Origin of the sequence: Variovorax raffinosi, from assembly GCF_051216615.1 — a bacterium.
GTDB lineage: Bacteria > Pseudomonadota > Gammaproteobacteria > Burkholderiales > Burkholderiaceae_C > Variovorax.
Window position 1 is genome coordinate 1 of sequence record NZ_JBPJZR010000020.1, and the last position, 54,859, is coordinate 54,859.

Here is a 54,859-nt window from a genome sequence, read left to right on the forward strand (position 1 = left end):
AGCGCTCGGGCGTGACCAAGCTGGGCATCATGGGTTCGGAGCAGTTCATCCCATGAGCCGCGCCAACGACTTCGACCCCAAGTCCCGCTTCGGCCCCGTGGGCATCGGCGTGATGATCCTGTTCCATGTGCTGGTCGGCTACGCGCTCGTGTCGGGCCTGGCCCGCAAGGCGGTCGAGATGATCAAGAAGCCGATGGACGCGACGATCATCGCGGAGATCAAGGTGCCTCCACCGCCCCCACCTCCACCGCCGCCACCGCCCAAGAAGATCGTCAAGCTGGAGACGCCGAAGGCCCCGCCACCGCCGCGCCCGGCCTACGTGCCGCCGCCGGCCGTGACGCCGACCGCAAGCACCGCGCCGGCGATCACGGCGGTGCAGAGCGTCGAGCCGGTGGCTCCGCCGCCCGCCGCGCCGCCTGCGCCGCCCGCGCCACCGGCACCGCCGAAGGCCGTCTCTTCAGACATCGCCGTGGCGTGTCCGAAGCAGGTCAAGCCCGAGATGCCGCGCAAGGCGCTGGACGAAGGCACCAGCGGTGTGGTCAAGGCGGAAGTGCGCATCAAGGGCAGCCATGTGACTGACGTGCGCTTCCTGTCGGGGCCGCGCGTGTACTACGGTGCGGTGCGCTCGGCCATGATGCGCTACGAGTGCCAGACGACGGGCGATGCGGAGATCCTGGCCACGCAGGAGTTCGTCTTCAAGATCGAGTAGGCCGACTTCTGGCCGGTTGTGGGACGATGCGCATCATCGTTCGCTCTGGAAAGCGAAAGGCCTGCCAGGAACAAAACATGGACAGCGAAGCAATCACTTCAAAACCGGTGCGCCCACTGCCTGCTCTGTTGCTCACGGCAGCGGCCCTTTGCCTGGGGGCGACGCTGCTGTTGCGCTGGTTTCTTTTCGGCGGCCATGCCGGCTTGGCCGCAGTCGCCTTCCTGGGGCTGGGCATGATCGTCTACCCCACCGGCGTGGTCTTGCTGATTGTCTATGCCGTGCTGGACAAACCATGGACGCGCCCGTTCGGGCGCGCCTGGTTCTTCTGGTTGCAAGTGCTGGTGACCGTGGCAATCGGCATGAGCGTCGCCGGCTGGCGATAGGGGCAATCGCAAGGCTGCGCCGCGTCCGGAATATCGCGGCACACGAGATCACGACGCGCCGCGTGTGCGGCTGTCGTCACTTACTTGCCGAACAACTTCATCAGGTGCTGCCACAGGCGCAGCATAAAGCCCGCGCGCTCCACATCGGCTTGCGCGACCAGCGGGGTTTCTCCCACCTGCTTGCCATTGGCGCTGGCGACCACCTTGCCGATCACCGTGCCCTTGGCCACCGGTGCTTCAAGGTCAGGCTTGATCTGCACCGAGGTCTGCACTTGCTGGCCGCGCGGCACGGTCACGTTCCATGGCGCGCCCAGAACCGCGGGAACCGTGTCGGCCTTGCCGAAGCTGACCTTGGCCGCCGTCACCACCGCATTCGGTTGAATGGGCGTGGCCTGCTCGAAATTGCTGAAACCCCATCCGAGCAGCGTGCGCGTCTGGTCGGCCCGCGCCTGCGCGCTGTTGGTGTTCAGAATCACCGTGATCAGGCGCATCCCGTTGCGCTTGGCCGAGGTGACAAGGCAGAAGCCCGCCTCCTGGGTGTGGCCGGTTTTCAGTCCGTCGACCGTGGGGTCGGTGTACAGCAGGGCGTTGCGGTTGCCCTGCTTGATGTTGTTGTATTTGAATTCGCGCTCGGCGTAGATCGGGTAGTAGTCGGCACTGTCGCGGATGATGGTGCGCGCCAGGATCGCGAGGTCGCGCGCAGACGACTTGTGCTGCGGGTCAGGCAGCCCCGTCGCATTGACGAAATGCGTGTGCGTCATGCCGATGCGCTGGGCTTCGGCGTTCATGAGCTTGGCGAAGTTCTCTTCGGAGCCGGCCATGTGCTCGGCGATCGCCTTGGCCGCGTCGTTGCCGGACTGGATGACGATGCCGCGCAGGATGTCGATCACCGTGGCCTGGCTGTTCAGCGGCAGGTACATGCACGACTCGGTGCTAGAGCCTCGGCACCAGGCGTTCTGGCTGACCGAAACAAGGTCCTCCTTCTTGAGCTTGCCCGAGCGAAGTGCCTGCTCGACCATGAAGCTGGTCATCATCTTGGTCAGCGACGCGGGCGGCAGCGGCTCGTCGGGGTTGTCCGAGGCGAGCACCTCGCCGGAGTCGAAGTCCATCAGCAGCCACGCCTTGGCGGCCAGCGCCGGCGGGCCGCCGGCGACAGGGGTTTGTGCCGCTGCAGGCGCCGGGGCAGGCGCGGCAGCAGGCTTCTTGCTGTGGGCCGCGGGCTTGGCGGCATGGTTCTGGGTTGCATACGACGCCGAGTACGGCGCCAGGGTCCCTGCGGCGATTGCGAAGACGACGGAGAGGGTGGAAAGACGCTTGGATTGAGTGATGGTCAGGGGCATGGCAAACATTGTGGCGAATCGTGTGTTGATCGCGCAATGGGATCGAAACAGGGCGAGAAGGTTCAGGCGGCAGGAGCCGGCCTCCCCCGCGATTATCCCGGGGTGCCCGGCAGGGCCGGCCACTGGCCGGGCAAAGGCGTGGTTTTTGGCCGTCCGGAGCGCGAGAATGCGGGCAACACCACAGGAGAGATTTTCTTGACGACCGTCGCCATCACCCCCGCAATCAACGTCAGCAACAGCAATGGCTTTGTCCTGTTTGGCGGCGTGAACGTCCTCGAGTCGAAGGACATGGCCCTGCGTTCAGCAGAAGAGTACGTCCGGGTCACCCGAAAGCTGGGCATCCCCTACGTCTTCAAGGCCAGTTTCGACAAGGCGAATCGCTCGTCCATCCATTCCTACCGGGGCCCGGGCCTGGAAGAGGGCCTGAAGATCTTCGAGGCCGTCAAGGCGGAGTTCGGCGTTCCCGTCCTCACCGACGTGCACGAGCCGTGGCAGGCGAGCCCCGTCGCCGAAGTGGTGGATGTTCTGCAGCTACCGGCCTTTCTCGCCCGCCAGACCGATCTGGTCGTCGCTCTTGCCCAGACGGGCAGGGTCATCAACATCAAGAAGCCCCAGTTTCTGAGCCCGCCGCAGGTGCTCAACATCGTCGAGAAGATCAGGGAGGTGGGCAACTCCCCCATCATCCTGTGCGACCGGGGAACCTGCTTCGGCTACGACAACCTTGTGGTGGACATGCTTGGCTTCAGTACGATGAAGAAGGTCACCGGCAACCTGCCCGTCATCTTCGACGTGACCCATGCCCTGCAGCAACGCGAGGCGAACGCCGCTGTTTCCGGAGGGCGGCGCGAGCAAGTGGCTGAACTGGCGCGTGCCGGTTTAGCTGTGGGCCTGGCGGGCCTGTTTCTTGAAGCTCACCCTGACCCGGCGCAGGCCAAATGCGACGGTCCCAGCGCCCTGCCGCTGGACCAACTGGAGCCGTTTCTCACGCAGTTGAAGGCCTTGGACGATCTGGTGAAGTCGTTCGCGCCTTTGCATATCCGGGCCTGAAGCCGTCATCTGTCTCGACGGTCCGAAGGGCAGTTCGTGGCCGAACACCCTCAGCGATGAACCCACCCACGTGTCGTGAGGTGCGACAGCAGCCACCGATTCCCGAAGCGGCCGAACACGAGCATGACCGACGGATAAATTGCCAGCCCGACAACGCTGAGCAGTGAAACACCATCCGTGCTTGCCATCTGAAAGGCCGTGCGTGTCGCAACCGCGGCAAGCATGGAAAGCGCGCATTGCCGCCAGAGTCCTTCGGACAAAGCCCATAGCGTGGGAACAAGAAAAGCCGGCCAGCAGAACCCTGTCCGCATGCTGCGGCTCTTTCCTTCCCGGTCGAACATGACAATTTTTTCGGACATTCTGGTGGGTTCTATCGGTCATCGGCAGGCGCGGGGTCGGCCCTTGCCGGGCTGAGAAAGTTCGTCAGCGCTGCAATGCGCTCATCACTCACGAACCAACCGGGTGTATCGCCAGAAGCCCCAGATGCCCCCGACGGCGATGCCGATTCCCACGCTCCAGCCCGGCGAAAGACCGAATCCGAAGGCCAGGAGCAGCATCAGGCCGGCGCTGGCCAGTCCGATGAAAACCAGCGTGACGAAATCGAAGCGCGCGACCTCGAAGGTGTCCTCGGCAACGCCACGGGTGCGGCGGCCTTGCTTGCGGCGCTGGCCCCTGAACAGGAGGACATCGAGAACGAAATCGAAGAGGCCGACGAAAAGATCGGCCAGGGTGCTCCACATGAGGATGCTCCATTTGCGGTGACACCCTGGGTTGTTGTTGTCATTGCTGTTGTTCTCATGATGGTCCGGCCAGGGTGGAGCGGCGGATCATGTCTAAATGTTACCGTGCTTGCGGCCTCCACAATGGCGCAGGCCGCGCATCCAAAACACATCCCGTTGCGTACAGGTGCCTACGGCACGCGCTTCGACGTGCCTTTGGCCGAGGAACAGTCATGCCGCAGGACATCGCATTCGCCATCCGCTGGGTCGAAAAGGGCCTGGTCCCCGACACCGTGGTCCGCCAGGGCATCCGCCGGCTGCTCAAGGAGCGGCTGACCGAGCTGCACGCCGGCAACGCGCTGGCGGTGGCCGAGCTGACGCAGGACTTCGTCGCCAGCATGGGCGCGGCCCACCTGGCGCCGCTGCCGGAGAAGGCCAACGAGCAGCACTACGAGGTTCCGGCCGCCTTCTTCGGCGAAGTGCTGGGGAATCACCGCAAATACAGCAGTTGCTACTGGCCCGAAGGCACGCGGACGCTGGAAGAGGCCGAGTCCGCCGCGCTGACCGCCACCTGCGAGCGCGCCGGCCTGGTCAACGGGCAGGACGTGCTGGAGCTGGGCTGCGGCTGGGGCTCGCTCACGCTCTGGATGGCGGCCAGGTACCCGGGCAGCCGCATCACGGCACTGTCCAACTCGAATTCGCAGCGTGAATACATCGAGGCGCAGGCGGCGCAGCGCGGCCTGGGCAATGTGTGCGTGCTGACCCGCGACATCAACGTGTTCGACACCGACGAGCGCTTCGACCGCGTGGTCTCGGTCGAGATGTTCGAGCACCTGCGCAACTGGCCGCAGGCCTTTGCGAACGTCGCGCGCTGGCTCAAGCCCGGCGGGCGTTTCTTCATGCATGTGTTCGCCCACAAGGAAGCGCCGTACCCCTTCGAGGTGCGCGACCCCAGCGACTGGATGAGCAAGTACTTTTTCTCCGGCGGCATGATGCCCAGCGACGACCTTGCGCTGTACTGCCAGGACGACCTGCGCCTGCTGCGCCGCTGGCGCTGGGAAGGCGGCCACTACCAGCGCACCGCCGAGGCCTGGCTGCGCAACATGGACGATCGCCGTGCCGCGCTGCGCCCGCTGTTCCAGGCCACCTACGGCGCCGACGCCAATGTGTGGTGGACCCGCTGGCGGCTGTTCTTCATGTCGGTGGCTGAACTGTTCGGCTTCGACGGTGGCCAGCGCTGGTGGGTCAGCCACTATTTGTTCGAGCGCCGCGCATGAGCGGTTTGACGGACGTGGCGCTGGCCGGTCTGGCACTGACCGCATCCCTGGCCTTCCTCACCTGGGTGGCAAGCCTGGTTCGCCACGACGCCAGCCTGATCGACCGCATGTGGCCCGTCTGTATCGTGGGTGCCGGCCTTGTCTACTTCGCGCTGCTGCCGGTGCAGACGGTGCGCGGCCTGTGGATGGCCGTGCTCGGCACCGCCTGGGCGGTGCGGCTGTGCCTGTACATCACCTGGCGCAACTGGGGCCACGGCGAAGACCGCCGCTACCAGGCGATTCGCGCGCGCAACCAGCCGAACTTCGGCTTCAGGAGCCTGTACCTCGTGTTCGCGCTGCAGGCGGTGCTGGCGTGGATCGTCTCCGCGCCTTTTCTGCCCGGCATGATCGCGGCGCGGCCATTGGGCATGCTCGATGCGCTCGGCATGGTGCTGGCGCTGTCCGGCATCTTCTTCGAGGCCATCGGCGACGCGCAGATGGCCCGCTTCAAGGCCGACCCCGCCAACAAGGGGCAGGTGATGGACCGCGGCCTGTGGCGCTACACGCGCCACCCCAACTATTTCGGCGAGGCCTGCGTCTGGTGGGGCCTGTGGCTCATCGCCATCGGCGGCGCGGGCTGGAGCGGCGCCTGGAGCGTGGTGTCGCCACTGCTCATGACCTGGCTGCTGCTGAAGGTCTCGGGCGTTGCCATGCTCGAAGGCGACATCGGCGAGCGCCGGCCCGCCTACCGCGACTACATCGCACGCACCAACGCCTTTTTGCCCGGGCCGGTGCGCAACCACAAGGCGTCATGACAAACAAAGCACACTGGATCTTCATGCTGGCCGCGCTGATGGGCAGCGCGACATCGGCCGCAGCGGGGCCGGCCGGCGGCGAATGGAACTTCCGCGTGCTGCTCGACGACTCGCCCATCGGCGAGCACCGCTTCGCGCTCAGCACCGCGGGCGACGAGCGCAAGCTGACCAGCCAGGCCGAGTTCGCGGTCAAGCTGCTGGGCGTGACCGTCTACCGCTACCAGCACAGCGCGACCGAGCACTGGCGCGGCGACTGCCTGCGGCAACTGGTCTCCAAGACCGACGACGACGGCACGCGCGAAAAAGTCGATGCCGAAGCCACGGCCGACAACGCGCTGGCCGTGGTCACGCCCAAGGGCACGCAGTCGGTGGACGGCTGCGTGATGAGCTTCGCCTACTGGAACCCCACCATCCGCAAGCAGGAGCGGCTGCTGAACGCGCAGAGCGGCAAGATCGAAGCGGTGCAGATCAGCCGCGCCGGCAACGGAACGGTGGAGGTGCGCGGCCAGCCCGTGGCGGCCACCCGCTGGCGCATTGCGACGACGGCCCAGCCCATCGACGTCTGGTATTCGCAGCAGGGCGACTGGATCGGGCTCGACTCGACCGTGAGCGGCAATCGCAAGCTCAGCTACCGGTTGAAGTAGTTCCTGGCGTGCTTCGAAGGAAGAGGGCGCATCGGGGCCGTGCGCCAATAATGTTGCGGTCATGAATGACCATGAAGAAGTTCGAAGCTTCCGAGGACCCCGCATGCACGTTGAACTGGTTTCCGAAACCCGGCACGAGTCGCTGACCGACCTCATGTGCGAGCTGCATGCCTTCTACAACGAAGGCGCCGTGGCTTCCCGCGAGGCTGTACGGGAACACCTTCTGCAGAATCTCCTGGCGCCCGGCTCACCCCAGCGCCTTGTCGTGGCGGTGGGCGATGACGGGGCGGTGCTCGGCCTGGCGGCCATCGGGCTGGTCTATTCGCTGGTCGAGTTCGATCCTGAAAACCGCAAGCACTGCCAGTTGAAGGAGCTGTACGTGAGGTCGTCGGAAAGAAGCCACAGCGTCGGCAAGGCGCTCATGTCCTGGGTGGCCCGCTACGCCTTCGAGAACGGCTGCCGCCGCATCGACTGGCCCGTCAAGGCATCGAACGCGCGGGGCATCGCGTTCTACGAAAGCCTGGGCGCGGCCAGAGTCGCCGACAGGCTCAGCTACCGGCTTTGCGAACCCAAGCTGAGCGAACTCGCAAGCGCACCGCTGCCGTGACGACCGCCACCATCGAACATCAATCCGCCGTCGCATCACCACAGAATCATTCGCGCCAGTTTCCATGCCAAGCATTCATCTGATCGAAGGCCCCGTCGGTGCGGGCAAATCAACCTACGCGGCCGCCCTGGCGTTGCAGGCCGGGGGCGTGCACATCGCGCTGGACGAATGGTTCGCCACGCTGTTCAGCCCCGACCGGCCCGCCGGCGACTTCGTACCCTGGTACATCGAAAGGAAAGCGCGGCTGCTCGACCTCATCTGGCGCCATGCCCACCGTGTGCTGGCGTCGGGCGCGGACGCCATCCTCGAACTTGGCCTGATCCAGCGGCAGGGCCGGGCCGAGTTCTGTGATCGGATACGGGCCGAGGGCCATCCGTTCACGGTCCATGTCCTGGACGCACCGCTCGAAGTCCGTCGCGAGCGTGTGCAGCGACGCAATGCCGAGAAGGGCCCGACGTTCTCGATGGTCGTTCCGGACCACGTCTTCGACATGGCAAGCGCCCTGTGGGAAGCGCCTGACGAGTTCGAATGCAGCGAGTACGACGTGACTTTCGTGCCCACCGCCGCGAACCGGTAAGCGACCGGCCGCCTCAGCGCGAGGGCACTGCCACCGGTTCATCGGCCGGCGACGCGCTGCGCCCGATCATCCACGCGCACACCGCTGACACCACGCCCGCGAACAGCACGTACAGGCAGATCTGCCACGGCTCGCCGCCGCCCGACTTGAGCAGCGCGGTCGCGATGATCGGCGTGATGCCCGAGGCGAAGATGCCCGAGAACTGGTAGACGAAGCTGATGCCCGTATAGCGCACCTTGGCATCGAACAGGTCGCAGAACAGCGCCGCTTCGGGCCCGTACACCGACGCATAAAGAATGCCGAAGGGCACGATGATCGCGAGCCACACCAGCAGCACGTTGCCGCCGCTGTGCGTCATCAGCCAGAAGCCGGGGAAGGCCGACACCGCCGTGATCAGCGATCCCCACATGTAGACGCGGGGCCGCCCCAGCCGGTCGGACATGCGGCCGAAGAAGGGAATGAAGAAGATCATCACCACCGCCGCCGCCATCACGCCCAGCAGCGCCTCGGTGCGGCTGATCTTGAGCGTGCTCGTGAGGTAGTTGATGGAGAACACGCCGAAGATGTTGAAGAACACACCGTCGATGTAGCGCGCGCCCATGCCCTTGAGCACGTTGCCGGGGTAGCGGCGGATCATGTCCATGAAGGGAATGCGCAGCTCGGCGTTGCGCGCCTTCACGGCCGCGAACTCGGGCGTTTCCTGCACGTGCAGCCGGATGTACATGCCCACCATCACCATCGCGCCCGAGATCAGGAAGGCGATGCGCCAGCCCCAGGCCAGGAACTGCTCGTCGGTGAGCAGCGACGACAGCAGCGCCACCACGCCCGAGGCCAGGCACAGGCCGATCGCCAGGCCGATCTGCGGCAGCGAGGCGTAGAAGCCGCGCTTTTCCTTCGGCGCGTACTCGTAGGCCATCAGCACCGCGCCGCCCCATTCGCCACCCAGGCCAATGCCCTGCGCAATGCGCAGCAGCAACAGCAGCAAGGGCGCCGCAATGCCGATCTGCGCGTAGGTGGGCACCAGGCCGATCAGGAAGGTGGCCACGCCCATGATCATCAGCGTGATGATGAGCATGCTCTTGCGCCCGATCTTGTCGCCGAAGTGGCCGAAGATCACGCCGCCCAGCGGCCGCGTGACGAAGCCCACCGCGAAGGTCGTGTAGGCCAGCAAGGTCGACACCACCGGATCGCTGCCCGGGAAGTAGAGCTTGTTGAACACGATGCCGGCCACCACGCCGTACAGGAAGAAGTCGTACCACTCGATGGTGGCGCCCACCAGGGCCGAAACCACCACCCTGCGAATCGCTTTCTCGTCGCTTGCACTCATGTTTGTCTCCGATGAGGTTTGTCGTGGTGGCCTCTGCGGGCCTTGTCGGGTTTGCAGAAAAACTCAGTGCGCGGCGGCTGCCGCTCTCAGGTCCTCTCTGATCAGGTCGACGGCCTTCTCGGCCATCATCACGGCGGGCGCATTGGTGTTGCCCGACACCAGCGTGGGCATGGCCGAACAGTCGATCACGCGCAGCCCTGCGATGCCGTGCACGCGCAGGCGCGCATCGACCACGGCCAGCGCGTCGCTGCCCATGCGGCAGGTGCCGGTGGGGTGGAAGATGGTGGCGCCGTTGTTGCGGCAGAACTCCAGCAGCTCGGCGTCGCTCGCGGCATCGGGGCCGGGCTTCACCTCGCGCTTGACGTAGGGCCGCATCGCGGGCGCATCGGCAATGGCGCGCGCCGCTCGCACGCCGGCCACCGTGGTCGCGCGGTCCAGTTCGGTGGCGAGGTAGTTGGGCTGCATCTCGGGCGGCTCGGCCACGTCGCGCGAGCGGATGCGGATGTGGCCGCGGGATTCGGGCCGCAACTGGCACACCGACATCGTGAAGCCCGAATACGGATGCACCTTGCCGCCCGCCATGTCGGCCGACAGCGTGGCAACGTGGAACTGGATGTCGGGCGTGGCCGCCACCGGCCGGCCGCTCGCATCCTTCAGCGCGCGCATGAAGCAGCCGCCCTGGTTGATGCCCACCGCCAGCGGGCCGGTGCGGTGCAGCAGCCATTCGAGGCCCATGCCGATCTGGCCGGTCCATGAATTGAGCTGGTCGTTGGTGGTGATGGGCTTCGTGCACTCGTAGCCCAGGCGAATCTGCAGATGGTCCTGCAGGTTCTCGCCTACGCCCGGCAACTCGTGCACCACCGGAACGCCCAGGCGCTCCAGCAGCGCGCGCGGCCCGATGCCCGAGAGCTGCAGCAACTGCGGCGACTGGATCGAACCCGCCGACAGCAGCACCTCGGCGCGGCAGCGCGCGGTCTTCAGCTCGCCGCCTTGCCGGTAGCTGATGCCGACGGCGCGGCGCCCCTCGAACAGCAACTGGCTGGCCAGTGCATCGGTCTCGATGCGCAGGTTGGGCCGGTGCTTCGCGGGTGTCAGGTAGGCCTTGGCCGTGCTGCAGCGCCAGCCCTTGTGCGTCGTCAGCTGGTAGTAGCCCGCGCCTTCCTGCATGGCGCCGTTGAAGTCTTCGGTGCGCGGCACGCCGGTCTGCTGCGCGCCGCCGATGAAGGCTTCGATCAGCTCGTGCTTTGCCGCGATGTCGGATACCTTCAGCGGGCCGTCACCGCCATGAAAGGCATCGGAGCCGCGCTGGTTGCCTTCGGACTTGATGAAGTAGGGCAGCACATCGTCGTAGCCCCAGCCCGCATTGCCCAGCGCGGCCCAATGGTCGTAGTCCTCGCGCTGGCCACGGATGTAGATCAGCCCGTTGATCGCGCTGGAGCCGCCCAGCGTCTTGCCGCGCGGCCAGTAGATGCGCCGGCCGTTCATGTTCGGGTCGGGGTCGGTCTCGAAGCGCCAGTTGTAGGTGGGGCTCCACATCGTCTTGCCGTAGCCGATGGGCAGGTGAATCCAGAGCGACTTGTCGGGTGGCCCGGCTTCGAGCAGCAGCACGCGCGTGGCCGGGTCTTCGCTCAGGCGGCCGGCCAGCACGCAGCCGGCCGAACCGGCGCCTACGACGATGTAGTCAAACTCTTCATCAGGCATGCAAGGGGTCCGGGAGTGGAACAATCGCTGGGCTCGGCCGCATCGTAGGCCATTGATTTTCGGAACGCAATGTTCCACTTTTAAGGTTTACCCGCATGCCCCGTTCCGCGCGCACGCCTGCCGCCGTTGTTGCAACCCCTTCGCTGGCACCGGCCGTGGCCGACGAACCCGGCTCAGGCTCCTCGGCCGAACGCAGCCTGCGCCTGCTGGCGCTGCTGGCCAACGAGGGCCGCGCGCTCACGCTCGCCGAACTGGCCGCGCAACTGGGCCTGCCCAAGGGCACCGCGCACCGCATCTGCACGCAACTGCTGGCGACGGGATTCTTGGCGCGCGACGTGGACGAACGCTCGTTCAGCGTCGGCCCCGCGCTGCGCAAGCTGGCCTTCGACACGCTCAACCACGGCGTGGTGCGCGGGCTGCGGCACGAGGTGCTGTCCGAACTCGTGCGCCAGGTCGGCGAGACCTGCAACCTCACCACACTCGACGGCGCGCAGGTGCTCTACCTCGACCGCGTCGAGGCGCAATGGCCGCTGCGGCTGACGCTCGACGTGGGCTCGCACGTGCCGCTGCATTGCACCGCCAGCGGCAAGCTGTTCCTGGCGCTGATGCCGGGCAAGGAACGCGACACGCTGATCGACAAGCTGCCGCTCGAACGCATGACCGCCAACACGATCACCACGGCCAAGGCATTGCGCGCCGAATGCGAGGCGATCGCGAATGGCGGCTACTCGTGCGACCGCGAGGAGTTCATCGCCGGGCTGGTGGCGGTGGCCGTGCCGGTGCGCGATGCGGCCGGCGCGGTGCGCGCGGCGCTCGCGGTGCATGCACCGACCGCGCGCATGTCGATGGACGATGCGATGAAGCGCATCGATGCGCTCAAGGCCGCGGCGGCGAAGATCACCGCGCTGCTCTGAGCGCTTGGAGGCTTACTGCGCCACTGCCTTGCAGTTGACGAGCTTGGGCGAGGGTACCAGCGCGCTGGCCAGAAAGCCTTCGTTCAGGCACTCGAAGACGAAGCTGCCGGAGAGCTGGAAGGCCGCGAGCTTTCCGTCCTTGAACTTCGGCTTCAGCGCGTCCTGGTCGCCCACGTCGAAGGAAGTGTCGAAGCTCGAACCGTCGTCGGCGACCGCGCCGAAATAGGTCGTGCCCGCGTCGCCGCCCATGCGCATCACCTTGCCGCTGAACGCCAGCCGCTTCTTCGTGTACCTGGCCGCAGCCTCCTGGGGGTTGGCCTTGTAGGCGGCAACGATCTGGCTGTAGCTGACGACGGGCGCCGCCTGGGGCTCGTCGGCCTGTGCCTTGCCATGCCAGAGGGAGGCTGCGGCAAGCACCGGGAGTGCGGAAAGAAGAGCCAGTCGTAGAGAGATGGTTCGCATGCGGGGATAGACCTGAATCCGTTGGTTTTTTTGTTGAACAAGCGCCGCGAGGGCCGGGCGAATATACAAGGCGATTTCCGCCCGGATGCGTGCGCGCCGGCAGGCGTTGGCGCGAGAATCCGTTGCGCCATGCAGCGTGCATGAGAAACGGGGAACGAATGCCGAACGTCATCGAAACCATCCGCAGCTTCAACGCAGGCCGCGACCCCGAGCGCCTGGCGATGAAGTACGCCAACCTGCGCACCAACGCCTTCGTCTTCCTGCGTGGCACCTGCCACCTCTTCTACGACCACCTGCCGGCCGACGCGCTGTTCGCGAAGGCGCCCGCAGGCTGGCTGTGCGGCGATGCGCACCTGGAAAACTTCGGCAGCTACAAGGGCGACAACCGGCTCGTGTACTTCGACCTCAACGATTTCGATGAAGCGGCACTGGCGCCGGTGACATGGGAACTGGTGCGCTTCCTGTCCAGCATCCTGGTGGCCGGCGACAGCCTGTGCGCGAGCACCGACGATGCGACCGCGCTGTGCAAGGTCTTCCTCGATGCGTACGCCGGTGCGCTCACGCTGGGCAAGGCCCGCTGGGTCGAGCGCGACACCGCCGACGGGCTCATCGGCGATCTGTTGGAAACGCTCAAGGCGCGCACCCGGCCCGCCTTCCTGGACCGGCGCACCGACACCAAGGGCCACGGCCGCGTCATTCGCTGCGATGGCAAGCATGCGCTGAAGGTCGACGATGCGGCGCGCGACCGGGTGACGAAGCTGATCGACACCTTCGCCGCGACGCAAGACAAGCCCGCCTTCTTCAAGGTGCGCGACGTGGCGCGGCGCATCGCCGGCACCGGCAGCCTCGGCGTGGAGCGCTACATCGTGCTGGTCGAGGGCAAGGGCTCGCCCGACGGCAACTACCTGCTCGACCTGAAGCAGGCGCTGCCGTCGTCCCTGGCGCCGCACCTGAAGCTCAAGCAGCCGGACTGGCCGTCGCAGGCGCACCGGGTGGTGGGGCTGCAACGGCGCATGCAGGCCGTGTCGATGGCCTTCCTGCATCCTGTTGCGCAGGCCAAGGCCTCCTATGTGCTGCGCGGCCTGCAGCCCAGCGAAGACCGCGTGACGCTCGACGTGCGCCACACCGGGCTTGATCAGATCCGCGGCGTGATCGATGAAATGGGGCAACTGATGGCCTGGGCGCAACTGCGCAGCGCGGGGCGCCAGGGCTCGGCCATCGCGGATGCGCTGATCGAATTCGGCGGCTCGGCCAAGACCTGGCAGGGCGACCTGCTGGACGCCGCGCGCCAGTGCGCCGCGCAGGTCGAGAAAGACTGGAAGGCCTACAGCGAGGCCTTCGACGCCGGGGCGTTGAAGTCCTGAGGGGCGCATCCTTCGCCCTCGAACGATCCATCGGAATGCCGGCCATGAATGTGCCCGATCCCGAGCCGCAGATTGCCACCTTCCTGGCGAAGTACTCGCCCGCGATCGAAGCGCAGTTGCGGGACGCGCGCCAACGGCTGCAGGCCTTCTTTCCGCGCGGCTTCGAGCTGGTTTTCGACAACTACAACGCGCTGGTGTTCGGCATCAGCCCGACCGAACACGCGTCCGACGCGTTCATCTCCATCGCCGGCTATCCCCGATGGGTCACGCTGTTCTTTCTCGATGGCGCGGCGCTGAGCGATCCGGCCGGGTTGCTCGAAGGCGAGGGAAAGCAGGTGCGGAGCATTCGCCTGCAGGCACTGTCGCAGATGAACACGCCCGAGGTCGAAGCGCTGATTGCGCAGGCCGTTCTTGCGCACCGGCAGCGCCTGCTGGCCGCGCCGGCGCTTGCCACCATGGTCAAGACGGTGGTGGCCAGGCAGAGGCCGCGGCGGCCTGCGCAAGCGGGGCGTTGACGGCCGCGACGGCCGCGAAATCTCACGCGGCAAACCGGACACCGCACGCAAGTTTTCGAGTGAAAGCGCCCCGTGATTCGGGACCGATCCGACTGAAAACCTGAGTTCTAATTCGAACCGCGACCCGCATCGAGGTACGCCTAAAAAACGAGAGATATAGAGAAGGATCAGAGATGATATTCAGCGGTTTTTTCTTCTTCCTGCTGCTGTGCGTGGGCGCGGGTATCTGGGCTTCCAACCGGGGGCGCTTCGGTGTGGGCTGGTTCTTCATCAGCATCATCGTGAGCCCAGTGATCGCTTTCATTCTGCTGGCGGTCATGAAGGATCTTTCGAAAGACGCAGCCGAATCCGTGTCGGGAGAACAGACGAACTGGACACCAGCCCCGCCTCCCGGTCCGGTCGATGACGACTATGCGGTCGCGCTCGAAGAAGCGACCAACGGGCAGCGCAAGGCGGGCATCTGGGCCAAGGCATTCACGGATGCGGTCGGTGACAAGGACCGCACCGTGGCCCTGTACACCGCACGTCGTGCGCAGGACCTGGCCGATGAGCGCAACCGCCGCGCGGCCGACGAACTTCGGCAGACTGAAGAAGGCCGCGCTCTGCTGGCTCGGCAAGCGTACGACGCGCTGCCAAAGGGCACGTGCCCGAATTGCGGAACGGTGATTCCGCTTGATTCGCCCATCTGTCCTCAGCCGAAGTGCGGCGCGTCCTTCGATGCGCCGGACGGCTGGCGCATCAAGCCGCTGGGCGCCTGAGCATTTCCGCGCCCACGAGGGCGCGACAACTCAGCCAAGCAGTCCGACCAGCGACCGCACCACACTCACCGTCGCCAACGCAATCAGCAGGTTCAGCACATGCTTCCTGAACTGCTCCGGCGACACCCCCTTGAACGAGCGCTGCCCATACCAGATGCCCGCCAGCATCGCGGGCGCCAGCCACAGCGCCCACTTCAGCGTGTCGGGCCCCAGCAGGTTGCCCGAGGCATGCGCTGAAGAGGGCATCAACGCCGCGCAGATCAGCGACACCACATCGCTGAACAGCAGCAGCGCGATCAGCGTGGCGCGCAACGCGGCCGGCGCCATCTTCGCGGTGCTCAGCATCACCGCGATCGCGATGCCGCCGATGGCCGCCACGCCGTTGATGAAGCCCGACGCCAGCCCGGCCGCGAGCCGCACGCCGCGCGTGGGCACCAGCGTGACGTGCGCGCCGCCGCGCAGCAGCAGGGCCGCCGCCATCAGCAGCGCACCGATCAGCAGGCGCAGCGGTGTCTCGGGCAGCCACGCCAGCAGCGCCACGCCGATGGGAATGCAGATCAGGTTGCCCAGCATCAGCCAGCTCAGCCAGGGCATGTCGACATCGCGCGCGATGCCGCGCAACTGGCTCAGGCTCGCGAGGATTTCCAGCGCGAAGATCGCGGGCACCACCAGCGCGGGCGACACCACCAGCGACATGCCGGCCACCGTGATGGCCGAGAAGCCGAAGCCCGCGAAGCCGCGCACGATGCCCGCCGCGAACACCGCGCACAGGCTGTACACGAGCAAGGCCGGCGCCAGCGGCGGAGCCAGCAGTTCGGCCGCCGTCATGCCTCGAACAGCGGCAGCAGCTTCAGGCGCTGCACCTTTCCTGAAGGACCGCGCGGCAGATCGGCCACGAAGCGGTAGTGGCCCGGTGTCTTGTAGCGGCCGAGCGCACCGGCGCTGAAGGTGCGCAACTCTTCCTCGGTGCAGGCGAAGCCTTCGCGCAGCACGATGCACACGCCGATCTCCTGCCCGTAGTGGCGGTCGGGCACGCCCACGGCGGCGGCTTCCAGCACGGCGGGGTGCTGCAGCAGCGCCTCGTCGATCTCGCGCGGCGCGATGTTCTCGCCGCCTTTGATGATCAGTTCCTTGATGCGGCCGGTGACGAAGAAGAAGCCGTCTTCGTCGCGGTGGCCGAGGTCGCCGGTGCGCAGCCAGCCGTCGGGCGTGAAGCTCGCGCGCGTGGCCTCGTCGTTCTTGTAATAGCCGAGCATCACGTTCGGCCCGCGAATCACCAGCTCTCCGGTCACGCCGTTGGGCACGGCCGCCAGTTGCGCATCGACCACGCCGGCCATGCAGCCCGATGCGCGCCCCACCGAGCCGAGCTTGCGCGCGGCCGGGTCCATCGGGTTGGAGAACGAAGGCGCGGCCGTTTCGGTAAGGCCCATGGTCTCGACGATGCCGATGCCGAACATCTGCTCGAAGGCGCGATGGTGCTCGGGCGGCAGCGCGGCCGAGGCCGAGCGGCAGAAGCGGATGGCCACCGTCTGCGCAAGCGGCGGCTTCGGGCCTTCGAGCAGGTACGAGATCATGGTGGGCACCACGTTGATCCAGCTGCACTGGGTGTGCGTGGCCTGCGCCCAGAAGCGGCCGGCGGAAAACTTCGGCGGCATCGCCAGGCTGCCGCCGTGCGCCAATGGCGCGAGCATGGTCACCGCGAAGGCGTTGATGTGATATAGGGGCAGCACCGCGAGCACGCGGTCGGAGGGTTGCAGCGCGTGCTCGGCGCTGATCGCATGCGCGTTGGCCGCGAGGTTGCGCTGCGTGAGCATCACGCCCTTGGGCATGCCGGTGGTGCCCGAGGTGTACATCAGCAGGGCCACGCTGCCGAGTGCAGGCGGCGGCGCGGCGGGTGACGTGTCTTCTTCGTCTTTTTCTCCCGGCAGCGCATCGGCTTCGGGGTCGGCCACGATCACCGTCACCGGCCGGTCGAAGGCCTGAACCATGTCGCGCACGCGGGCTTCCCACTCGGGCGCGACGCAGACCACGCGGCAGTCCGAATGCGCGAGCACATAGCGCATCTGCTCGGGCTGCGACAGCAGGTTGACCGGGTTCACGCAGAAGCCGCCGTGCATCGCGCCCAGCAGCAGCCGCAGCGTCTGCAGCCCGTTGGGCATGACGACCGAGACCGTATCGCCCGGCTGCGCACCGTGGCTGCGCAGCACGGCGGCCACGCGCCGGCAGTTGCGCGCCAGTTCGCCGTAGCCGATGTGGCGGTCGTTCTCCGTCGCGCGTGCGTACACGGCATGCGGCTGCAGTCGCGCCTGATGCTCGATCAGCGCGTGGACGGTCTCCAGCGCCGCAGCGGGTGCCATCGCCATGCTCACTTTGCGCCGTGCGTCGCGAAGAAGGCGCCGAAGATCTCTTCCTCGCTCGGCACCTTCTCCGGAATCGGACGCGAGATGCGCGTGATGTTCAGGTAGTGGCGGTAGTTCATGTTGTCCGAGAAGTTGTTCTTGCCCCAGGTGCCGCAGCCCATGGACAGCGAGAAGGGCAGGCCGTTGTCGAAGCTGCCACCGGTCGCGATGCAGTGCGCCTGGCCGACGATCACGCGCGACACCGGCAGCGTCAGGCCCAGCGTGAGCGCGCGTTCGGGCATCGCGCTGTGCAGGCCCACCGAGTGGCCCGCGCCTTCGTAGCCGTAGATGCGTTCGACCGTGGCGGCCGCTTCGTCGAAATCGCGTGCGGCATAGATGGCGAGCACCGGGCTGAGCTTTTCGCCCGAGAATGGATGGTCGTGACCAACGCCGTCCTCGGCCACCATGAGGATGCGCGGATCGGTCGCGGCAATCGCCAGCCATGCCTCACGGTTGGCGCCATCGACGTTTGCCGCGCGTTCGGCGATGGTGCGCGCCGACTGCCCGATGACGGCGGCCGAGAGCTTGCCCTCGGGCCACATCAGCGCCTGCAGCGTGGCCTTCTGCGGGGCGGCGAGCATGACGGCGCCACGGTCCTTCAGCGCCGCCAGCATCGGTGCGCGCACCGCATCGACGATGACGAGGCTGTTCTCCGACGAGCAACTGGTCGCGTTGTCGAAAGTCTTGGAGCGCACGATGCGTTCGGCCGCCGCCTGCACGTCGGCCGTTTCATCGACGATGCCCGCCACATTGCCCGCGCCCACGCCGAAGGCCGGCGTGCCGCTCGCATAGGCCGCGCGCACATTGGCCTGCGAGCCGGTGGCCACCACCAGGTCGCACAGGCGCATCAGCTCGGCGGTCGATTGCTTGTTGATGGGCTGAGGCAGCAGTTGCACCAGGTCGCGCGGCGCGCCGATGCGGTCGAGTTGCGCGTGGATGAATTCGATGAGCCGCGCCGCCGTCGACCAACCCTTGGGCGAGGGCGCGACGATGACCGCGTTGCGCCCCTTGAGCGCATTGATGATCTTGTTGGCTGGCGTGGCGCCGGGGTTGGTCGATGGCGTGACGGCGCACACCACGCCCACGGGCCGCGCGATCTCGACGATGCCGCGCGCCGGGTCTTCGCCGATCACGCCGACCGAGCGCGCGCCGTGCAGGTCACGCAGCAGGCCGAAGGTCTTGCGGTGGTTCTTGCGCACCTTGTCCTCGACGTTGCCGACGCCGGTGTCGGCAACTGCCAGTTCGGCCAGCTCGCGGTTGCGCGCCGGCTCGATGATGGCCCAGCCGGTTGCGACCACGACGGTATCGACCTGCGCCTGCGACCAGGTTTCATAAACGCGCTGCGCGGCACGTGCGCGCGCCACCAGTTCGGCGATGGGAGAAGAAGAGGGGGATGCGGGATGTTCCATGGGATCTGTCCGTGTCGATCAATCGACCTTGATGTTGGCCTCTTTGGCGAGCTTCTGCCAGCGCACGAGTTCGGTGCTCACGACCTTGCCGAGCTGCTCGGGCGTGCCGCCCACGCCTTCGCTGCCTTGCGCCAGCAGCTTGTCGCGGATCTCGGGTTCCTTCACCACGACGTTGATGACGCGGTTGAGCTTGTCGATGACGGGTTGCGGCGTCTTCGCGGGCACGAACACCGCGTACCACGAGTCCACGTCGAAGTCGGCGATGCCGGCTTCCTGCATCGTCGGCACATCGGGAAAGGCCGCGCTGCGCTTGGTGGTCGACACCGCAAGCGCCTTGAGCTTGCCGGCCTTCACGAACTGCGCGGCTGCCGGAATCGACACCCACAGCAGCGGCACCTGCCCGCCCATCACGTCGGTCACGGCCGGGCCGCCGCCGCGGTACGGGATGTGCGTCATCTGCGTGCCGGTGCGCAGCTTGAGCAGTTCGCCCGCCAGATGCCCCGGCGAGCCATTGCCCACCGATGCGAAGGAGATGCTGTCGGGCTTGGCCTTGGCGAGCGCGACCAGCTCGGCCACGGTGTTCGGCGCGAACTGCGTGTTGGCCACCAGGATCTGCGGCAGCGACGCGACCATGCCGACGGGCGCGAAGTCTTTCGCGGTGTCGAAGCTCAGCTTGTTGTAGATGGCGGGGTTGATGGTGTGCGACGACAGCGTGAACAGCACCGTGTAGCCGTCGGGCGGCGACTTGGCCACGACCTCGGTGCCGATGGAGCCGGCCGCGCCGCCGCGGTTGTCGATCAGCACCTGTTGCCCCAGCAGGCTGGAGAAGCGCTCCTGCACGATGCGCGCGATCACGTCGGTGCCGCCGCCGGGCGGGTAGGGCACGACGAGGCGGATCGGCTTGTTCGGGTAGTCGCCGGCAGGCGGTTGTGCCTGCGCGGCAAGGGGCGCGGCCAGGGCTGCGACGGCGAGCAGGGTCGCGCGCAGCCGGGGGGCGAGGAACAGGTTCATTCGAGTCTCCTTCTCTTCGTGACGGATGTCGGGAGCTGCCCTGCCGCGGGCTCGGGGCTGGCGCGATAGCCGAGCGTGACGCTGGCGTCGCGTGCGCAGGCCCTGATGTGGTCGGCCAGTTCGCGCGCCTGCGTCCGCGCAAAGCGGATCGACGGCACGCTCATGCCCACGGCCGCAACGGCTTCGCCGCGTGCGTTGAACACCGGCACGCCGAGGCCGCAGACGCCGAGGCGCCATTCCTCGCGGTTCTCGGCGTAGCCGCGTGTGCGTGTGCGTTCCAGTTCGGAGAAGAGGGCATCGAAGTCGGTGATGCTGTTCTTCGTGTGTGCGACGAGCGTGCCCAGGCGCTGCTGGAGTGCGGGCACGTCGAGCGATGCCGCAGCCAGCAGGGCCTTGCCGGAGGCCACGCAGTAGGCGGCTGCACGGCCGCCGACGCGCGAGTAGGCGGCCACGGGAAGAGGGCTGTCGAACTTGTCGAGGTAGACGATTTCGTCGCGGTCGAGCACTGCGAGATGAATGGTCTCGCCGGTGGCTTGCGCGAGCACTGCCAGGTGCGGGCGCAGCAGTGCGCCGACGTCGGCCGCTTCGCCGACCAGTGCGCCCAGTTCGAACAGCCGCAGGCTGGGGCGGTAGGCGCTGGTGTCGGGGTCTTGCACGGCCCAACCGCACTCGACCAGCGTTTGCAGCGTGCGATGCGCGTTGCTGCGCGCCATGCCGAAGGCCTGGGCCAGGTCGGTGACGCGGCAGTCGCGCTGCTGGCGTGCCATCCATTCGATGGCTGCCAGGCCCTTGGCTAACGTGGAATCCATTCGAACCCTTTTTGGGTGTTCCAAATATCGGAACAGCGTTCTCGGATGTGAAACGCAATGTAAGAACCCTTGGGGGTCTTTGTCAATCGGGGGAAGGGAACTTTGCTTTTCTTGTATTGGCTTGTGGGTTCTTGGAGGCCGCCGCTGTTCAGGGCGGCACTCACGCCGACACGGTGCTCTTTTTCGCGAATGTCCCCCGCTTCGCTCCTCCTTTATTTCGCGAAAAAGAGCCCCGTATCGACGCGAGCGCTCAGAGCACTGGTTGATCGGCGATCACCAGCAGCGTGCCCCAGTGCGAATGACACCAGGTGCTCCCCGCAGCGAAATAAAGGAGGAGCGAAGCGGGGGACATTCGCGGAGGGGAGCACCTGGTGTCATTCGCACTCGCCCCGAACAAACGCACAACGAACAGCAGCGCCCCGAACAACCTCAGCGCCGATGCCACCCCGCCATGAGTTCGATGACTTCGCGAAAAATCGTATTGCCAGCAGAAGACGCAAGGTCCAGCACATGGCTACGGCTGTAGTACGGACTCAGATCAAGCCCCACGCCGATGCCGGAAATGGAGATGTCCCCCCGTTGCTCCTGCCGCGCAACAACATCACGCAAATGGTGGTCGAGGTAATGCGCGTCATTGGCCAGATGGGTAGCACTGTCCATCGGCGAGCCATCTGAAATCACAAGCAGCAGCTTTCGCTCTTCGGTGCGCTGGCGAAGGCGCATGCAGGCCCAGTCGACCGCCTCGCCATCGATCCCTTCTCGGAACAGATCGGCCTTGAGCAACGCAGCCATCGCAGGCCGCGCGCGCCGCCACGGTGTGGCTGCGGCCTTGAAGATGAGATGGCAACGCTCGTTCAGGCGGCCAGGGTGGGCTGAACGGCCGGCGCGTACCCACTCGCGCTGCGCACGGCCGCCGTTCCATGCGCCAGTGGTGAAGCCCAGCACCTCGCTGGTCACACCGGCCTGTTCGAGGGCGCGCGCGAACACGTCGACCATCATCGCGACCGATTCGGCGTGCTCCTTCATCGAGCCCGAGCAATCGATCAGGAAGGTGACCACGCTGTCGGCCACCGGCTCCATGCGCTCGGTGCGGAACAGGCGGCGCTCGGTGGGCGAGGCCACGAGTTGCGCGAGGCGGCGGCCGTCGATCAGGCCTTCTTCCTGCCCGCCGTCCCAGCCGTCGCGCGTGGGGTCGGCCAGCAATGCGCGCAACTCGCGCGCCAGGCGGGCGATGTTCACGCCCTGCGCGGCAATGCGGCGGTCGAGCTTTTCGCGCAGGTCGGCGAGCACTTCCTTGCGTGCGAGCGTGGCGGCATCGTGCTCGCGGTCGTAGGCGGTGGTGAAGACGCGGTAGGCGCCGCCCGCATCGTCGAGCACGGCGCTGCGGCCCGACTCGGCGGTGGTGAAGCGCTCGATGATCTCCTGGTCCATGTCGGCGACGAGGCTGAACACGCTGCGCTTGTCGTCCACGTGCGGGTCGCGTGCGGCATCGCTGCCTTCGTCGTCGGCCTCGTGCAGCATGGTGGCGATGGTGCGTGCGATGGCCCGTGCGTGCACGGCATAGGCGGCCTGGTCAGCGCGGTCCTTGCGCAAGCCTGCGAGTGCATGGCCGATCAGCGGCGCGAGCGCGAAGCGCGTGGCTTCGAGCATGTCTTCTGTTTCTTCGACCACCTGCTGGCCGCTGACGCGGGCGCGGCAGATCTGGGCGACGGCATACAGCAGCAGGCCGCGTGCGGTGTCGGTCAGGCCCGAATGGTGGAACGCCAGCGACCACTGTTCGTGGCGGTGCCGCAGGTTGTGGCGCATGCCGGCCATGGTTTCGGGCACGAGCGCTTCGACGCGGAATTGTTCGAGCATCTCGAACACCATGCGCTCGACCGGCTCTTCGGGGCGCAGGCGTTCATGCAGCGCGGCATCGGAGTCGGTGAGCCGCAGTGCGAGCCCGTCGGCCACGCCGCGGAAAGATGCGAAGTCGTCGGTCTCCGGCGAGGGATGCAGGTGCGGTGCGAACCACGGCAATGCCACGCGGCCGCGATGCAGGCGCCGTCCGCGAAAGTGCAGGTCGCGCTCGCCGCTGAAGGCGCGCACCACGCCCGCGCACAGCTCGGCCACCAGCTCTTCCTGCCGCACGCGGCGCTGCATCGCGCTCGCGGGCGTGTCGGTCATGGCTGCGAGCCCGGCGAGAGTTGGTGCGACTCCTTCAGCTCCTGGTCGAAGCAGCGCTGGAAGTATTCGGCGACCAACGGCCGCTCGGCGTCGTCGCACTTGTTGACGAACGAGAGCCTGAACGCCAGTGCCGGGTCTTTGAAGATCTCGACGTTCTCGGCCCAGGTGATGACGGTGCGTGGCGACATCAGCGTCGACAGGTCGCCCGCCGCGAAGCCCTTGCGCGTGAGGTCGGCCACGGCCACCATCCTCGCGACGAGCTTGCGCCCGGCATCGTCGGCCAGCGACGGCACGCGCGCCTGCACGATGGCTATTTCTTCATCGGCCGGCAGGTAATTCAGCGAGGCGACGATGTTCCAGCGGTCGATCTGCGCATGGTTCAGGCGCTGCGCGCCGTGGTACAGGCCGTTGAGGTTGCCCAGGCCCACGGTGTTGGCGGTGGCGAACAAGCGGAAGAAGGGGTGCGGGCGCAGCACCTTGTTCTGGTCCATCAGCGTGAACTTGCCGTCGCGCTCGAGGATGCGCTGAATGACGAACATCACGTCGGGCCGGCCCGCGTCGTACTCGTCGAAGATCAGCGCTACGGGCCGCTGCAGCGACCACGGCACGATGCCTTCCTGGAATTCGGTGACCTGCTTGCCTTCGCGCAACACCACCGCGTCCTTGCCCACGAGGTCGAGCCGGCTGATGTGGCCGTCGAGGTTCAGGCGCACGCAGGGCCAGTTCAGGCGCGCCGCCACCTGTTCAATGTGGGTCGACTTGCCGGTGCCGTGCAGCCCCTGCACCATCACGCGGCGGTCACGCATGAAGCCCGCGAGGATGGCGAGCGTCACGTCGGGGTTGAAGCGGTAGACCGCATCGACCTCGGGCACGTGGTCATCGCGTTCGCTGAAGGCGGGCACCTGTAGGTCGGTGTCGATGCCGAACACCTCGCGCACGCTCAGCATGCGGTCGGGCCGAAGGTCTGCGGTGTCGGTCACGGTGGGGCTTTCGGTATCGGACGGATGAAGGTCAGGCCAGCGCGCGGTCGGCGCCGGCATCGGTGTCGATGCGGCTCAGCGCCAGTGCGGCGCGCTGCAATGCGGGCAGCAGCGTCTTCGCCCTGGCGGCGTCGAGCCGCATGATCGGCGCCTGCACCGCAATGCAGAGATTCGAAGGGGCGTCGTCGCCCGAAGGCACCAGCGCGGCAATGCACAGCAGGCCCGGCAAGAACTCTTCGTTGTCGATGGCAAAGCCGCTCTTGCGCACGCGCTGCACTTCCTTCTCCAGTGCCTCGGGGTCGGTCAGCGTCTTGGGCGTGTAGGGCTCCAGCGGCGCATTCGACAGCAGGCGGCGGCGCTGCGCGGTGCTCATCTGCGAGAGAAAAATCTTGCCGCTGGCCGAGCAATGCACCGGCACGCGCGAGCCCGAGTGCAGATAAAAGCGCAGCGGCGCGGCGGTCTCCACGCGGTCGAGGTACACGACCTCGCTGCCCGACAGGGCCGTGAGGTTGCAGCTCTCGCCGATCTCCTCGACCAGTTGCCGCAGCACCGTGTGGCGCGCGCCGTGCAGGCTGTCGTTGAGCAGCAGGTTCTCGGCAAGGCGCCGCAGCCGCGTGCCGATGCCGTAGTGGCGCCCGTCGCCTTCGCGCTGCAGCAGGCCCGCGCCTTCGAGCTGTTGCAGCATGCGGTGCAGCGTGGGCTTGGGCAGGCCGGTTTCTTCGACCAGGCCCTGCAGCGAATAGCGCAGGTCTTTCGCGGCCATGACTTCCAGCAGCGCGAACAGCCGCATGGTGGGTGTGTCACCCGCCGGTTCGGTGGTCTCTGGCGTGAGCCCTTTGACGATCTTCATGGGGGCGGATCATAGTCTTTTTACAAAAAACAAGACAAGGCGTACCGATTTTTGTAAATTGTTTGACGCCGCCGCAATGCCGTCCTATATTCCGCCGGAATGAATTTCGGAACAAGAGGTTCCGACTTTTCGAGTTGCCGAACAACCCCCATCCCTCCAGGAGACGCCTTCCATGAGCCAGAAGAAACCCGCCGCACCCGCCCGTGAAGCCGTCACCGGCGTGCAGAAGATGACGCCCTCCGAGGCCTTCGTCGAGACCATGGTCGCCAACGGCGTGACCGACATCTTCGGCATCATGGGCTCGGCCTTCATGGACGCGATGGACATCTTCGCGCCCGCCGGCATCCGCCTGATTCCGGTGGTGCACGAGCAGGGCGGCGCGCACATGGCCGACGGCTATGCGCGCGTGTCGGGCCGTCATGGCCTTGTGATCGGCCAGAACGGCCCCGGCATCAGCAACTGCGTGACGGCTATCGCCGCTGCCTACTGGGCGCACAGCCCGGTCGTGATGATCACGCCCGAGACCGGCACCATGGGCATGGGCCTGGGTGGCTTCCAGGAAGCCAACCAGTTGCCGATGTTCCAGGAGTTCACCAAGTACCAGGGCCATGTGAACAACCCCAAGCGCATGGCCGAGTACACGGCACGCTGCTTCGACCGCGCCATCTCCGAGATGGGCCCGACGCAGCTGAACATTCCGCGCGACTATTTCTACGGCGAGATCACGACCGAGATCCCGAAGCCGATGCGTGTGGAGCGCGGCGCGGGCGGCGAGAACAGCCTGAACGCTGCCGTCGAACTGCTGGCCTCGGCCAAGTTCCCGGTGATTCTTTCGGGCGGCGGCGTGGTCATGGGCGATGCGGTCGAAGAGTGCAAGGCGCTGGCCGAGCGCCTGGGCGCGCCGGTGGCCAACGGCTACCTGCGCAACGACTCGTTCCCCGCGAGCCATCCGCTGGCTGCGGGCCCGCTCGGCTATCAAGGTTCGAAGGCCGCGATGAAGCTGATCGCGCAGGCCGACGTGGTGCTCGCACTCGGCTCGCGCATGGGCCCCTTCGGCACGCTGCCGCAGCACGGAATGGACTACTGGCCGAAGGACGCGAAGATCATCCAGGTCGAGGCCGATCACACCAACCTCGGGCTGGTGAAGAAGATCACCGTCGGCATTCACGGCGATGCGAAGGCCACGGCCAAGGAACTGCTCAAGCGCCTGCAGGGCAAGACGCTGGCCTGCGACGCCACCAAGGCCGAACGCGCCGACAAGATCAAGGCCGAGAAGGCCGCGTGGGAAAAAGAACTCGACGAGTGGACCCACGAGCGCGACCAGTACAGCCTGGACGCCATCGAGGAAGCCAAGGGCGAGAAGACACCGACCGGCGGCAGCTACCTGCACCCGCGCCAGGTGCTGCGCGAGCTTGAGAAAGCCATGCCGCCGCGCGTGATGGTCTCCACCGACATCGGCAACATCAACGCCATTGCCAACAGCTACCTGCGCTTCGAGGAGCCGCGCAGCTTCTTCGCGCCGATGAGCTTCGGCAACTGCGGCTACTCGCTGCCGACCATGATCGGCGCCAAGTGCGCGGCACCCGATCGTCCGGCCGTGGCCTACGCCGGTGACGGCGCCTGGGGCATGAGCATGGTCGAGATCATGACGGCCGTGCGCCACGACATTCCGGTGACGGCCGTGGTCTTCCACAACCGCCAGTGGGGCGCGGAGAAGAAGAACCAGGTCGACTTCTACAACCGCCGCTTCGTGGCCGGCGAACTCGAAAGCGAAAGCTTCGCGGGCATCGCCAAGGCCATGGGCGCCGAAGGCATCGTGGTCGACAGGCTCGAAGACGTGGGCCCGGCGCTGAAGAAGGCCATCGACATGCAGATGAACGAAGGCAAGACCTGCGTGATCGAGATCATGTGCACCCGCGAGCTGGGCGACCCGTTCCGCCGCGACGCGCTGGCCAAGCCTGTACGATTCCTCGACAAGTACAAGGACTACGTCTGAACAAGCCATGGCCGATGCGCTGCTGACTCTCAACGCCGGATCGTCGTCGATCAAGGTCGCGCTGTTCGATGCGGCGGATGAGGCACGCAGCGATGGCCGTGTTCTGCCGGCGGCGTTGTGGTCGGGCCAGGCCGATGGCCTGGGCGCCGGGCTGAAAGCGCGGCTGCGCGTGCGCGATGCGCAGGGCAACACCCTGCACGACGCCGCACTCGATGGCGCGCAGGCCTCGCACCAGGGCGCGCTCGCGGCGTTGCTCGACTGGCATGCGCAACAGGGCGACGGCCGGCGCATTGCCGGCGTCGGGCATCGCATCGTGCATGGCGGCACGGATTTCGTGGCACCGGTGCGCATCGATGCGCAGGTGCTCGAAGCACTGGCAAAACTGGAGCCGCTGGCACCGCTGCATCAGCCGCACAACCTGGCCGGTGTGCGCGTGGCAACGGCGGCCTTCGAGGGCGTGCCGCAGGTGGCGTGCTTCGACACCGCCTTCCACGCGGTGCAGCCCGAGGTCAACCGCCGCTTCGCTTTGCCGCGTGCGCTGCACGACGCGGGCGTTCGGCGCTACGGCTTCCATGGGCTTTCGTACGAATCCATCGTGGCGCAACTCGCGCATGTGGCGCCCGGGCTGGCGCAGCGGCGCGTGATCGTCGCGCACCTGGGCAACGGCGCCTCGATGTGCGGCATTGCGCAAGGCCGCTCGGTGGCCACCACGATGACCTTTTCTCCGCTCGACGGCCTCACCATGGGCACACGCTGCGGCCACCTCGATGCGGCCGTGGTGCTGTACCTGATGCGCTCGCGCGGCATGTCGGCCGACCAGGTCGAATCGCTGCTGTTCCGCGAATCGGGCCTGCTCGGCATGTCGGGCGTGTCGAGCGACATGCGCGCGCTCGAAGCGTCCGCCGAGCCCGCTGCAGCCGAAGCCATCGGGCACTTCGTCGAACAGGTGGTGCAGAACATGGGCAGCCTTGCGTCGGCGCTGCGCGGTGTCGATGCCATCGTGTTCACCGGCGGCATCGGCGAGAACGCGGCCGGGCTGCGCGAACGCATCCTCGAAGACTGCGAATGGCTGGGCGTGAATGTCGATGCCGCCGCCAACCGCAGCGGTGCGCAGCGGCTCACTACGCCAGAGAGCCCCGTCAGCGCCTGGGTGCTGCGCACCGACGAAGAGGCGGTCATTGCGCATCACACCGCGCAGATGCTGCTCGGCTGACTAGCTCGGCTGGATGTCCGCCGCCTTGATGACGTGCGCCCAGCGCGCAATCTCGTCATTGAGGAACGGCGCGAAGCGATCCGGCCCGCGCGCGTCGATCACAAAACCCTGCTGCCGCATGCGCTCTTCCAGGCCCGGCAGCGCCAGGATCTTCACCACCTCCGCGCCCAGCTTTTGCACGGCGGCATCGGGCATGCCGGCCGGCGCCATGATGCCGGTCCAGTTCTCGACCTGCAGCGCCGGCATGCCGGCTTCGGCCGTTGTCGGCACGTCGGGCAGCGAGGGGTAGCGCGTCTTGCTCGCGATGGCCAGCGCGCGCAGCTTGCCGCCCTTCACATGCGGGATTGACTCGGGAATGTTCGAGAACACCACGTCGAGTTGGCCGCCGATGAGGTCGGTCATGCAGGGCGCGCCGCCCTTGTAGGGCACGTGTTGCACGGTGGACTTGTTCAGGTCGTTGAAGAGCGCCAGCGTCAGGTGCGGCGGCGTGCCGCTGCCGCTGGAGCCGGCGTTGAGCTTGCGTTCCTTCGCTGCCGCGATCAGGCCCTTCAGGTCCTGGATCGGGCTGGCCACCGGCACCACGATCAGCATCGGGCTGCCGGCCAGCAGCGCGACCGGGCGCAGGTCTTTCTGGAAGTTGAACGGCGACTTGGGAAACAGCGTGACGTTGGCCGCATGCGTCAGCGTGATCGCCAGCAGCGTGTTGCCATCGGGCGGCGCCTTGGCCACGAGGTCGGCGCCGATCTGTCCGTTGCCGCCGGGCCGGTTGTCCACCAGCACGCTGACCTTCCAGCGCTCGCCGAGCTGCTGGCCGATCTGTCGCGCCATCACGTCCGTGAGGCCGCCTGCCGGAAAGGGCACCACGTAGCGCAGCGTGGCGTCCGGCCTGGGGTAGTCGCCGGCTTGCGCCCTGGCAAGCCCGGGCATCAGCGCTGTCAGGGAACCCGTCGCCGCCAGGGCAGCGGTCCCTTGCATCCATTCGCGTCGTTTCATCGTGTTGTCTCCTGTTGTTGTGTTCGGGAAAAGGCGTTCGGCGGCTACCGTCGCCACTGCGCGAGCAGCGCGTCGGGCACCTCGATGCCTTGTGTCTCCGCACGCCTGCGCAGCTCTTCGCGCCGTGCGCCGGGCAGGCGCACGCCGTCGTCGCGCAGCATCTCGGCCACCAGCACCTCGACACGGTCGAGATAACTGGCTGAGCCCGCCAGCGCACCGGGGTCGATGACGATGAAGGCCTGGCCGATGCGTGGCCGGTTGCCGACGTCCTCGAAGAAGCTCGATGCCTCGAAGCCGAACTGCGCGCCGATGAGCGCGGTGACCAGCAGTTCGACCACCAGTGCCAGCATCGCGCCCTTGGGGCTGCTGGCGGCGCCGATGGGCAGCATCGAGCCTTCGAGCGCGGCCTGCGCGTCGGTGGTCGGCTGGCCGTGTCGGTCGACGGCCCAGCCGAGCGGGATCGGCTTGCCCTGTTTGGCCGCGACCATCACCTTGCCGCGTGCCACTTCCGACAGGCTCAGGTCGATCATCAGCGGCAGCGCCCCACGGCGCGGGAACACCGCTGCCACCGGGTTGGTTCCGAAGATCGGATGCCGGCCGCCCGCCGCCGGCATGGCGGCCGGCGAGTTCGCAAAGCCGAGCCCGACCATGCCCGCTTCGGCCACCGCGCGCAGGTGGTCGACGACCACGCCGCAGTGGTGGCTGTCGGTCACGCCTGCGATGGCGATGCCGAAGTCGCGCGCGCGAGCGATGGTTTCGGTCACCGCCATCTCGCAGGCGGCGAAGGCCAGGCCCTCTTGCGCATCGATCAGCGCGGCGGCGCCTTTTTCGCGGCGCAGCGTGGGCACTGCGTGGCCATTGACGCGGCCGTTGCGCAGGTGCGTTGCGTACTGGGCCACACGGCCGAGGCCGTGCGAGGCCAGTCCCTGCGCCTCGGCCAGCACCAGTGCGCGTGCTGTTGCCGTGGCCATCGCGTCGTTGGCGCCGGCCGCGCGCAGTGCCGTGCGTACCGCGTCACGCGCTTCCTGAAGGCTCATCGTCGTCATGGCTCCAGCGCCTCCAGCACCTTGTGTGCGATGAGGCTGCTCACGCGCTCGTTCGATTCGGTCGTCACGCCCGCGATGTGCGGTGTCAGCAGCAGGTTGGGACAGCCTTCGAAATGCGCGCTGGCCGCGAGCGGCTCAGCATCGAACACATCGAGCGCCGCGCCGCCGAGCCGGCCTTCGCGCAGTGCGAGTGCCACGGCCGCTTCATCGACGATGCCGCCGCGCGAGGTGTTGACCAACACAGCACCGCCTTTCATGGCCGCGATGCGCGCGGCGCCGAACAGGTGGCGCGTGCCGTCGACCAGCGGCACGTGCAGGCTCACCACATCGGCCTGTGCCACCAGCGCATCGAGGCTTACCGGCTGCGTGCCGGTTTCAGCGAAGGCCGGATGCCCCGCGTCCATCATCGCGTCGAAGGCCACCGTGCGCATGCCCAATGCCTTCGCCATCCGCGCCGTCAGCTGCCCGATGGCGCCGAAGCCGACCAGCCCGAGTGTCTTGCCCGACAGCTCGCGCCCGTTCGACAGCGCGTTGCGCGGCCAGCGGCCGGCAGCGACTTCGGCCGTCGAGCCGTAGGCGCCCCGAAGCAACAGCATCGCGCTGGCAATGACGTACTCCGCCACGCTCAACGCATTGGCGCCTGTGGCCGGAATCACCTGGATGCCGCGCGCTTCGCAGCTCGCCACGTCGATGTTGTCCAGGCCCACGCCCAGGCGGCCCACCACCGTGCACTGGGCCAGCGTGTCGAGCAGCTCGCCGCGCACCTGCGTGCGGTTTCGCACGATCAGCGCGTGGGCCCACTTCGCTTCGCGGTACAGGCGGGCGCCATCGTCCACCAGCGCCACGTCGTAGAGAACGTCGTGCCGCTCGCGCAACTGCGCAACCGCGGCGGCGTCCATGAACTCCGCAATGACGATCCGTTTCATGGGTGTCGTGTCGTTCGTGCGCTCAGGCCGACTCGTACAGGCGCGTCATCACGAACTCGCGGTGGCCCAGCGCTTCGGCTGCCGTGAGCCGGCCGTTGGCGGTGCGCAGCATGCATTCGAGCAACTGGTCGCCGGCCTGGTCGAGCGTCATCTCGCGCTGCAGCAGGCCCGAGGTGTCGACGTCGACGTGCTCGCTCATCAGCCGCACGGTGCGCGGGTTGGCGCAGATCTTGATGACCGGCAGGATGGGGTTGCCGATCACGTTGCCCTGGCCCGTAGGGAAGAAGTGCACCGCGTAGCCCGAGGCGGCGCACAGCGTCACCATCTCTGCGGCCGCGCTGGAAGAGTCCATGAACCACAGGCCGGGGCTGGTGGGCACTTCGGCCTTGTCGAGCACGCCATCGACCAGGCACTTCTTGCCGATCTTCTGGATGTTGCCGAGCGCTTTCTCCTCGATGGTCGTGAGGCCCCCCGCGATGTTGCCCTTGGTCGGTTGCGAGTCCGACAGGTCGCTGGTCTTGTGGCGGTTGATCATGTCCTGGTAGCGGTTGAACATGAACATGAAGCGCTCCTTCACGTCGGGTGTGCGGCAGCGGTCGGCCACGATGCGTTCGCCGCCGGTGATCTCGGAGGTTTCGCCGAATACCAGGGTGTTGCCGGTCTCGTAGAGCTTGTCGAAGGCGTTGCCGACGGTGGGGTTGGAGCCGCAGCCCGAGGTGGTGTCGCTCTCGCCGCACTTGGTGGACACCCACAGTTCGTGGATGCCGCAGGGCTCGCGCCGCTTCTCGCTGGCGTTTTGCACGAACTCGCGTGCCACCTTGCTCGCGCGCAGGATGGTGTCGTGGTCGCCGTGGCCCTCGATGCCGAAGCCCGCCACCGGCTTGCCTGTGGTGGCGATGCCGTCGACCACTTTCTGCGTCCAGCTGTCCTCGATGCCGATGACGACGACGGCCGCCACGTTCGGGTTGCAGCCCGCGCCGATCAGCGTGCGGAAGTGCAGGTCGAGGTCGGCGCCGAACTGCAGGCGACCGTAGGGATGCGGAATGGCGAGCGCGCCCTTGATGTTGTGGGCCACGGCTTCTGCTGCCGCGTTGGAGAGGTCGTCCAGCGGCAGGATGATGACGTGGTTGCGCACGCCAACGCGGCCGTTTTCGCGGCGGTAGCCCAGGAAGGTGGTGTCTTTGGAAATGATGGACATGCTGTGCTTTCGGGTTCGTGGGTGAGGTGAGTTGGCAAAGCGGGGATGGGGCCTACCAGCGCTTGGTCTTGATGTTCTGGACGTGCGCGTGCTCGCCCGCCTTGATCGGCGCGACCACCTTGCCCATGTCGATGCCGTACTTCCACACCGTGTCGCCCGTTGCCATGTCCTTGAGCGCGACCTTGTGGCCGATCGGGATGTCCTGGCGTGCATCGACGCTGGTCATCCGGTCCTCATCCATGATCCAGCCGGTGAGCGACATGCCGGCCTTGACGCCTTCCACCACCACGACCGCGACCGTGTCCTTGGCGTCGTGCAGAACGAAATGAATCATCGTTGTCTCCTGTTGTGACTCGCTGAGAATTTGCAGCCGGGCCAGTGTCCGAGTGCGTGTCTCCGGGTGTCAAACAGGTCATATGGATGACTTGAATGAATCGCGATGTGGCCGAACAATCGCGCCATGCCACGCTCGACCGACCTGTCCGTGTTCGAACCGATCCCCGCCGATGCGGCGGGTGCGCCGCTCTATCGGCTGGTCAAGCGCTCATTGCTGCGTGCGATCGAATCGGGCCGCTGCGCGGCCGGCAGCACGTTGCCGAGCGAGAGCGAACTGGCGGCAGCGCTGGGCGTGTCGATCGGCACGCTGCGCCACGCGACGGACGATCTGGTGGCCGAGCACATCCTCGTGCGGCGACAAGGCCGTGGCACCTTCGTTGCAGTGCACAACGCCGACCGCTTCATGTTCCAGTTCTTCCACGTCGAGCGCAGCGACGGGCTGCGGCAGGCGCCGCAGGTGGAGTTCGTCGCCTTCGAGCGCGTGCGCATGGAAGAAGAACCCGCGCAGGCGCTGGGCCTTCGCACCGGCGAGCCGGCCGTCCAGATCGACAACCGCCTGCTGCTGCAGGGCAGGGCGGTGATTCATGACCGGCTCACGCTGCCGGCGCTGCTGTTCAAGGGCCTGACCGAGAAGCGCTTTCGCGAGCGGCCGAGCACCATCTACCACCTGTACCAGACCGAGTTCGGCATCACCGTGACGCTGGCGCGCGAACGGGCACGCGCGATGACGGCCGATCGCAGCGTGGTGCGCATCCTCGGCGTGGCGCAGGGCGCGCCGGTGATGGAGGTCAAGCGCACCGCGCTCACCTTCGGCGACAAGCCGGTGGAGTACCGCGTGTCGACCATCAACACGGCGCAGTACGAGTACGTGCACCTGCTGTCGCGGCCGGCCTGACCGGCTGCGTGGCTTGTCGCGTGGTCTAGCGGCTGGCCTGCGTGCGCGGCACGGTCGCCCCACAATGGCGAAGAAAGTCGGCGGTGGCGCGGCCCAGCAGCTTGTCGCGGTGCATCACCGTGGCCAGCCGCCGGATGCCTGCGGGCAGGCGCGTGCGCAGCTCGATCAGGTGGCCGTCTTCCAGCGCCTGTGCCACCGTGTAGCGCGAGAGGCAGGCCAGCCCGGTGCCCGAGGCCACCACGCGCTTGATGGCCTCGGTGCTGCCGAGTTCGAAGCCCACGTGCACCTGGTCGAGGTTCTGGATCAGCCATGCATCGGTCACCTGCCGCGTGCCCGAGCCGTGCTCGCGCAGCACCCAGGTGGCTTGCGACAACTGCCGGTGGGTGGCGACGCGGTTGGCCAGCGCATGGCCGGGCGCGGCCACGATCACCAGTTCGTCTTCGCGCCATGCACGCACGACCAGATCGGGGTGCGTCTGCGGCCCCTCGATGAAGCCCACATCCACGTCGAAGCCCGCCACCGCCTCGATCACGTCGCGCGTGTTCGCGATGTGCAGGCGCACCTGGCTCTGCGGATGCAGGGCGGTCCATTGCGACACGCGTTCGGGCAGCAGGTATTCGCCGATGGTGAAGCTGGCCGCCACCCGCAGCGGCGCCGCATGCTCGCCGTTGAAGAGCGCCTGCAGGTCGCTGGCCTGGTCCAGCAGCGCCTGTGCCTTGGGCAGCAGCGCGCGGCCGTTCTCGTTGAGCACCAGCCGGCGGCCGATGCGGTCGAACAGCAGGGCGCCGACGGAGGTTTCCAGGTCGGCGAGCGCGCTGCTTGCCGCCGACTGCGAGCGCGCGATGCGATCGGCGGCGGCGCGGGTGCTGCCCCCGCGCGCGGTGGCCACGAACACTTCGAGCTGGCGCAGGTTCAGGCGCAGCCGCTGGGCGGATTGCTGATCTGTTTTTCCGGTCATCGTGAGCAATATTCTGCGCTTTTTCGTTTGAGGGAAGGCCCCTAGCATCGGCACAGCCCCCGCTTGAAAACAAAGGACCGCCAGTGTTCAGTTTCCTGTCCCGCGAGCCCGTGCACGATCCGCTGTCGGCCCCCACGCCCACGGCGGACACCGAGGTCAAGACCACCACCTGCTACATGTGCGCCTGCCGCTGCGGCATCCGCGTGCATTTGCGCGAGGGCGAGAAGGGCCCGGAGGTGCGCTACATCGACGGCAACCCGAACCATCCGCTGAACCAGGGCGTGATCTGCGCCAAGGGGTCGTCGGGGATCATGAAGCAGGTGTCGCCCGCGCGCATCACGCAGCCGCTGCTGCGCAAGGCCGGCAGCGAACGCGGGGCGGGGGAGTTCGAGCCCATCAGTTGGGAGCGCGCCTACGGCATGCTGACCGAGCGCCTCGGCCATATCCGCGCCACCGATCCGAAGAAGTTCGCGCTGTTCACGGGCCGCGACCAGATGCAGGCGCTTACGGGCCTGTTCGCGCGGCAGTTCGGCACGCCCAACTATGCGGCGCATGGCGGCTTCTGCTCGGTGAACATGGCCGCGGGAATGATCTACACCATCGGCGGCAGCTTCTGGGAATTCGGCGGGCCCGACCTGGAGCGCGCCAAGCTGTTCGTGATGATCGGCACCGCCGAAGACCACCACAGCAACCCGATGAAGATTGCGATCAGCAAGTTCAAGCGGGCGGGTGGGCGCTTCATCTCCATCAACCCGATTCGCACGGGCTACTCGGCGATCGCCGATGAATGGATTCCGATCAAGCCCGGCACCGATGGCGCGTTGTTCATGGCGCTGCTGCATGAGCTGATCGGCAACGAACTGGTGGACCACGCGTTTTTGAAGCGCTTCACCAATGCGCCGCAGCTCGTGGTGCTGGAGGATTGCGAGCGCGAAGGGCTGTTCGCCTTCGATCCCGAACGCGGGCCGCCGGGCGATGGACGCAATCCGCACAACAAGCTGGTGTGGGACAAGACATCCCGCAGCGTGAAGCCCGCGTACCCCGAGGGCATCGAAGACGGATGCGACCCGGCGCTGGAAGGCCACTACACGCTGGCCGATGGCACGCGCGTTGCGCCGTCGTTCCAGTTGCTGCGCGAGCGCGTGGCGAGTTGCACGCCCGAGTGGGCGCAGGCCATCACCGGCATCGACGCCGCGCGCATCCGCAAGCTGGCGCGCGAGATGGGCGAGACGGCGCTCAAGCAAGCCTTCGAGCTGCCCATTCCATGGACCGATGCCTGGGGCAAGAAGCACCCAACCACGCAGGCGCGACCCGTGGCCTTCCATGCGATGCGCGGGCTGGCGGCGCATTCCAACGGCTTCCAGACTGTTCGTGCGCTGGCGGTGCTGATGAGCGTGCTCGGCACCATCGACGCGCCCGGTGGTTTTCGGCACAAGGCGCCGTACCCGCGCCACATCGTGCCCAACTACCGGGCCTTCAACGACCCCGGAATGATCCAGCCGAACACGCCGCTCAATGCGGCGCCGCTGGGCTTTCCGGCCAGCCCGGAAGAACTGGCGATCAACCCCGATGGCTCGCCGATCCGCATCGACCATGCTTTCTCGTGGGAGCACCCGCTGTCGGCGCACGGGCTCATGCACAACGTGATCACCAACGCGGTGAAGGGCGACCCCTACCGCATCGACACGCTGATGATCTTCATGGCCAACATGGCGTGGAACTCCAGCATGAACACCATGGGCGTGCGCGAGATGCTCAACCGCAAGGACGAGAAGGGCGAGCACATGATTCCCTTCCTGGTGGTGTGTGACGCCTTCCAGAGCGAGACCGTGGCCTTTGCCGACCTCGTGCTGCCTGACACCACCTACCTGGAGCGGCACGATGTGATGGGCATGCTCGACCGGCCGATCTCGGAGTTCGATGGGCCGGTCGATTCGGTGCGTGTGCCGGTGGTGCCACCGACCGGGGAGTGCAAGCCCTTCCAGGAGGTGCTGATCGAGCTGGCTTCGCGGCTGAAGTTTCCGGCCTTCACCACGCCCGAGGGCGGGCGCAAGTTCACGGGGTATCCGGACTTCGTCGTCAACTTCGAGCCGCAACCGGGCATCGGATTTTTGATGGGCTGGCGCGGCAAGGACGGCACCGAGCATCTGCGCGGCGCGCCCAATCCGAAGCAGTGGGAGGCTTATGCGCAGAACAACTGCGTGTTCCAGTACCACATGCCCGAGACCATGCACTACATGCGCAACTGGAACCGGGAGTACCTGGACTTCGCGAAGGACAAGGGTTGGCGCCAGCGCAACGACCCGGTGCAGCTGGCGCTGTACTCCGACACGCTGCAGAGCTTCAGGCTTGCGGCGCAGGGCAAGAGCACGGGGCGGCAGCCGCCCGATGCATTGCGCGAGCGCATCGACACGTATTTCGATCCACTGCCCTTCTGGTATGCGCCGCTCGAAGAGGATGCGACCGATCTCGACGCGTATCCGCTCAATGCGCTGACGCAACGGCCGATGGCGATGTACCACTCGTGGGATTCGCAGAACGCATGGCTGCGACAGATTCACAGCCACAACTATCTGCACGTGAATCCGCTCACCGCCGAGGCTGCGGGCATTGCCGATGGCGGCTGGTGCTGGGTCGAGAGCCAGTGGGGCAAGGTGCGCTGCATGCTGCGCTACAGCGAGGCGGTGGAGCCGGGGACGGTGTGGACATGGAACGCGATCGGCAAGGCCGACGGCGCGTGGCAACTGGCGCCGGGGTCGGATGAGGCGCGCAAGGGCTTCCTGCTGAACCACCTGATCAGCGAAGAGCTGCCGTTCGCGGGAACGGCGAGTGGGCGCATCAGCAATTCGGACCCGATCACGGGGCAGGCGGGGTGGTATGACGTGCGGGTGCGGATACGGCCGGCGGAACCTGGCGAGCCTGAGGAGAGCTTTCCACAGATGGCGAGCATGCCGAGTGCGCCCGGAGTGTTGGGGAAGGCGGCGAGTGTGTTGACGTACTTTGCGGGGCGGAGCAGGAAATGATGCAGTGGCTGAAAGACCTGATCGCGGCCCCGTCCCCGGTCTTGCTCCCTCCCCTTCCGGGGGAGGGTCGGGGTGGGGGCACGACGGCCTTCATTGAAGTGCGGCCTGCCGTTCAAGCGCCGCTGCCCCCACCCCAACCCTCCCCCGGGAGGGGAGGGAGTCATACCTCCAAGCGCGCCGAGCAGGGCGAGACGTTGGCCAAACAGCTTGCCTTGGTCATCGACCTCAACGTCTGCGTCGGCTGCCACGCCTGCGTCACGTCCTGCAAGCAATGGAACACCTCCGGCAGCGCCGGCCCGCTGGCCGACGAGCGGCCCTACGCCGCCAACCCCACCGGCACCTTCTTCAATCGCGTGCAGACCTACGAGGCCGGTGCCTTCCCGGCAACCGAGACCATCCACTTCCCCAAGAGCTGCCTGCACTGCGAAGACCCGCCCTGCGTGCCCGTGTGCCCCACGGGCGCCAGCTACAAGCGCAAGGAAGACGGCATCGTGCTGGTCGACTACGACAAGTGCATCGGCTGCAAGTACTGCGCGTGGGCCTGCCCCTACGGCGCGCGCGAACTGGACGAAGAGCGGCAGGTCATGACCAAGTGCACGCTGTGCGTCGACCGCATCTACGACGAGCACTTGCCCAAGGAAGACCGCAAGCCGGCTTGCGTGAAGGCCTGCCCGACCGGCGCGCGGATCTTCGGCGATGTGAAGGACCCGGACTCCGAAGTGTCGAAGGCCATCCGCGAGCGGGGCGGCTATCAGTTGATGCCCGAGTGGGAAACCAACCCGGCCAACCAGTACCTGCCGCGCCACATCACGCCGTCGACTGACGCACGGGAGTAGCCGCATGCATCCCGCGTTCTCGATCCTTTTCTTCACCACGCTGGCCGGTGCGGCGCAGGGCCTGGTGTTCACGCTCGCGCTGGCGGTGCTGTTCGGCCTCGGGCTGGCGCCGGGCTTCCTGACCGTGGCATTGGGCGTGGCCGAGGTGCTGCTCGTGGCTGGCCTGGCAGCGTCGTTCATGCACCTGGGCCGCAAGACACGCGCCTGGCGCGCGGTGCTGATGTGGCGCACCTCGTGGATGTCGCGCGAAGTGATCGTGCTGCCGGGCTTCATCGCGCTGGTGGCGTTGTGGTGGCTGTCGTTGCAGTTGGATGCCGGTGCACCGTGGTCGTGGCTGCTGCCTGTGCTGGTGCTGTGCGGTGCCGTCGCGCTCTGGTACTGCACGGCGATGATCTACGCCTGCCTTCGCTTCATCGAGGAATGGGCGCATCCGTTGACCGTCGTCAACTTCACGCTGATCGGTTTGTCGTCGGGTCTGGTGCTGGCCTGCGCGATGGCGGTGGTGGCTGGCGAGGCGCGCTTCGTGCAGGTCTTCGGGCCGTGCGCGCTGGTCGCCACGCTGGCGGCATGGGCGGCGCGCGGGCAGGCATTGCGACGCAACGCCGGCATTCGCCACAAGTCGAGCTTGCAATCGGCCACGGGCATTCGCACGCAGAAGCTGGTGCAGAAGTCGATGGGCATGTCGGCCGGGTCGTTCAACACGCGCGAGTTCTTTCATGGCGCATCGATGGCCGCGCTCAAGAACATGAAGCTCGGCTTTCTGTTGCTGGCTTTCGTGCTGCCGGCGTTGTTGCTGTTGTGCGGCTTGGCGAGTGGCGCGGCGTGGCCGTGGCTGCTCGCGGTGCTGGTGCAGGCGCCGGGCCTGCTGGCCGAGCGCTGGTTCTTCTTTGCGCAGGCGAAGCACCCGCAGAACCTGTACTACCAGGTGGTGTCCTAGCTTCCCTGAAGACTGCCTGCACGGGTTTGCATCCCCCTGGGGCCGCGTGCCCGTGGCACGATCCCCGCCATGAACTTTCGTCAATTGCGCTACTTCTGTGAGGTGGTCGACAGCGGCACTCTCTCACGCGCTGCCGAGCGCCTGTTCGTCGCGCCCACCGCCATCAGCATGCAGATCGCTCAACTCGAGCAAGGCCTCGGTGGTGCCTTGTTCGATCGCACCGCCAAGCCCATGACGCTGACGCCGCTCGGGCTGTTCTTCCTGCCTCGGGCCAGGGAATTGCTGGCCAATGGCCAAAGGCTGGAAGAAGAGACCCGCGACGTGGCCATTGGCAAGAGCGGCTGGCTCGGCATCGGCTTCGTCCGCTCGCTGCTCAACTCCGTCGTGCCGGCCGCGGTGCGGGCCTTTCGGCACAAGCACCCCGACGTCAAGCTCGAACTGGTCGAACTGCTGTCCGAACACCAGCCGGCGCAGTTGCGCAGCGGACGCATTCACATCGGGCTGTCGCGCTTCGCCGCACCGCCGGAGCCGCCCGCAGACCTGCGGCATGTGACGCTTTTCGACGATCCGTTCGCCGTCGTCGTTCCGGCGGATCACCGGGCGGCCAAGCGCGGCAGGGTTTCGCTGGCCGAGCTGTCGAAGTTGCCGCTGATCAGCTACCCCAAGGACTCGCAGAGCTCCTTCGCGCAGCAAGTGATCGCGCGGCTGCGCGAGGCAGGTGCCGAACCGCGCGTGGGGCACGAGGCCATCGAGATTCACACCGCGCTCGGGCTCGTCGCCGCAGGCCTGGGCTATGCAGTCGTCGGCGCCTCGGTGGCGCAGCGCGGGCAGAGCGACGTGGCCTTCGTCAAGCTGGCGGAACTCAAGGCGTGCACCACGGTCGTGGCCGTGACACGCGCCGACGAGGAGGGCCCGCTGGTTGCTTCGATGCTCAAGACCCTGGCATCCGTGCGGCCGGCGTCGTAGAACTTCAAGTTATCTGAAGATATCTGCAGAAAACGGCAATATCGTTCAGGAGTTCATCGGGTGATCATCCGCACCCATGAGACAAGAATCACACGACAACGCCCTTGAGCGCCTGCGTCAACTGGGCGCGGCCACCGTCTACGAGGCGCAGGGTGCGCGCGGCGCGTTCGACAGCGGCCTGAAGCCGCTCGATCCGGCCAGCCGCCTCGTGGGGCCGGCCCTCACCGTGGACATTCGCCCCGCGGACAACCTCATGCTGCACTACGCGCTGCTCAAGGCGAAGCCAGGCGACGTGCTGGTGGTCGACGCCAAGGGCTTCATGGAGGCCGGCCCGTGGGGCGATGTGCTGACGGAAGCGGCCTTGGCACGCGGCGTGGCGGGCCTCGTCATCCACGGCGTGGTGCGCGATGCCGAGGCCATCGTGCGGATGGGCTTTCCGGTGTTCTGCCGGGGGCTGTCGATCAAAGGCACCGGCAAGCATCAGCCCGGGCTGTTGAACGTGCCCTTGTGCATCGGCGATGTGGTGGTTCGGCCGGGCGACATCGTCGTCGGCGACCGCGATGGCCTCGTGATGGTCGAGCGCGATGCCGTCGACCTCGTGCTGGCGAGCGCATTGGCCCGCGAGGAGAAGGAGGCCGGATTCCGCCGCGCGATCGTCAACGGAAGCTCGACGGCGGAACTGCTCGGCCTGACCGACACCCTGCATCGCCTCGGACTGCATTGAGGCGCGGCCGCGCCACGGCCAGAACAACGAAGACCCCCAGGAGACAAAAACCATGAACAAGCGAACCGTCCTGAAGCTCTGCGCGTGCAGCGTCGCGCTGGCCGCCACTGCATTCGCACCCCCGGCCTTTGCGCAGGCCTATCCGCAAAAGTCCATCCGCCTGATCGTTCCGTGGCCTGCGGGCGGTGCGACCGACTCGGTGGGCCGCTCGGTGGCCGAAGCCTTGCGTGTGCAACTGGGGCAGCCCGTCATCGTCGACAACATTGCCGGCGCGGGCGGCAATATCGGCACGCAACAGTTCGTGCGGCAGCCGCACGATGGCTACACGTTGCTGCTGGCCACGAGCTCGACCAACTCCGCCAACCCCTACCTCTACAAGCGCACCGGCTTCGACCCGATCAAGGACTTCGCGCCGGTCGCGTCCCTGGCTGTCATCCCGAGCGTGATGGTGGTGGCGGCCGGGTCACCCTACAAGACGCCCGCGGACATCGTCAATGCCGCCAAGGCCAAGCCGGGCACGCTGTCCTTCGGTTCGGGTGGTGTCGGCAACTCGGCGCATCTGGCGGGCGAGCTCTTCAAATCGCTGGCCGGCATCGACGTCATCCACGTGCCCTACAAGGGCAGTTCGCCGGCGCTGACCGATGTGATGGCGGGCCAGCTCGACTTCATGCTCGACACCGGCGCCTACGGGCAGGTCAAGGGCGCAAAGATCCGCGCCATTGCCGTTGCCTCGGACAGGCGCCATCCCATGCTGCCGGGCGTGCCGACCTTCGACGAGCTGGGGATCAAGGGCATGCACATGAATGCCTGGTATGGCCTGGCCGCACCGGCGGGCACGCCACCCGAGGTGGTCAAGCGGCTCAACGCGGCGGTGCAGACGGCCTTCAAGGACGGTGACCTGAGCAAGCGGCTGTCCGACATCGGTGCCGAAGTGCGACCCGGCGACGCCGCGAGCTTCGCCGCCTTCTGGAAGTCCGAGCTCGAGCGTTATGCGGGCCTTGTGAAGCTCACAGGCGCATCATTGGATTGATGCGCACAGGCATTGCGTTGCTCGGCGAGATCAACAAGAAGGAGACAAAACAGATGAGCACCACTGCATTCATTGCCGCAAGGCGCCTGGGCGTCGTGCTGGCCTGCACGGCTGCAGCGATCCTCGCTGCCGGCTGCGCGGCAACCGGCAACAGCACCGCCGGTGCCGGCGCACCGTCGTTCCACGTCGACACGTCGTGGCCCCAACCATTGCCCAACCGCTGGATCCTCGGCCAGGTCAGCGGCGTGGCCGTGGACGCCGAAGATCACATCTGGGTGTTGCAGCGCCCACGCAGCCTTTCCGAGGACGAGGCCGGCGCGGCCGCCAAGCCGCCGCAGTCCAGGTGCTGCCTGCCCGCGCCACCGGTGCTCGAGTTCGACACCACGGGCCGGCTGCTTCGTTCATGGGGCGGCCCCGGTGCCGGCTATGACTGGCCGGGCAACGAGCACGGCATTCACGTCGATGCCAAGGGCTTCGTCTGGATCACCGGCAACGGCGACAACGACGCCCAGTTGCTCAAGTTCACGCGCGACGGCAATTTCGTCCTGCAGATCGGCAAGGTCGGACCGCAGACCGGCAGCGCCGACACCACCCGCCTGGGCAAGGCTGCGGGCGTGGAGGTCGACGGTGCGGCCAACGAGGTGTACGTGGCCGACGGCTACCAGAACCGCCGCGTCATCGTGTTCGATGCCGACACCGGCGCGTACAAGCGCCACTGGGGTGCCTACGGCCGCCCGCCCAGCGATGCCGAGAAGCCGCAGGCTCGCCGCACCTTGCCTCCCACGCAGGCCCAACTCCAGCAGTTCGGCACGCCAGTGCACTGCGTGCGCGTAGCGCGCGATGGGCTCGTGTATGTGTGCGACCGGCTCAACAACCGCGTGCAGATCTTCAACAAGGACGGCAGCTTCATCAAGGAATTCATGGTCGAGCCCGCCACGGCCGGCAACGGCTCGGTGTGGGACATGGTGATCTCGCGCGACCCGCAGCAGAAATGGCTCTTCATGGCCGACGGCCGCGACAACCAGGTGCTGACGCTCGACCGCAGCACCGGCGCAGTGGCCGGCACGCTGGGCCGGCCGGGCCGGTATGCGGGCGAGTTCCACTGGGTGCATGACCTTGCGATCGACTCGCGCGGCAACCTCTACGCAGGCGAGGTCGACAACGGCAAGCGTGTGCAGCGGTTCACGCGCGATTGACGAGAGGTGGGTCGGGCGGCCTTGCTCAGGCCTCGAAGTTCAGCGCAAGGCCGGGCGTCGGCCAGTCGTCGATGGCGATCAATCGGCCACTGCCCGACAAGGTGACAAAGGCCGTGCGCCGGTCGCGCCCGCCGAAGCAGATGTTGGTGGTGTAGCGGTCGGGCAGCGGCACGTGCTCGACGGTGCTGCCATCGGGCGAGACGATGCTGATGCCGCCGTGCAGCAACGTGGCCACGCACAGGTTGCCCAACGCATCGACCGCCATCGAATCGAAGCGCTGGTAGTGCCCGCCGGGTGACGCGCACAGCATGCGGCCGCCATGCGGCGAGGGCCAGCCGTCCTTGCGCACGCGCCCCGGTGCGGTGATGTCGAACGCCCAGACGCGCGCGCCTTCGGTCTCGGCGTAGTAGAGGGTGTTGCCATCGGGCGAGAGCGCGATGCCGTTGGGTGTCATCACCGGCCGGGCGATCACGTGGGCGGCGCCGCCGTTGGTGTGGCCGTAGAACAGGCCGCCACGGTCCATGTCGCGCTCGCGCACCTTGCCCAGGTCGGTGAAATAGAAGCCGCCCTGCGCGTCGAACACGATGTCGTTCGGGCCGCAGAGCGCGCCGTCTTCGACCGTGTCGTACAGGCGCTCTGCGCGGCCGGTGTTCAGGTCGACGCGTTCGATGCGCCCGCCCGAATAGTCGGCGGCCTGGCCCACGGGCCGCATGAGGCCGTCTGCTTCGGTGTGCCACCTGAAGCCGCCGTTGTTGCAGACATAGACCGCGCCATCGGGCCCGATGGCCGCGCCGTTCGGGCCGCCGCCCAGATCGGCGACCACCTGCACCAATCCGTCGGCGCGCACGCGCGTGAGCGTGCCGCGTGCGATTTCGACCAGCAGCACCGAGCCGTCGTCCATGGCAATCGGGCCTTCGGGAAACTGCAGGCCGGTGGCGAGTTCGCGGATGCGCATCGGGAGACCTCGGTGGTGCGTTGTCGGGGCCCCAGTTTGCTACGTCTGGCCGGAAACGCTAAGCAGAAGCGGTCCGGGCAACGGGCTCCCGGATGGCCGCCCGCGCGAGCCGCCATGCCAGGAACAGGAAGGCCAGCGGCAGCACGATGGTCTGCAGCACGAACAGCGCGATGAGCTTCACGATGCGCTCGGCCCAGTCGGAGGCCGACTTCAGGATCTGGTCGTAGGTCGCCTTCAGGTTGGGGAGCTTGGGCAGCCAGCGTTCGATGCGGTCCTTCCAGCCTTCCTGGGCCGTGGGTGCTTCCTGTGTGGCGTCGACCACGGCGGTCGGCGATTTCTCGATGCCCGACAGCGCAGTCTGGTACTCGTTCGCCATGAACACGCGGTAGATGCCCTCGTTGGCCACTGCGCTGAGCGGCACCGCGAAGCGCACCAGCAGCAGGCCGATCAGTGCTGACTGCAGCCAGCGCGGCGAGCGGCCGCGCCGCCAGCGCACCACGATCCAGGCGAGCGCGGCGGCGCATACAAGGTAGGACATCAGGTGGTGCGCGCCGATGTTCAGCAGCACCAACTGGATGCCGAACGACACGCTGGCCGCCAGCATGATGGCCGCGAACTGCTCGATCAGTTCGTTCAATGGCTTCAATGCCTGCCCCGGCGCAAAGCTCACGCCCACGCCGCCCGGCGTGGCATCGACCTGCGTGCCTTGCGCGACCGATACCACCGCGCCTAGTGCGCGCGCCGCTGCAAAGGTGGTCAATGCGCGCTTCAGTCCGTCGTTGACCTGTTCGCGAGCCGGCGCATCGACCGGCGCAATCCAGCAGCCGATGAGGACCAGGGCCGCGATGAGCAGCAGGTAGGTGCGTTGCAGTGTCAGGGTCTTCATGTTCATGTGGTTTCGCATGAACGCCATTCTGTCGCCTCGCTGTGGCGGCCCGAGGCTTTGCCCGCAAGAAGGGCGGGGGCACGCACGCGCCGCCGGCTACCTCAGCAGTGCGCGCAGCAGGCCGGATCGCTTCAACCGCATGACCAGGCTGCAGCGGCTGATCCGGCAGCGCAACTGAAGAAGGAAAGGCTTGGCGCGCGGATCGCTGTCCAGGCCGTGCTTGCCGGCCGCATCCTGCGCCTGTGCCACGGGAGCGCCATGCACCATGACCACCTCATCGGCACGCGGCGCGGCGGCCGCGGGCGGCCCTTCGCCGTCGCTGCAGGCCGAGAGGGCCATGGCGACCAGAATCGTTGCCAGAAGCAACCAGCAGTTCGGGATTCTGAAGACGGGGACCACGCAAAACTCCATTGAGAGGCCGGATTGTTCGCCGCCGAACCTTTGGCAATGCTTAAGGTTGGTGCATGGACAATCCAGCCCATGCACCTCCTGCTCATCGAAGACGACCTGGACCTGGGCCGGGCCCTCTCGCAAGCGCTCAAGGCTGAAGGCTTCAGCATCGAGTGGCTGCGCCGCATCGCGGACGCGCCGCGATCCTTCGAGGGCGACGCCTGCGGCTGCGTGCTGCTCGACGTGAGCTTGCCCGACGGTTCGGGCCTGCAACTGCTCTCGCGCTGGCGGCGTTCGGGCGTGACGGTGCCGGTGGTCGTCATCACTGCGCGCTCCGCGCTCGAAGACCGGTTGGCCGGGCTCGACGGCGGCGCGGACGACTATGTCGTCAAGCCCTTCGCCACGCCGGAACTGGTGGCCCGCATCCATGCCGTGCGGCGCCGCTACGCGCACCAGGCCAGCGACGTGTGGGCCTTCGGCGAGCTGGAGATCGAGCCGCGCAGCCATGTGGCGCGGCTCGCCGGCGTGGTGCTCGACCTGTCGCCGCGTGAATTCCAGCTGGTGCTGGAGCTGGCGCGAGAACCCGGGGCGGTGATTCCCAAGGGCACGTTGTCGCAGCGGCTCGACCCGCTGGGCGAGCCGGTCGACTTCGGTGCCATCGAAGTGCATGTGTCGAACCTGCGCCGCAAGATCGGCGCCGAGCGCATCAAGACCGTGCGCGGTGTCGGCTACATGCTTGCAACATGAAGTGGCTGTTCAAGCGAAGCCTGGTGCGCCGCGTGGCGCTGTCGGTGCTGTTCGCCGTCACGCTGGCGTGGGCTGCGCTCATCGGCTTCCTGTACATGGAGTTCGCCGTCAACATGAGCACGGATTCGAGCGTGGTGCGTGCCGGCCGCCAACTGAACACCGTGCTTGCCGACATCGAGCGCGAGGACGTTGCGGTGGGCGTCATGGATTCGATGGGCAGGCTGATCAACGACCTGCGCCGTGGCGAAGGCAACCTGCCCGGCGAGGTGGTCTTCGTGCTGAAGGACAAGGCGGGAAGGTTGCTGTACGTTTCCCCGCAGATCGCCGGCCATGCACTGAAGGGTGAGCCTGATCGGATGGTCGACATCAAGCTCGGCAACCAGAGCTACTGGCTGTACGAGGGGAGCAATGCGCGCTGGAAGCTGTGGGTGGGCGAGCCGCATTCGGGCATCACGTGGTTGCTCGGGTTTATCGGCAGTTCGCTTTTCATGCCCTTCCTGGTGGCCTTTCCCTTTGTGCTGGCGCCCGTGTGGATTGCCGCCGCGCAGGGCATCAAGCCGTTGCGCCTGCTGGGTGAGCGCATCCATCAGCGCAGCGCGGAGGATCTGTCGCCGCTGGGGTTCGATCCGAAATACGCGGAGCTGGAGCCGCTGGTGAATGCGCTGGAAGACCTGCTCTCGCAACTGCGGGGCAAGGTCGATCGGGAGCGATCGTTCGTGAACGATGCGGCGCATGAGTTGCGAACGCCGCTGGCCGTGATCGGCGCGCAGGCTCATGTGCTGTCGCGCTCCACCGATCCGAAGGAGCGGGAGGAAGCGGCGCAGCACCTCACGCACGCCATTGCACGCGGCTCGCACCTCATCCAGCAACTGCTGGAGTTGGCGACCATGGACGGCTCCACCAATCCGGAGATTCAACGCGTCGATGTGGCCGAGCTGACGCGGCGGCATCTGGCACAGGCCGCGAAGGACGCGGCCAGCCGCCACCTGGAGCTGATCCTCGAATCGCCCGACAGCCTGCGCTTCAGCCTGCCGGTGCCGCTGTACGAATCGGTGCTGCGCAACCTGCTCGACAACGCGGTGAAGTACGTCGACGAGGGCGGGCATGTGGTGATGACGCTGCGGCTCGAGGGCGGCGTGCTGATGCTGTCCGTGGTCGACAGCGGGCCGGGCATTCCGCAGGAAGAACACGCACACGTGTTCGATCGCTTTCATCGCGTGGCGGGCACGTCCGCGCAAGGCACGGGCCTGGGCCTTGCGATTGCGCGGCAGGCATGCCAGCGCATGGGCGGCACGATCGAGCTGACGCAGAACCCGACGGGGCGCGGATGCGCCTTCGAGGTTCGTATCCGGAGCCGGCTCACGCTCGATTCGTTGCGTTGAACACAGCACGTAATTTTTTTGTGCGGACTGTTGACGGCGTCGTAAAGACTATTTACAGTCCAGCTCATTCGCGGTTCAGGCCGCACCCAATTCAACCCGCACCGCAACACAGACACCAGGAAGCATCGTGAACGCAGCCGTCATTCGCACCCACAGCATTCGACCCGTATCGGGCCGGGCGCTCGTGCGCGTTTCGCTGTGCAACGGCCTGGGCGTTCTGGCGTCGCTGCAGCTCGACCAGTGCCCGAATCAGATGCAAGCCCTGCAGGCCAAGCCGTGGGATTGCACCAATCAGGATCGGGTGTCACCGGGTGGAGGAAGCGCTTAAGCGCGTACCTTCCAAGCTCTCTCAAGCAGAGGCCCGGACACCGAAAGGTTCCGGGCCTTTTTGTTTTTCAGTCTTCAACACACGCAGTGATCGCGCTGCATGACACCGGGGCTTCGGTCCGGTGGATGTTCATTAAAAACTTGCGGCATCGAGGCACGACCGGCCATTGAAACGGATCGTTGCTTCACACCAATCAATCAATCAGCCCCGGTGACGGAACCGGTATACGTGTCCGCCTTAGAAGCGGAATTCTGGGAGTTCGAATCTCCCCTGGGGCACCAATCAAATTTTCTCTGGGTGTAGTGTCAATCTGGTAGACGGCCTGCCTTGGAAGCAGGAGGCTGCAGGTTCAAATCCTGCCACTCAGACCATTCTTTTCATTCATGCGTATGTAGCTCAATTGGCAGAGCACTGGACTCCAAACCCAGCGGTTGAAGGTTCGACTCCTTCCGTGCGCGCCACCTTTTTCGATGGCCCTTCGCCTAGTGGTCCAAGGCACCGGGTTTTGATCCCGGCATCCAAGGTTCGAATCCTTGAGGGCCTGCCATCTTTTCTTTTTTCGCTCCGCTAACTCAGTGGCCAGAGTGCCTCCCTGTCCAGGAGGAAGCCAGGGGTTCGACTCCCCTGCGGGGCGCCATCTTTTTTCTTCGGCGCGGTAGCAAAGTGGCCATGCAACGGATTGCAAATCCGTCGACACCGGTTCGACTCCGGTCCGCGCCTCCATTCTTTTCCCCGGTAGCTCAGTGGTAGATGCGGCGCACTGTTAATGCGCAGGTCACACGTTCGATCCGTGTTCGGGGAGCCATCTGTTCAGCGTGTGGAAGCTCGTGCCGAAACGCGTTGGGTCCGTTCAGGCGGCTGTGGAAAGTGCGCCCGCGCGATGTCCACCAGCGCCTCGACCAACGGCGCCCGCACGGTCGAGCGTTGCCACAGAACGCCCACGGTCCGCGCAGGGCAGGGCGGCGGCAGCGGCCATTTCTTGAGTTCCCGGTTGGGCGCGCCGATCACCGCCCAGTCGGGCAGCACCGAAACGCCCAGCCCTTCGGCCACCAGCTTCGCGATGTACTCGATGCCGTCAAGCTCGACGCGGACGTTGGGGCGAATGCCGAGCTGGCGCAGGTAGTCGTCGGCCATCTTTCCGCCGACGACCTGGCGGTCGTAGCGGATGAACGGTTCGCGCGCGATCGTGGCCAGCGCGGACGCGACCTTCATGCGCGCAGGCGTCAGCAGCACCAGCGGTTCTTCACGCAGGCTGTGCCAGTTGCTGGTCTTGGGCAGCTCGAAGGTCGGATGCACGAGGATCGCTGCATCGAGTTCGCCCGCCATCACGCGGCCGTACAGCGCCGTGGTCGACCCCGGCTCGATGTAGATGCCGATGTGCGGATGGCGCCGCACCCAGTCCTTGAGGATCAACGGGATGATGCCCATGAGCCCCGTGGGAATGGCGCCCAGCCGCAGAGGCCCCGCGGGAAGCTCCGTGTCCGATGCCGCCGATTGCAGGTCCCGCAACTCCCGCAGCACGCTGCGCGCCCGCGCGAGGATGCGCGTTCCCGACACCGTGGGCCTGACGGTTCGCCCCGAGCGAACGATGAGCTGGCTGCCGATGTCCGCCTCCAGCGCGCGCACGCGTTGCGCGATCGTCGCGGGCGTCATGTCCAGGTGACGGGCGGCCTCTGCGATCGAGCCAAGTTCGACGACCGATACGAAGCTCTGGAGAAAACGTGAATCCATGGTGTGTGGGGCGCCGGAAGTGCGATGCGTGCCGACTGAATGTGCCCGCACTGGAAGAAACAATTTACTTCTTCAGAAGATATGGAACAACCATTTTTCTTTGCTTTGAGGACTCCCAGAATCTCCTTCGACACAACCAGGAGACCTCCTTGCCGAAGATTCAGTCCGTCCATTTCTGCGCCGCCGCCATTCCGCTCGACCGCGTGACGTCGTTCTCGAACCGCACCGTCAGCGTTCGCCATTACGGGCTCGTCAAGGTCCGCTCCGACGATGGCGTGGAAGGCATCGGCTTTTGCTACGTGGGCAGTGCCGGCGGCGCGCTGTTCGCAGCCGCGGTCGAGCAGTTGCTCGCGCCGGTGCTGATCGGCAAGGACTCCTACGCCGTCGAAGGGCTGTGGTCCGCCATGTACCAGGAGTCGCTGCTGCAAGGGCGCTCCGGCACGGTCATGCGTGCCATCAGCGCGCTCGACACGGCGCTGTGGGACCTGAACGCCAGGACGCACGAGCTTCCGTTGCACAAGTACCTGGGCGCGGTCGAGCTCGAATCGGTGCCGGCCTATGCCAGCGGCGGCTACTACCTCGAAGGCAAGACGCCCGCGATGCTGGGCCACGAGATGGCCAGCTACGTCGACAAGGGCTTCAAGGCCGTGAAGATGAAGACCGGCCGCCTGTCGCCCAAGGAAGAAGAAGCGCGACTGAAAGCGGCGCGCGATGCCGTCGGCCCCGATGTCGAGCTGATGATGGACTGCAACAACGGCTGGGTCGACACCACGCAGGCCATGCAGTACATCCGCCGCTTCGAGGCCTACGACCCGTACTTCATTGAAGAGCCCTTCGGCCCCGACGACATCGAGAGCCACGCGAAGCTGGCCAGGCTGACGCGCATTCCGGTGGCCACCGCGGAGATCGGCTACGGCCGCTGGTATCACAAGGAGTTGCTCGACAAGGGCGCAACGTCGATCCTGCAGACCGACGCGCTGGTGTGCGGCGGCATCACGGAGTGGAAGCGCATTGCCGCCATGGCGGCAAGCTACGGCGTGGTGATGTGCCCGCACTGGTTCCACGACGTGCATGCGCCGCTGGTTGCTGCCACGCCGAATGCGCGCTACGTGGAGTTTTTCTGGGACGACCAGGTGCTGAACTTCCGCCGCCTGATCGACCGCCAGCTCGATCACAAGAACGGCCGCGTGATCCTGCACCAGACGCCGGGGCTGGGCTTCGGATTCGAAGAGAAGGCGGTGCAAAAGTACGGTCAATGGGGCGTGGTGCGATGAGCACACCGAAGCTGCGCGGCGTGCTGTCGCCGGTGCTCACGCCGTTCGATGCGGACCTTTCTCCATCGGTGCCACGATTCGTCAGGCATTGCCGCTGGCTGCTTGAGCAAGGCGTGGGCCTGTCGGTCTTCGGCACGAACTCGGAAGCGAATTCGCTGACTGTTCAAGAGAAGCGCGCGTTGCTGGATGCCTTGCTCGACGACGGCATTTCCCCCGACCGCCTGATGCCGGGCACCGGAACCTGCGCGCTCAGCGACACCATCGAACTCACGCGGCATGCCGTGGCTGCGGGTTGCGCCGGCGTGCTCATGCTGCCGCCGTTCTTCTACAAGGGCGTGTCGGACGAAGGGCTCTTTCGCAGCTTTGCGCGGGTGATCGATGCCGTCGCCGACGAGCGCCTGCGCATCTACCTGTATCACATCCCCCCGGTCTCGCAGGTCGGCATCAGCCTCGCGTTGATCGAGCGTCTGCTCAAGGCCTACCCGCATGCGGTGGCCGGCATCAAGGACAGCTCGGGCGACTGGGACAACACGGCGGCGATGCTGCGCGAATTCCAGCCCGAGGGTTTCGATGTGTTCGCGGGCACGGAGACGGTTCTGTTGCCGACGCTGCGCGGCGGTGGCGCAGGCTGTATCACCGCGACCGGCAACGTGAATCCTGCAGCCATCGTCGATCTCTACGAGCACTGGACCGAAGCCGATGCCGACGACAAGCAGAAGGCCCTCAACGAAACGCGGGCCGTCTTCCAGAAGCTGCCGATGATCGCTGCGATGAAGGCGACCATTGCGCGGCAGACTGGCGATGCCGGCTGGGCGGCCGTGCGTCCGCCGCTGGTTGAAATCGAATCCACGCAGCGAGCGACGTTGGCGGCCGGCCTCGATGCCTGCGGCTTCCGCATGCCGAATGCGTCGGCACTTGCCGTCTGACACCCAAGAAAAATCAGGAGACAAAAACAATGAAACGCAGGTTATTTACCGGCGGTGCCGTCGCGGCCACGCTGGCCGCAACGGGCGTGTTCGCCCAGACGATGCCCAAGAGCGTGACGCGGCTCGTCGTCGGGTTTCCGCCCGGCGGCGGCACCGACGTGCTGGCGCGGCTGGTGGCGCAGAAGCTGGGCGTGATGTGGGGCATTCCGGTCGTCGTCGAGAACCGGGCGGGAGCGGCCGGGATCATCGCGGCCGAGCAGGTGGCAAGGGCCGAGCCCGATGGCAGCACCTTGCTGATGGCGCACATCAACAGCCACGGCATCGCGCCCGGGTTGCAACCGGGCCTGGGCTATTCCGCGGAGCGCGACTTCGCGCCGATTGCGCTGGTCGGCGCCACGCCGCAGATGCTGATCTGCGCGAGCAACCAGCCGGTGAAAACGCTCAAGGGGCTGGTCGAACTGTGCCGCAGCCGGCCCGGAGAGATCGTCTTCGGCTCGGCCGGCAACGGCTCGGCCCAGCACCTGGCGCTGGAGCTTTTCAAGGCGCGCGCCAACATCGATGTGCTGCACGTGCCGTACAAGGGCTCCGCGCCGCTCGTCAGCGACATGCTCGGCGGCCATGTGCAGTACAGCTTTGAAGGCATGACCACGGCCACGCAATACCTGGGCAGCGGAAAGATGACGGCCATTGCGCAGACGCGCGCCAGGCGTTCCAAGAGTTTCCCCGCTGTACCGACGCTCGCGGAATCGGGTTTCGAGGGTTACGAGGCAAGCATCTGGTTCGGGCTGGTCGGGCCGGCGAAGATGCCGCAGGCCATGGTCGCTCGCATGAACAAGGACGTGAACACCGCGCTGGCCATGCCCGACGTGATCGCGCGGCTGGACCAGTTTGGCGCGGAGGATGGCGGCGGAAGCGCACAGCGCTTCGGCGACTTCATGCATGCCGAGCGCGAGAAGTGGGCCCGCATCATCAAGACCGCCAATATCTCCGTCGACCGGTAGGACGTGCTGCGCGAAGAGGCTGCGCTGCGTCAGCTCCTGGGGTCGCGGGATGCGGCAGCGGTGCGGATCTTCGCAGGCACCGGCGGCGCGGCATGCGGCTGTGCAGTGCCCGGGGCGTTGGCCTCTTCGCCCTTCAGTGCAAGCGCCCGGTAGGGCACGACATAGGCGTTCACCTGCATCTGCGCCGACACGCTGGCGGCGTTTCCTGCCGCATCGATGGCCCGCGCCTCGACGCTGGCGTAGCCCGATGCCGAAGGCGTCCAGTTGCAGGTGTAGGGCGCGGCCTTCACGGTGCACAGCGTCTTGCCATCGACGATGAACTGGATCTGGGCAATGCCGACGTTGGCCTGGGCCGTGGCGGAAAGCGTCGTCGACGTGCTGACGCCGGTGAAGGTCGGCGCGGCCACCGACACCGTGGGCGGCGTGGTGTCCACCGGCGGATTGACCATCACGTTGGCAGTCGCCATGGCCGAGTTGCCCGCGGCGTCCACGCCGATCACGCGGATCGTCTGCATGCCCGGTGCCAGCGGTGTCCATGTGCAGGTGTAGGGCGGGGCGTCGAAGGTGCAGATCGGAATGCCGTCCGTGCCAGCCACCTTCACGCCCCACACGCCCACGTTGTCCACCACCGCCGGCGCGATGGTCACGGGCTGGCCCACCGTGGCCATGGCCGGTGCCGACAGCGACACCGTCGGCGGCGTGGTGTCGACCACGCCCAGCGCCACGTCGATCGTGAAGCTCGACTGGCCCTTCACGGCCTTCTGCTCGAAGGCGTCGAAGATGGTGAACCAGCTCGCCATCGGCGCGCGGCCCGGCGTCGAGGCCTTGACCAGCAGCGTCGACTTCGCGCTGTTGAAGCAGGTGAAGCCGCAGTCCCAGTCGAATGCGAAGTGGCCTGCGGCGTCGGCGACGCCCTGCACCAGCAGGACCATCGGCTGCTGCGTCGACGTGCCGGCATTGCGCCACACCGACACCTGCGCGCCGGGCAGCGCAGCGCCTGTTTCGCGGTCGGTGATGCGCACCTGCGTGGCCGTGGTGCCGGCCATGTACTTGGAGGTGCCGAACTTCGGCCAGTCGCTCCAGTCGGTGTTGATGTTGGCCTTGGTGCCCGCCGTGAAGCGGATCATGTCCAGCGTGAGGATGCGGTTGGTGGCCGGGTCGCGCCGCTGCTCGAACACGGTGCCCAGCAGCGGGTCGAGCCGCCAGCTCTGGCGGGTCCACCAGTAGCGGTCGGTGTCGCTCATCAAGGCCAGGTCGGCCTGCGGCGCGGTGCCGGTCGTGTCCTTCACCATCGCGGCGTTGTAGTACTCGCCCGCGCCAGCGCCGAACACGTGTTCCAGCTCGTGCAGCAGCGTCTTGAGCTGGCGGCCCAGGTAATCTTTTTCAGTGGACTCGGGCGCGGCGGCGGTGATGGCGCGGGACAGGCGCAGCGGATCGTGAATGGCAATCCAGTTCAGGTTCCAGGTCACGCCCTTTTGCGGAAAGGTCCAGCTCGCGGCAAGGCCGCCGTGGCTGTAGCCCTTCGTCGACTTGGAGACGCACACCGCAATCTCGCCGTCGACCAGCCCGCTGTGACTGCACGGCGGCGCCGAGGCGGGCGCGATCAATTGCAGGTCGCTCGCCGGGTTGAACACGAAGCTGCGCACGGTCTCGCGGGTGAACACCGTGTTGACGTCGGCCACGTACTGCGCGAGGCGCCGGCCTGCTTCCGCAGGACCGATTTCATCGGCCAACGCCGGGTCGACGAAGAACTTCAGGCGGTGCACGCTGTGTGGTGCATTACCAACAACGTTCAGTTCGGCCCGGGCTGTGCCGGCTGCCAGAAAAGCACCGCAGAACAGCGCCACCACAGAGGGAAGAACGCGAGAAAAGAGCGAGATTGCGGCACCCATCTGTTCGCGCTTTGTGTATCAAAAATGTAAGATTCATGTGATTTAAACACATTGAAGCCTCATTTTTTACACAAACGAAACAACTGGGCGAATGCCCGGCGCAAGCGGCCGTTGTCACTGACCTGTCACGCGTGAATGGGAAAAGCCGGCCCCGGCATGGCCGCCCGCAAGGGCTCGGCCACCCGATCGCTGAAACCGTCATCGCTCTTCAGCGCTACTGCGTCGCGTCGAACGCGTCGTGATAGCGGACATCCCCCGTCGGCCACGCATCGCCAAAGCAGATCGCCTGGAAGTACGCCGCGGGCACCCCTG

54 protein-coding genes and 6 tRNA genes (1 of these 60 cut by a window edge) are annotated in these 54,859 nt (G+C 66.6%); 34 read left to right on the forward strand and 26 right to left on the reverse strand.

Features of this window, described 5'->3' with window-relative positions; translation table 11 throughout:
- Window positions 1-52 precede the first annotated feature (52 nt).
- Window positions 53-709 (forward strand): energy transducer TonB, encoded by a 657-nt coding sequence (locus ACSFB7_RS35235; RefSeq protein WP_435476976.1) that lies wholly within the window; start codon window positions 53-55, stop codon window positions 707-709.
- A 77-nt stretch (window positions 710-786) separates the two neighbouring features.
- On the forward strand, window positions 787-1,092 hold the full coding sequence (locus ACSFB7_RS35240; RefSeq protein WP_435476977.1) for a hypothetical protein: 306 nt from the start codon (window positions 787-789) through the stop codon (window positions 1,090-1,092).
- Between the two features lie 80 nt (window positions 1,093-1,172).
- Here the strand turns inward: ACSFB7_RS35240 and ACSFB7_RS35245 are convergent, their stop codons facing one another.
- Complete coding sequence (locus ACSFB7_RS35245) at window positions 1,173-2,432, reverse strand: D-alanyl-D-alanine carboxypeptidase family protein (protein WP_435476978.1); 1,260 nt, start codon at window positions 2,430-2,432, stop codon at window positions 1,173-1,175.
- Between the two features lie 195 nt (window positions 2,433-2,627).
- On the opposite strand from ACSFB7_RS35245, the gene kdsA reads away from it, so the two are divergent.
- Complete coding sequence (gene kdsA, locus ACSFB7_RS35250) at window positions 2,628-3,479, forward strand: 3-deoxy-8-phosphooctulonate synthase (protein WP_435476980.1); 852 nt, start codon at window positions 2,628-2,630, stop codon at window positions 3,477-3,479.
- Window positions 3,480-3,529: 50 nt separating this feature from the next.
- On the opposite strand, the gene ACSFB7_RS35255 is transcribed toward kdsA, so the two are convergent.
- Together ACSFB7_RS35255 and ACSFB7_RS35260 are read right to left on the reverse strand one after the other, a co-directional pair.
- Window positions 3,530-3,838 carry a DUF2628 domain-containing protein gene (locus tag ACSFB7_RS35255; RefSeq protein ID WP_435476981.1) on the reverse strand — a complete coding sequence of 103 codons (309 nt, stop codon included), beginning with the start codon at window positions 3,836-3,838 and terminating at the stop codon, window positions 3,530-3,532.
- A gap of 84 nt (window positions 3,839-3,922) precedes the next feature.
- Entirely contained in the window at window positions 3,923-4,219 is a 297-nt protein-coding gene (locus ACSFB7_RS35260) for a hypothetical protein (protein ID WP_435476982.1), read from the reverse strand.
- 212 nt (window positions 4,220-4,431) lie between these two features.
- Between ACSFB7_RS35260 and ACSFB7_RS35265 the strand changes: the two genes are divergently transcribed.
- From ACSFB7_RS35265 to ACSFB7_RS35285, 5 genes are all read left to right on the forward strand, one after another.
- Window positions 4,432-5,475, forward strand: coding sequence for an SAM-dependent methyltransferase (locus ACSFB7_RS35265; RefSeq protein WP_435476983.1), 1,044 nt, complete (start codon window positions 4,432-4,434; stop codon window positions 5,473-5,475).
- Window positions 5,472-6,269: a DUF1295 domain-containing protein gene (locus tag ACSFB7_RS35270; RefSeq protein ID WP_435476984.1), complete on the forward strand. Its 798-nt coding sequence runs from the start codon at window positions 5,472-5,474 to the stop codon at window positions 6,267-6,269. The genes ACSFB7_RS35265 and ACSFB7_RS35270 overlap by 4 nt, the downstream gene beginning before the upstream one ends.
- On the forward strand, window positions 6,266-6,913 hold the full coding sequence (locus ACSFB7_RS35275; protein ID WP_435476986.1) for a DUF6134 family protein: 648 nt from the start codon (window positions 6,266-6,268) through the stop codon (window positions 6,911-6,913). Before ACSFB7_RS35270 ends, ACSFB7_RS35275 begins: the two co-directional genes overlap by 4 nt.
- 103 nt (window positions 6,914-7,016) lie before the next feature.
- Window positions 7,017-7,520, forward strand: coding sequence for a GNAT family N-acetyltransferase (locus ACSFB7_RS35280; protein WP_435476987.1), 504 nt, complete (start codon window positions 7,017-7,019; stop codon window positions 7,518-7,520).
- Between the two features lie 64 nt (window positions 7,521-7,584).
- Entirely contained in the window at window positions 7,585-8,097 is a 513-nt protein-coding gene (locus ACSFB7_RS35285; protein WP_435476988.1) for a P-loop nucleotide/nucleoside kinase family protein, read from the forward strand.
- A gap of 13 nt (window positions 8,098-8,110) precedes the next feature.
- Here ACSFB7_RS35285 and ACSFB7_RS35290 read toward each other — a convergent pair whose 3' ends face one another.
- Window positions 8,111-9,424, reverse strand: coding sequence for an MFS transporter (locus ACSFB7_RS35290; protein ID WP_435476989.1), 1,314 nt, complete (start codon window positions 9,422-9,424; stop codon window positions 8,111-8,113).
- 63 nt (window positions 9,425-9,487) lie between these two features.
- Window positions 9,488-11,125, reverse strand: a complete 1,638-nt coding sequence (locus tag ACSFB7_RS35295; RefSeq protein WP_435476991.1) for a GMC family oxidoreductase — start codon at window positions 11,123-11,125, stop codon at window positions 9,488-9,490.
- Window positions 11,126-11,220: 95 nt separating this feature from the next.
- Between ACSFB7_RS35295 and ACSFB7_RS35300 the strand changes: the two genes are divergently transcribed.
- The gene (locus tag ACSFB7_RS35300; protein WP_435476992.1) at window positions 11,221-12,039 is read left to right on the forward strand and encodes an IclR family transcriptional regulator; all 819 of its coding nucleotides are present in this window, start codon (window positions 11,221-11,223) and stop codon (window positions 12,037-12,039) included.
- Between the two features lie 12 nt (window positions 12,040-12,051).
- Here ACSFB7_RS35300 and ACSFB7_RS35305 read toward each other — a convergent pair whose 3' ends face one another.
- Window positions 12,052-12,501, reverse strand: a complete 450-nt coding sequence (locus ACSFB7_RS35305; RefSeq protein ID WP_435476993.1) for a hypothetical protein — start codon at window positions 12,499-12,501, stop codon at window positions 12,052-12,054.
- Between the two features lie 158 nt (window positions 12,502-12,659).
- Between ACSFB7_RS35305 and ACSFB7_RS35310 the strand changes: the two genes are divergently transcribed.
- The 3 genes from ACSFB7_RS35310 to ACSFB7_RS35320 all read left to right on the forward strand — a co-directional run bounded on the left by ACSFB7_RS35310 (window position 12,660) and on the right by ACSFB7_RS35320 (window position 15,138).
- Window positions 12,660-13,865 (forward strand): DUF2252 domain-containing protein, encoded by a 1,206-nt coding sequence (locus ACSFB7_RS35310; protein ID WP_435476994.1) that lies wholly within the window; start codon window positions 12,660-12,662, stop codon window positions 13,863-13,865.
- Window positions 13,866-13,909: 44 nt separating this feature from the next.
- Window positions 13,910-14,380, forward strand: coding sequence for a DUF1801 domain-containing protein (locus tag ACSFB7_RS35315; protein ID WP_435476995.1), 471 nt, complete (start codon window positions 13,910-13,912; stop codon window positions 14,378-14,380).
- A gap of 212 nt (window positions 14,381-14,592) precedes the next feature.
- Complete coding sequence (locus ACSFB7_RS35320; protein ID WP_435476996.1) at window positions 14,593-15,138, forward strand: hypothetical protein; 546 nt, start codon at window positions 14,593-14,595, stop codon at window positions 15,136-15,138.
- A gap of 30 nt (window positions 15,139-15,168) precedes the next feature.
- Here the strand turns inward: ACSFB7_RS35320 and ACSFB7_RS35325 are convergent, their stop codons facing one another.
- The 8 genes from ACSFB7_RS35325 to ACSFB7_RS35360 all read right to left on the reverse strand — a co-directional run bounded on the left by ACSFB7_RS35325 (window position 15,169) and on the right by ACSFB7_RS35360 (window position 24,762).
- The gene (locus tag ACSFB7_RS35325) at window positions 15,169-15,966 is read right to left on the reverse strand and encodes a sulfite exporter TauE/SafE family protein (protein ID WP_435476997.1); all 798 of its coding nucleotides are present in this window, start codon (window positions 15,964-15,966) and stop codon (window positions 15,169-15,171) included.
- On the reverse strand, window positions 15,963-17,495 hold the full coding sequence (locus ACSFB7_RS35330; RefSeq protein WP_435477090.1) for an AMP-binding protein: 1,533 nt from the start codon (window positions 17,493-17,495) through the stop codon (window positions 15,963-15,965). Before ACSFB7_RS35330 ends, ACSFB7_RS35325 begins: the two co-directional genes overlap by 4 nt.
- A gap of 8 nt (window positions 17,496-17,503) precedes the next feature.
- Window positions 17,504-18,946 carry an acylating sulfoacetaldehyde dehydrogenase gene (gene sauS, locus ACSFB7_RS35335; RefSeq protein WP_435476998.1) on the reverse strand — a complete coding sequence of 481 codons (1,443 nt, stop codon included), beginning with the start codon at window positions 18,944-18,946 and terminating at the stop codon, window positions 17,504-17,506.
- Window positions 18,947-18,964: 18 nt separating this feature from the next.
- Window positions 18,965-19,957 carry a tripartite tricarboxylate transporter substrate binding protein gene (locus ACSFB7_RS35340; RefSeq protein WP_435477000.1) on the reverse strand — a complete coding sequence of 331 codons (993 nt, stop codon included), beginning with the start codon at window positions 19,955-19,957 and terminating at the stop codon, window positions 18,965-18,967.
- Window positions 19,954-20,766: an IclR family transcriptional regulator gene (locus ACSFB7_RS35345; protein WP_435477001.1), complete on the reverse strand. Its 813-nt coding sequence runs from the start codon at window positions 20,764-20,766 to the stop codon at window positions 19,954-19,956. Before ACSFB7_RS35345 ends, ACSFB7_RS35340 begins: the two co-directional genes overlap by 4 nt.
- 429 nt (window positions 20,767-21,195) lie before the next feature.
- Window positions 21,196-22,932, reverse strand: a complete 1,737-nt coding sequence (locus ACSFB7_RS35350; protein WP_435477002.1) for a cobaltochelatase CobT-related protein — start codon at window positions 22,930-22,932, stop codon at window positions 21,196-21,198.
- Window positions 22,929-23,912, reverse strand: coding sequence for an AAA family ATPase (locus ACSFB7_RS35355; RefSeq protein WP_435477003.1), 984 nt, complete (start codon window positions 23,910-23,912; stop codon window positions 22,929-22,931). The genes ACSFB7_RS35350 and ACSFB7_RS35355 overlap by 4 nt, the downstream gene beginning before the upstream one ends.
- Window positions 23,913-23,943: 31 nt before the next feature.
- Entirely contained in the window at window positions 23,944-24,762 is an 819-nt protein-coding gene (locus ACSFB7_RS35360) for an IclR family transcriptional regulator (protein ID WP_435477004.1), read from the reverse strand.
- Window positions 24,763-24,934: 172 nt separating this feature from the next.
- Between ACSFB7_RS35360 and xsc the strand changes: the two genes are divergently transcribed.
- A complete protein-coding gene (gene xsc, locus ACSFB7_RS35365) occupies window positions 24,935-26,758 on the forward strand; it encodes a sulfoacetaldehyde acetyltransferase (RefSeq protein ID WP_435477006.1) in 1,824 nt (607 codons plus the stop codon).
- A gap of 7 nt (window positions 26,759-26,765) precedes the next feature.
- Window positions 26,766-27,971 carry an acetate/propionate family kinase gene (locus ACSFB7_RS35370; protein WP_435477007.1) on the forward strand — a complete coding sequence of 402 codons (1,206 nt, stop codon included), beginning with the start codon at window positions 26,766-26,768 and terminating at the stop codon, window positions 27,969-27,971.
- Here ACSFB7_RS35370 and ACSFB7_RS35375 read toward each other — a convergent pair whose 3' ends face one another.
- The 5 genes from ACSFB7_RS35375 to ACSFB7_RS35395 are packed head-to-tail and all read right to left on the reverse strand — an operon-like array spanning window position 27,972 to window position 32,468.
- Window positions 27,972-28,964 (reverse strand): Bug family tripartite tricarboxylate transporter substrate binding protein, encoded by a 993-nt coding sequence (locus tag ACSFB7_RS35375; protein ID WP_435477008.1) that lies wholly within the window; start codon window positions 28,962-28,964, stop codon window positions 27,972-27,974.
- Window positions 28,965-29,008: 44 nt separating this feature from the next.
- Window positions 29,009-30,010, reverse strand: coding sequence for an Ldh family oxidoreductase (locus ACSFB7_RS35380; protein ID WP_435477009.1), 1,002 nt, complete (start codon window positions 30,008-30,010; stop codon window positions 29,009-29,011).
- A complete protein-coding gene (locus ACSFB7_RS35385) occupies window positions 30,007-30,936 on the reverse strand; it encodes a hydroxyacid dehydrogenase (protein ID WP_435477010.1) in 930 nt (309 codons plus the stop codon). The genes ACSFB7_RS35380 and ACSFB7_RS35385 overlap by 4 nt, the downstream gene beginning before the upstream one ends.
- 22 nt (window positions 30,937-30,958) lie before the next feature.
- Window positions 30,959-32,134, reverse strand: coding sequence for a UxaA family hydrolase (locus ACSFB7_RS35390; RefSeq protein WP_435477011.1), 1,176 nt, complete (start codon window positions 32,132-32,134; stop codon window positions 30,959-30,961).
- 52 nt (window positions 32,135-32,186) lie between these two features.
- Window positions 32,187-32,468, reverse strand: coding sequence for a UxaA family hydrolase (locus tag ACSFB7_RS35395; RefSeq protein WP_093238744.1), 282 nt, complete (start codon window positions 32,466-32,468; stop codon window positions 32,187-32,189).
- 126 nt (window positions 32,469-32,594) lie between these two features.
- Here ACSFB7_RS35395 and ACSFB7_RS35400 point away from each other — a divergent pair, with 126 nt between their 5' ends.
- Complete coding sequence (locus ACSFB7_RS35400; RefSeq protein ID WP_435477012.1) at window positions 32,595-33,365, forward strand: GntR family transcriptional regulator; 771 nt, start codon at window positions 32,595-32,597, stop codon at window positions 33,363-33,365.
- Between the two features lie 25 nt (window positions 33,366-33,390).
- Here the strand turns inward: ACSFB7_RS35400 and ACSFB7_RS35405 are convergent, their stop codons facing one another.
- Window positions 33,391-34,323, reverse strand: a complete 933-nt coding sequence (locus ACSFB7_RS35405; protein WP_435477013.1) for a LysR family transcriptional regulator — start codon at window positions 34,321-34,323, stop codon at window positions 33,391-33,393.
- Between the two features lie 83 nt (window positions 34,324-34,406).
- Here ACSFB7_RS35405 and ACSFB7_RS35410 point away from each other — a divergent pair, with 83 nt between their 5' ends.
- From ACSFB7_RS35410 to ACSFB7_RS35440, 7 genes are all read left to right on the forward strand, one after another.
- Window positions 34,407-37,346, forward strand: coding sequence for a molybdopterin oxidoreductase family protein (locus ACSFB7_RS35410; RefSeq protein ID WP_435477014.1), 2,940 nt, complete (start codon window positions 34,407-34,409; stop codon window positions 37,344-37,346).
- Window positions 37,343-38,182 (forward strand): 4Fe-4S dicluster domain-containing protein, encoded by an 840-nt coding sequence (locus ACSFB7_RS35415; RefSeq protein ID WP_435477015.1) that lies wholly within the window; start codon window positions 37,343-37,345, stop codon window positions 38,180-38,182. The genes ACSFB7_RS35410 and ACSFB7_RS35415 overlap by 4 nt, the downstream gene beginning before the upstream one ends.
- Before the next feature lie 4 nt (window positions 38,183-38,186).
- The gene (locus ACSFB7_RS35420) at window positions 38,187-39,119 is read left to right on the forward strand and encodes a dimethyl sulfoxide reductase anchor subunit family protein (protein ID WP_435477016.1); all 933 of its coding nucleotides are present in this window, start codon (window positions 38,187-38,189) and stop codon (window positions 39,117-39,119) included.
- Between the two features lie 69 nt (window positions 39,120-39,188).
- Complete coding sequence (locus tag ACSFB7_RS35425) at window positions 39,189-40,085, forward strand: LysR family transcriptional regulator (RefSeq protein ID WP_435477017.1); 897 nt, start codon at window positions 39,189-39,191, stop codon at window positions 40,083-40,085.
- A 76-nt stretch (window positions 40,086-40,161) separates the two neighbouring features.
- Entirely contained in the window at window positions 40,162-40,809 is a 648-nt protein-coding gene (locus tag ACSFB7_RS35430) for a 4-carboxy-4-hydroxy-2-oxoadipate aldolase/oxaloacetate decarboxylase (protein ID WP_435477018.1), read from the forward strand.
- Between the two features lie 52 nt (window positions 40,810-40,861).
- Complete coding sequence (locus ACSFB7_RS35435; protein WP_435477019.1) at window positions 40,862-41,839, forward strand: Bug family tripartite tricarboxylate transporter substrate binding protein; 978 nt, start codon at window positions 40,862-40,864, stop codon at window positions 41,837-41,839.
- A gap of 53 nt (window positions 41,840-41,892) precedes the next feature.
- Window positions 41,893-43,035: an NHL repeat-containing protein gene (locus tag ACSFB7_RS35440; protein WP_435477020.1), complete on the forward strand. Its 1,143-nt coding sequence runs from the start codon at window positions 41,893-41,895 to the stop codon at window positions 43,033-43,035.
- Between the two features lie 25 nt (window positions 43,036-43,060).
- On the opposite strand, the gene ACSFB7_RS35445 is transcribed toward ACSFB7_RS35440, so the two are convergent.
- From ACSFB7_RS35445 to ACSFB7_RS35455, 3 genes are all read right to left on the reverse strand, one after another.
- Window positions 43,061-43,990 carry an SMP-30/gluconolactonase/LRE family protein gene (locus ACSFB7_RS35445; RefSeq protein WP_435477021.1) on the reverse strand — a complete coding sequence of 310 codons (930 nt, stop codon included), beginning with the start codon at window positions 43,988-43,990 and terminating at the stop codon, window positions 43,061-43,063.
- Window positions 43,991-44,048: 58 nt separating this feature from the next.
- Window positions 44,049-44,876, reverse strand: a complete 828-nt coding sequence (locus ACSFB7_RS35450) for a hypothetical protein (protein WP_435477022.1) — start codon at window positions 44,874-44,876, stop codon at window positions 44,049-44,051.
- 96 nt (window positions 44,877-44,972) lie between these two features.
- Window positions 44,973-45,215, reverse strand: coding sequence for a hypothetical protein (locus ACSFB7_RS35455; protein WP_435477023.1), 243 nt, complete (start codon window positions 45,213-45,215; stop codon window positions 44,973-44,975).
- Window positions 45,216-45,356: 141 nt separating this feature from the next.
- On the opposite strand from ACSFB7_RS35455, the gene ACSFB7_RS35460 reads away from it, so the two are divergent.
- The 9 genes from ACSFB7_RS35460 (at window position 45,357) to ACSFB7_RS35500 (ending at window position 48,528) form a co-directional block, all read left to right on the forward strand.
- Window positions 45,357-46,013, forward strand: coding sequence for a response regulator (locus ACSFB7_RS35460; RefSeq protein ID WP_435477024.1), 657 nt, complete (start codon window positions 45,357-45,359; stop codon window positions 46,011-46,013).
- On the forward strand, window positions 46,010-47,395 hold the full coding sequence (locus tag ACSFB7_RS35465) for a sensor histidine kinase (protein ID WP_435477025.1): 1,386 nt from the start codon (window positions 46,010-46,012) through the stop codon (window positions 47,393-47,395). Before ACSFB7_RS35460 ends, ACSFB7_RS35465 begins: the two co-directional genes overlap by 4 nt.
- 127 nt (window positions 47,396-47,522) lie before the next feature.
- Window positions 47,523-47,723, forward strand: coding sequence for a hypothetical protein (locus ACSFB7_RS35470; RefSeq protein ID WP_435477026.1), 201 nt, complete (start codon window positions 47,523-47,525; stop codon window positions 47,721-47,723).
- Window positions 47,724-47,927: 204 nt separating this feature from the next.
- Window positions 47,928-48,004, forward strand: a tRNA-Leu gene (locus ACSFB7_RS35475).
- Between the two features lie 12 nt (window positions 48,005-48,016).
- Window positions 48,017-48,094: transfer RNA gene (locus tag ACSFB7_RS35480), tRNA-Pro, on the forward strand.
- 14 nt (window positions 48,095-48,108) lie between these two features.
- A tRNA-Trp gene (locus tag ACSFB7_RS35485) sits at window positions 48,109-48,184 on the forward strand.
- Between the two features lie 100 nt (window positions 48,185-48,284).
- A tRNA-Asp gene (locus tag ACSFB7_RS35490) sits at window positions 48,285-48,360 on the forward strand.
- 12 nt (window positions 48,361-48,372) lie between these two features.
- Window positions 48,373-48,446: transfer RNA gene (locus ACSFB7_RS35495), tRNA-Cys, on the forward strand.
- A gap of 6 nt (window positions 48,447-48,452) precedes the next feature.
- A tRNA-Asn gene (locus tag ACSFB7_RS35500) sits at window positions 48,453-48,528 on the forward strand.
- Window positions 48,529-48,533: 5 nt separating this feature from the next.
- Here ACSFB7_RS35500 and ACSFB7_RS35505 read toward each other — a convergent pair.
- Window positions 48,534-49,454: a LysR family transcriptional regulator gene (locus ACSFB7_RS35505; RefSeq protein WP_435477027.1), complete on the reverse strand. Its 921-nt coding sequence runs from the start codon at window positions 49,452-49,454 to the stop codon at window positions 48,534-48,536.
- A gap of 149 nt (window positions 49,455-49,603) precedes the next feature.
- On the opposite strand from ACSFB7_RS35505, the gene ACSFB7_RS35510 reads away from it, so the two are divergent.
- Genes ACSFB7_RS35510 through ACSFB7_RS35520 form a run of 3 tightly spaced genes read left to right on the forward strand, consistent with a single transcriptional unit; the run spans window position 49,604 to window position 52,655 of the window.
- Window positions 49,604-50,728: a mandelate racemase/muconate lactonizing enzyme family protein gene (locus ACSFB7_RS35510; RefSeq protein ID WP_435477028.1), complete on the forward strand. Its 1,125-nt coding sequence runs from the start codon at window positions 49,604-49,606 to the stop codon at window positions 50,726-50,728.
- Window positions 50,725-51,654: a dihydrodipicolinate synthase family protein gene (locus ACSFB7_RS35515; protein ID WP_435477029.1), complete on the forward strand. Its 930-nt coding sequence runs from the start codon at window positions 50,725-50,727 to the stop codon at window positions 51,652-51,654. Before ACSFB7_RS35510 ends, ACSFB7_RS35515 begins: the two co-directional genes overlap by 4 nt.
- A gap of 29 nt (window positions 51,655-51,683) precedes the next feature.
- Window positions 51,684-52,655, forward strand: coding sequence for a Bug family tripartite tricarboxylate transporter substrate binding protein (locus ACSFB7_RS35520; protein WP_435477030.1), 972 nt, complete (start codon window positions 51,684-51,686; stop codon window positions 52,653-52,655).
- A gap of 29 nt (window positions 52,656-52,684) precedes the next feature.
- On the opposite strand, the gene ACSFB7_RS35525 is transcribed toward ACSFB7_RS35520, so the two are convergent.
- Both ACSFB7_RS35525 and ACSFB7_RS35530 read right to left on the reverse strand, forming a co-directional pair.
- Window positions 52,685-54,421, reverse strand: a complete 1,737-nt coding sequence (locus ACSFB7_RS35525; protein WP_435477031.1) for an Ig-like domain-containing protein — start codon at window positions 54,419-54,421, stop codon at window positions 52,685-52,687.
- 340 nt (window positions 54,422-54,761) lie between these two features.
- Window positions 54,762-54,859: the end of a GNAT family N-acetyltransferase gene (locus ACSFB7_RS35530; RefSeq protein WP_435477091.1), read on the reverse strand. Its footprint extends 415 nt past the window's final position; the window shows 98 of its 513 coding nt (coding positions 416-513); its start codon lies beyond the right edge, outside the window; its stop codon occupies window positions 54,762-54,764.

Coding starts and splice junctions, on each gene's coding strand:
- ACSFB7_RS35235 (WP_435476976.1), top strand. CDS start 53: ATGAGCCGCGCCAACGACTTCGACCCCAAGTCCCGCTTCGGCCCCGTG.
- ACSFB7_RS35240 (WP_435476977.1), top strand. CDS start 787: ATGGACAGCGAAGCAATCACTTCAAAACCGGTGCGCCCACTGCCTGCT.
- ACSFB7_RS35245 (WP_435476978.1), bottom strand. CDS start 2,432: ATGCCCCTGACCATCACTCAATCCAAGCGTCTTTCCACCCTCTCCGTC.
- ACSFB7_RS35255 (WP_435476981.1), bottom strand. CDS start 3,838: ATGTCCGAAAAAATTGTCATGTTCGACCGGGAAGGAAAGAGCCGCAGC.
- ACSFB7_RS35260 (WP_435476982.1), bottom strand. CDS start 4,219: ATGTGGAGCACCCTGGCCGATCTTTTCGTCGGCCTCTTCGATTTCGTT.
- ACSFB7_RS35265 (WP_435476983.1), top strand. CDS start 4,432: ATGCCGCAGGACATCGCATTCGCCATCCGCTGGGTCGAAAAGGGCCTG.
- ACSFB7_RS35270 (WP_435476984.1), top strand. CDS start 5,472: ATGAGCGGTTTGACGGACGTGGCGCTGGCCGGTCTGGCACTGACCGCA.
- ACSFB7_RS35275 (WP_435476986.1), top strand. CDS start 6,266: ATGACAAACAAAGCACACTGGATCTTCATGCTGGCCGCGCTGATGGGC.
- ACSFB7_RS35280 (WP_435476987.1), top strand. CDS start 7,017: ATGCACGTTGAACTGGTTTCCGAAACCCGGCACGAGTCGCTGACCGAC.
- ACSFB7_RS35285 (WP_435476988.1), top strand. CDS start 7,585: ATGCCAAGCATTCATCTGATCGAAGGCCCCGTCGGTGCGGGCAAATCA.
- ACSFB7_RS35290 (WP_435476989.1), bottom strand. CDS start 9,424: ATGAGTGCAAGCGACGAGAAAGCGATTCGCAGGGTGGTGGTTTCGGCC.
- ACSFB7_RS35295 (WP_435476991.1), bottom strand. CDS start 11,125: ATGCCTGATGAAGAGTTTGACTACATCGTCGTAGGCGCCGGTTCGGCC.
- ACSFB7_RS35300 (WP_435476992.1), top strand. CDS start 11,221: ATGCCCCGTTCCGCGCGCACGCCTGCCGCCGTTGTTGCAACCCCTTCG.
- ACSFB7_RS35305 (WP_435476993.1), bottom strand. CDS start 12,501: ATGCGAACCATCTCTCTACGACTGGCTCTTCTTTCCGCACTCCCGGTG.
- ACSFB7_RS35310 (WP_435476994.1), top strand. CDS start 12,660: ATGCCGAACGTCATCGAAACCATCCGCAGCTTCAACGCAGGCCGCGAC.
- ACSFB7_RS35315 (WP_435476995.1), top strand. CDS start 13,910: ATGAATGTGCCCGATCCCGAGCCGCAGATTGCCACCTTCCTGGCGAAG.
- ACSFB7_RS35325 (WP_435476997.1), bottom strand. CDS start 15,966: ATGACGGCGGCCGAACTGCTGGCTCCGCCGCTGGCGCCGGCCTTGCTC.
- ACSFB7_RS35330 (WP_435477090.1), bottom strand. CDS start 17,495: ATGGCACCCGCTGCGGCGCTGGAGACCGTCCACGCGCTGATCGAGCAT.
- sauS (WP_435476998.1), bottom strand. CDS start 18,946: ATGGAACATCCCGCATCCCCCTCTTCTTCTCCCATCGCCGAACTGGTG.
- ACSFB7_RS35340 (WP_435477000.1), bottom strand. CDS start 19,957: ATGAACCTGTTCCTCGCCCCCCGGCTGCGCGCGACCCTGCTCGCCGTC.
- ACSFB7_RS35345 (WP_435477001.1), bottom strand. CDS start 20,766: ATGGATTCCACGTTAGCCAAGGGCCTGGCAGCCATCGAATGGATGGCA.
- ACSFB7_RS35350 (WP_435477002.1), bottom strand. CDS start 22,932: ATGACCGACACGCCCGCGAGCGCGATGCAGCGCCGCGTGCGGCAGGAA.
- ACSFB7_RS35360 (WP_435477004.1), bottom strand. CDS start 24,762: ATGAAGATCGTCAAAGGGCTCACGCCAGAGACCACCGAACCGGCGGGT.
- xsc (WP_435477006.1), top strand. CDS start 24,935: ATGAGCCAGAAGAAACCCGCCGCACCCGCCCGTGAAGCCGTCACCGGC.
- ACSFB7_RS35370 (WP_435477007.1), top strand. CDS start 26,766: ATGGCCGATGCGCTGCTGACTCTCAACGCCGGATCGTCGTCGATCAAG.
- ACSFB7_RS35375 (WP_435477008.1), bottom strand. CDS start 28,964: ATGAAACGACGCGAATGGATGCAAGGGACCGCTGCCCTGGCGGCGACG.
- ACSFB7_RS35380 (WP_435477009.1), bottom strand. CDS start 30,010: ATGACGACGATGAGCCTTCAGGAAGCGCGTGACGCGGTACGCACGGCA.
- ACSFB7_RS35385 (WP_435477010.1), bottom strand. CDS start 30,936: ATGAAACGGATCGTCATTGCGGAGTTCATGGACGCCGCCGCGGTTGCG.
- ACSFB7_RS35390 (WP_435477011.1), bottom strand. CDS start 32,134: ATGTCCATCATTTCCAAAGACACCACCTTCCTGGGCTACCGCCGCGAA.
- ACSFB7_RS35395 (WP_093238744.1), bottom strand. CDS start 32,468: ATGATTCATTTCGTTCTGCACGACGCCAAGGACACGGTCGCGGTCGTG.
- ACSFB7_RS35400 (WP_435477012.1), top strand. CDS start 32,595: ATGCCACGCTCGACCGACCTGTCCGTGTTCGAACCGATCCCCGCCGAT.
- ACSFB7_RS35405 (WP_435477013.1), bottom strand. CDS start 34,323: ATGACCGGAAAAACAGATCAGCAATCCGCCCAGCGGCTGCGCCTGAAC.
- ACSFB7_RS35415 (WP_435477015.1), top strand. CDS start 37,343: ATGATGCAGTGGCTGAAAGACCTGATCGCGGCCCCGTCCCCGGTCTTG.
- ACSFB7_RS35420 (WP_435477016.1), top strand. CDS start 38,187: ATGCATCCCGCGTTCTCGATCCTTTTCTTCACCACGCTGGCCGGTGCG.
- ACSFB7_RS35425 (WP_435477017.1), top strand. CDS start 39,189: ATGAACTTTCGTCAATTGCGCTACTTCTGTGAGGTGGTCGACAGCGGC.
- ACSFB7_RS35430 (WP_435477018.1), top strand. CDS start 40,162: ATGAGACAAGAATCACACGACAACGCCCTTGAGCGCCTGCGTCAACTG.
- ACSFB7_RS35435 (WP_435477019.1), top strand. CDS start 40,862: ATGAACAAGCGAACCGTCCTGAAGCTCTGCGCGTGCAGCGTCGCGCTG.
- ACSFB7_RS35440 (WP_435477020.1), top strand. CDS start 41,893: ATGAGCACCACTGCATTCATTGCCGCAAGGCGCCTGGGCGTCGTGCTG.
- ACSFB7_RS35445 (WP_435477021.1), bottom strand. CDS start 43,990: ATGCGCATCCGCGAACTCGCCACCGGCCTGCAGTTTCCCGAAGGCCCG.
- ACSFB7_RS35450 (WP_435477022.1), bottom strand. CDS start 44,876: ATGAAGACCCTGACACTGCAACGCACCTACCTGCTGCTCATCGCGGCC.
- ACSFB7_RS35455 (WP_435477023.1), bottom strand. CDS start 45,215: ATGGCCCTCTCGGCCTGCAGCGACGGCGAAGGGCCGCCCGCGGCCGCC.
- ACSFB7_RS35460 (WP_435477024.1), top strand. CDS start 45,357: ATGCACCTCCTGCTCATCGAAGACGACCTGGACCTGGGCCGGGCCCTC.
- ACSFB7_RS35465 (WP_435477025.1), top strand. CDS start 46,010: ATGAAGTGGCTGTTCAAGCGAAGCCTGGTGCGCCGCGTGGCGCTGTCG.
- ACSFB7_RS35505 (WP_435477027.1), bottom strand. CDS start 49,454: ATGGATTCACGTTTTCTCCAGAGCTTCGTATCGGTCGTCGAACTTGGC.
- ACSFB7_RS35515 (WP_435477029.1), top strand. CDS start 50,725: ATGAGCACACCGAAGCTGCGCGGCGTGCTGTCGCCGGTGCTCACGCCG.
- ACSFB7_RS35520 (WP_435477030.1), top strand. CDS start 51,684: ATGAAACGCAGGTTATTTACCGGCGGTGCCGTCGCGGCCACGCTGGCC.